This window comes from Bacteroides sp. FSHCM14E1 (assembly GCF_019633785.1).
GTDB classification, from domain to species: domain Bacteria; phylum Bacteroidota; class Bacteroidia; order Bacteroidales; family Bacteroidaceae; genus Bacteroides; species Bacteroides hominis.
Genome location: NZ_JADKYL010000009.1, coordinates 56787 through 114457, shown reverse-complemented (window position 1 = coordinate 114457; position 57671 = coordinate 56787). Strand labels below are relative to the sequence as shown.

Sequence of the window (57671 nt, the reverse complement as noted above, 5' to 3'; positions counted from 1 at the left end):
TACTTATATCGATGGAATCTTGACTTCTGCTTATCCGGCAGAAGGTGAAATTGTTTCTGTCTCTGATGGTAAAATGACAGTTCGGATTAATGCTTATCGTACGGTGTCGTACGCAAAAAAAGTAACGGCTTCTGTTGAACGGAACGGGAAAATCATGTCGTCTGTCACATTGTTACCCGAAACAGACTGGGAATGGAGCGGAGCAGTCCGTGTGTCCGATGGCAAGCAGCGCTTGTTGGTGACTGCCGAGTTTGAGGATGGAACCCGTTTGACGAAAAGGGTGGATTACGTCGTAACCGGGCAGCCGGCTGCTTCGGCTGTGACATCCGCCATTTGGGCGGGACTTCGTGGAAATGCTGCCCACAATCAACTGGTGAATGACACAGTGTCTTTGCCCCTGCAAACCAACTGGGTCCGAAATGCAGGCAGCAATATTTATATGTGTTCGCCCATAGTGGCACAGAATAAAGTGTTTATAGGAACCATTGACGATGATAGGGCAGAGAAATGCTTTATAAAAGCCTATGATGCTGCAACAGGAGGTCTTTGCTGGACTTTCAGTGCTTCTAATTCGATAAAGAATACCATTGCTTATGAAGACGGGCGCGTGTTTGCTTCGGATGCTTCGGGGATGCTTTACGCCATAGATGCAGAAAAAGGAACGGCTTGTTGGCAAACACAGTTGCCGGTTTCTCTATTGCCACTTCTTGATGAAGGCTTGGCGGTTGTCGATGGTGTGGTGTATGCCGGACATGCAAAAGGAACTTGTGCCGTACGGACTGCCGATGGAAGGATCCTGTGGCAGAACAAAGCCTGGGATGGAGGTGAGGGAACCACTTCTACTTTGACTGTAGGTGCAGGAGTATTAGTGGCGTCTGCACATTGGAACGGACTCTTCGGACATGACATCAATGACGGTACTTTATTGTGGAAGAAGCGTGACAGTAAAATTCGTTTCCGTGACGGATCGGCAACTTTTTACGATGGTAATTTCTATCTGGCCTCATGTGAGAATTTATATGTGATCAACCCACGTTCCGGAGATATTCTGAAAATGGCGGAAACTTCTTATGAGTTTAATTCGGCCTGCGCTCCGCTTGTGACGGATAAATATCTGGTTGTTTCCACTTCCAATAAGGGAGTGGTTGCATTTGACCGTCTTACTTTTAAAGAGGTCTGGAACTATCGTACCGGAACAAGCCTTTTCTATACTGTCCCTTATTCTCATAGCCATGAATGCACAGTCGAAGTTTCGCCTGTACTTGTGGGAGCAACCGTTTTCTTTGGGGCCAGTGACGGGTATTTGCATGCCGTTGACTTGGACACAGGCGCCTATCGTGGGAAACGTGCTTTGGGAGCTCCGGTATTCTCGAGTGTGGCAGTAAGCGGTAACTGTCTGTTCGTTACCGATTTTGGAGGTAATATTTATAATTTTAGGTTACACGATTAATTGTATATACAAAATGAAAAAGATTTCGATATTATTCATATTTTCTGTGATTCTTAGTTTATTTGCCGGTGAAGTAAATGCAGCCGGTCCCCGTTTGAAGAAACATCCGAAGCATGTAGTATTAATTGCTTTTGACGGTTTAAGTGCCGTTGCTATCCGCAATCATCCCATGCCCAATTTCAACCGGTTGATGGAAGAAGGGGCTTATACACTGAACAACCGTTCGATTCTGCCATCATCGAGTGCTCCAAACTGGGCCTCTATGTTTTCCGGAGCCGGACCGGAACTTCATGGATATACGACCTGGGGAAGCAAGACACCCGAGATTCCTCCTTTTATAACCAATCAATACGGTCGTTTTCCGGGACTTTACGGATTGATACGCGATACATATCCTAAAGCAGAAGTAGGCTATATTTATGAATGGGATGGAATGAGATATCTGGTTGATTCGCTCGCTATCAACTACTTCGTACATGCTCCGCAAACAAAGGAACATCCTAAGGGAGCGACACAATTCGCCGTGAATTATCTGAAAGAGAAAAAGCCTATGTATTGTGCCGTTATATTTGAATATCCTGATCACACCGGACACAGCTACAAGTGGGAATCCAAAGAGTATTATGAAAAGCTCGATGAATTGGACGGTTATTTAGGTGAAATAGTAGCAGCCATTGAAGAAGCCGGTATGATGGATGATACTGTAATTATACTGACTGCGGATCATGGCGGAATCGGTACTAATCATGGCGGAAAAACTCTCAATGAAATGGAGACCCCGCTTGTATTTTATGGAAAGGGTGTGAAAAAGAACTATAAGATAACTGAGAGTACAATGGTGATTGATGTGGCTGCAACGGAAGCTTGGCTGCTGGGGGTTGAGCCTCACGAAGCCTGGTTGGGCAATCCGGTAACGACAGCATTCTTTACTAAATAATTAAAATGTACTTATCCAATGGGGGAAATAGCCCCCCATTGGATGATACCTGTATAAAAGATTGATATGAAAAGATTTATATATATGCTAATTGCGTCTTTGGCAATTAGCTTTGTCTCTTGCACACCTGTGGAACGTGCTAAGGAGAAGGAATTAAAAGTTTTGTCATGGAATGTATGGCATGCAGGGCATGCTAAAAACTATCCCGAAAAGGGCTGTGAAGGAACTATAGGGATTCTGAAAAAAAGTCAGGCGGATGTTATTTTGATGATTGAGACTTATGGTGCGGCTCCAATGGTGGCAGACTCTTTGGGATATGATTACGTATTGTTATCAGACAATCTGTGTATTTATAGTCGCTATCCGATAAAGAAAACGTATCTTTTTCCTGATTCCATTTCTACATTCAATTTCGGAGGAGTCGAAATAGATATGGATGGTACGCCGGTCCGTTTATTCGATACCTGGCTGCATTATTTACCCGATATGCGATTAGTGCCTACAGAGCAATCAGAAGCCGATATTTTGGCTTGGGACGATGCCGGAACACGAGATGATGAAATACGCCGCATACTTTCTGTTTTGCAACCGATGATTCGTCAGACTGACAGTATTCCCATGATTATGGGGGGAGATTTCAATGTACATTCCCATCTTGACTGGACAGATACCACGAAAGATATGTATAGCCATGGTGGTGCCGTTGTGGAATGGACTGTTTCTAAAGAGATGCAAAACGCAGGTTTCAAGGATAGCTTTCGTGAAATTCATCCCCAACCCGAAAAGAATATAGGAGCTACCTGGATCTACGATAATGAAGATAAGCCTGTCCGGTCCGACCGTATTGATTTTATCTATTATCAAGGTAAGACTATTCGTGCGGTAACGTCTGAATCTTATAACCAGGAGCTGACTAAACCTCTGGAGTTTATGGGAGAAAAATTCTTTTATCCTTCCGATCACGGTTTTGTATTGACTACTTTTAAAGTGTCATCGTTGGAAAAGTAGTGCCGGATTATCATATATTGAATTTTTATGAATATTAGATTTGTATGTTCTGCATTGTTGGTACAAACAGCAGGACTCCAGATGGTGTATGCGGGGGATAAGGTTACCGATTCTGTCCGTCCCAATATTATTTTTGTGCTTGCGGATGATTTGGGTTATGGAGATCTGGGATGTTTCGGACAGAAGCGGATCGAAACTCCCCATATAGACCGTTTGGCTGCCGAAGGAATGGTATTCAGTAATTATTATACCGGATCTCCGGTTTCGGCTGCTGCCCGTTGTGTTCTTTTGACAGGAAAACACAGTGGTCATTGTGGCATCAGGGGGAATGATGAAGCTCCGGAACGTGGTAGAGTATGGGATTTTCTTGCGGCTGAGCGCGATTCAACCTTAGAAGGTCAACGCGGATTGCCATCCGGTACGAAAACATTTGTGTCAATTTTGAAGGAAGGAGGATATCGTACAGGGATAGTAGGAAAGTGGGGATTGGGTGCTCCGGGTACTGAAAGCCTGCCTTTGAATCATGGTTTTGACTTCTTCTATGGTTATAATTGTCAGCGTCAGGCACACACTTACTTTCCATTGCATTTGTATCGGAATGAACAGAGGGAGTATCTGGCAAATGATACGGTGATACCGCATACCAAACTTGACCCCGGAGCCGATCCTTTGAGCCTGAGCAGCTATGATAAGTTAATCTCACATGTTTATTCGCCCGATAAAATTCAGGAAGAAGCATTGCGTTTTATGGAGGAGAACAAAAAACAACCCTTTTTTCTTTACTACGCTACTCCTTTGCCACATGTTCCAATTCAGGCTCCTCAACGTTTGATTGATCATTATGTCAGAAAATTTGGTGACGAGTCCCCTTATTTAGGACAGGCCGATTACTTTCCGGCACGTTATCCACATGCCGGATATGCGGCAATGGTGACTTACATCGATGAGAAGGTAGGTGAGATTATAGATTTTTTAAAGAAGAAGGGATTGTATGAAAATACGGTCATTATCATTTCAAGTGATAATGGCCCGACCTTTAATGGTGGAGTCGATTCGCCTTGGTTCCGGAGTGGAGGTCCTTTCCGTTCGGAATATGGATGGGGAAAGTGCTTTTTGCGTGAAGGAGGAATCCGTGTACCGTTGATTGTAGCATGGAAAGGACATATCCGGGCAGGAGCACACACTACATTACCATGTACATCTTATGATTTTTACTCAACGATATGTGAACTGGCAGGTGTGAATCCGGCCACAGAGACCGATGGAATCAGTTTTTATCCGACTTTAATGGAGAGTGGAGATCAAATGAAGCATTCTTATCTCTATTGGGAGTTTATGGACATAGAAGGACAACAGGCTGTACGTATGGGCAAATGGAAAGGATTGCGTAATGGACTGAAAAGAGGAAATATGAAGATCGAGCTATACGATCTGGAAACAGATTCTTGTGAACAGAGGGATGTTGCCCCTAAGCATCCTGAAATCGTCAAAAAGATTGGTGAGATTATGAAAAAAGAGCATACTGTTCCCGTATATCCTGCATTTCGGGTGAAAGTATTGGACGAGCTATATTGATTCTTAAAAAATAGGATAATCGGTAGTGGCAACTTAGAACGTATATATACGATTATATTATTATGTATAAAGGCTGAAAGGGAGTAAGAGATCTTTTTTGATAGAAAGGGACTCTTACCCCTGTCTTTTTATAACCAGTGTAATATAAGTAATTAGCATAAGAAAACTATTCTGCCATTATATTATTAAAGATGATGATTGAGAGATGTTATATCTGATGGATTAGAATCATAGATTGAATTTTTTATGATACGATTTCGGCCAATAAGCAACTTAATCTTAAATTTAGAACATAAAATACGTAAGATAGACCTTGTTTGGATGGAAATAAAGCAGTTACTTTGCTCCGTTTTAGAATAAAGATTAAAAATTACTAACTAAACGTGATTAATTTATGAAGAAAAATTTATTGTATCTCTTCGCACTGATTTGTTCAGTGAGCTTGTTCACTGCTTGTAGTGACGATGATGATAACAGTTGGCAAGAACTTCCTAAAGGTGAAATTAAGGCAGAAAATGTAGATTTCCAGTTGAATGGAGCAAGTACCACGGGAACTGTAAACTTTGAAGCTACAAGTCTTCAGTCTGCAACAGTAGGTTTTAAAAATGTGATTGATGGTTATAGTGATGTAACTGTTGATGTTGCAATGGAAAAACAAGCTGACGGCTCTTTCAAATTCAATGGAACGAAAGATATTATGACTAAACCTGTAACAAGAGAAACGGCTAAACCGACTCCATTGTTAAAGGTTACAGTTGATGGTACAATTACACCTGAAGGTAAGGTTACCTTGAATGTTAGTGCAACAGGTGCCGGTCTTTATATCGGAACATATAAGGATGAAACTTTAGTGCTTTCTTATGGAGAAACTTTATTAACAGGTAAAGAGGTTGTGTTTGATGCGACTGATGGTGATAATGTTACCATTCTTTTGAAGAGTGTAATTCCTGGAGAGGAAGAAACTAATTTGACTGGTGTGAAAGTAAATGGTGATGGCTTTAGTGGAACTGCTAAAACAAGTAATGCTTCAGTTGAATATACAGGCTCTCGCAAAGATAAGGTGCTGACTTTAGCTTTGAAGGTTACGATGAATGATCCAAAAGGTTGGGCTAAAACTTATGGATTAGCTGAGTATACAACAGGAGAGTTGACTTATAATGATTATACTAATCCGAATGCTGTAATAGCAGGTGCTGGTTATGTAAATTATGTATGTGTAACTGAAAGTTCTGATTATGGAACTTCTTATGGTGCGATGTTTAGAGGAATTTTCGGTGTATTATTGCCTCAGGTGTTACAATCAGTAACTCTTGGTGCTGACGGAAATGTAACAGCTTCTTATAATTCGGGAGCTATTCAATTCCAGCCAATGTGGGCTTTAATGCCTCCAACTGCTGATGTTGCAAAAAAACTGATTCCAACAGAGGGATGGTTGCAATCTCCTAAAAACTTGGCATACTGGTTTGAAAAAGATGGTAAGTTATATGTAAAACTTAATATTCCTGTAATTGTGGCTCAGGCTATGGGAAGTGGAGCTGCTGGACTTGATGGAATTATTGATCAAATATTGAAAGGTGACCCCGCTACAATTAAAACATTGTTAGCAAAACTTTTAAAAGTTGAATCTATTGCTATTAGTGATGAATCAATTGCGATGTTATTGGACTGGGTTAACAATGGATTCCCTTTAAATGTGAAAGTAGCTAATGGGCATAGCTATATCTATTTAGATAAGGCTTCTTTTGACCCATTAATGGCTGTACATGAAACTGGGGAAGTTGATAGTTGGGGAGATCCTGTGAAAACATCTGATATTTTAATTTTATGGGAATTGTTGAGTAATAGTGGTATTCTTCCTCCGGAAGCAGGAATGGCGTCTATGTTAATTGGAGCTATAAGTGGTAATTGGGCATCAACAGATGCCTTTGAATTGGGACTGGATTTGCAGGAAACTAAATAATAAGGTAATATAAATAATAGAAAAAAATGAGACGAATATTCACAATATTAATGTTGCTATGTACAATTAGTGTTTTTGCGGCGAGTGTGACGAATACATATAGCGGAAAATTAACTGTATCGGTTGATGGAGCTACTCCTACAATTGTAGATCCTCAAAGTGTGAAGGTTATAGAAAATGGAACGGTTGTTAAAATGACTATTGCTAATTTTAGTTATGCAGGTTTGACAGCTGATGTTAATATAACGGCATCTAAAGACTTGAATACAGGTGAACTAACTTTAAATACAATTTCTTATGCGGGATTACCACTTAGTGGTAAGTTTAATTCGGGTTCGAAACTTATAAATAATGATTGTAAGATTGTATTGTCTATTTCAGCGGTATTTCAGAAGATAGAGGTTACTTTTGTTGGAACTAAATAAAAGAATCTAATTTTCCTCTTATAATAAATGAGGTTGTGTCAAAACGTTGGCACAACCTTTTTTATAGTTTACAGTTCTGCTATATTTTCTTTTGCCTATACTGCTTTTTCTCATCCATTTGGCCACAAGTTTGTATATTCCAATTATACCGGGTTATAAATAGTCCCATAAACATATATTTGACAACTGTAATGAGCCCTTTCCCTGCTTTTAGCAGTTTAGCACACATTTTTTTGATATTAAAGGCTATAGCAAAGAAAGCAAAGTCCATTGTAACCTTGTTTTCTCCAACATGCCGGAAGCGTCGGTATGCCATGTTGTATTTCATTTGTCCAAATACAGCCTCCGGTTCTATACACCTCCTGCCTCTATGCTTGATACCTTCTTCTGAGAGCAACCTTTCCCGTGCCTGCCGTTTGTATTGATTTAACCGGTGGTTGACTTCTATAATACGGTTCCCCCGGGCTTTAAAACAACTGCCACGCAAAGGGCAACCTTGGCATCTTTTGGCTTTATACCGGGCACTTTCGGTGATGTATCCGCCCGCTGTTTTATCACATTTGGTTCCTATACGGTTCATGTGCTGTCCCATAGGGCAAATGTAATAATCCTCTTCCGCATTGTAATGGAGACTTTCCGCCTGGAATGGATTGGGAGTATAATGGGGACGCTGTTCTTTATGAAAGTAGTTGTACTTGAGAAAGACTTCTATCCCATTCTCCTGCATGAACCAGTAATTTTCTTCCGAGCCCGTAACCGGAGTCTGCCACACCGATACTGGGTAAGCGGTTATAGCGGTGCCGGAAGGAGTGGAAAAAAGGTATGAGGGTCAGTGTATCGGTAGGGTTGGGAAACAGCCGGAAGTCTATGATGAATTGGTTCTGGGTACCTGTTTGCAGATTATATCCGGGCTTGGTCTGCCCGTTCCTCATGGCGTCTTCTTTCATGCGCATGAATGTGGCATCAGGATCGGTTTTAGAATAGGAATTACGTTCCCCGAGGGTATCAAGGTGATTATCGTATTCTATCAGCTTATCACGGTACCCCTCGAGTTCCCTGATCTGTTTCTTCTTTTCGCGCAGGGCTTTCTTTTGTTCCTTATCCTTTGTTATCGGGTGGTGTTCCAGGGCTTCTTTAAGTTCATCCACTATGTCTGAGAGCATGGAGGGAGTGAATTGAACGGGCGTGTCTTTTACGGAGTTCTCCTATGCAATGGCCTCATCCACCTGCTCCAGAAGGATGCGAATCTTATCCATCAGCTTTGAACGGTTCCTTTTGACAGTCTTGCGCCAGACAAAAGTATATTTGTTGGCTTTGGACTCAATCTTGGTGCCATCAATATACTCCACGTCAAGACTGATGAAACCTTTATCGGCAAGGACAAGAACCAACTGAGTGAATACGGTATTTATCTCCTCTTTTACACGATTACGGAAACGGTTGATGGTAATAAAATCCGGATGCTCGTTGCCGGAAAGCCAGATATAATGAATGTCACGCAAAAGAAGATTCTCTATTTTACGGCACGAATAGATATTGTTCATATAGGCGTAGATAATCACTTTAAGCATCATTTTAGGATGATAAGGACAACGACCGGTTGCCTTATAAAGCTTCTTGAAATTATCAAGATTGAGATTATCTACAACAGCATTGACAATGCGCACCGGGGCGTTCGCAGCTATGTTTTGATCGATTCTTTGTGGAGAAAGAACGGTTTGGTTGGGAATGTAAGGACGAAAATGTAACTTTGCCATAACGAAAACTTTATGCCTAAAGTTACAAAAACTTTTTATTATGTAGTATTAATGCTTAGGATTTTTTTGTTAATTGTTTGGGTTGTTGGAATTCAGTGGAATCTATTGTTATGCTTCTTTTTTAAAGTGATATTATCTGTATGTTGTTAGTTTGTCTTCAAAGAAGTGTATTAGAATATTATTGTATAAAAAACTCGTATAAAGTCCAAGGTATTAGGATTTATACGAGCTTACTAAAATGAAATATGTCTTTTTTAATTAAAATGCATATCCAAATCCTACATTTAGATATATGGGATACATATTGAATGTAATTGTTTTAAAGTCTTTTTTAAAGATATCATTTAATCCCCAGACTAAATCTGCATATACATTTAGATGTTTGAATGCTTTCCATTCGGCACCAGCTTGAAATCCCCATTGAAAATTGCTTAGGTCCTTAGAGAAGTCATAAGGAGCTATTTTATCTCCTTCGAATTCTGCTTTTTCTCCAGTGGGGGTGTCTTTGCGTAGATATCCATCATGCACATGTCCATTGAAGTCACCACTGGTCATAAATGAAACATAAGGACCGGCATTAATTCTAACACGTTGGCTAAGTTTATAAGCGGCTGTTACTGGAATTGAGAAATAAGAACCTCTATATTTAGTTTTTACTTTTCCTGTCCAGTAGCCTGCTAAAAGTTCGCCGCCATCCCCTATAATTTCCATACTGTAATTCTTTACACGTGCTTTGGCTTCCATACCTTTAGTTTCAAGACGTAACCCTAAAGTCATTCCCCATTTAGAGTCTTTACCAAACCATTTGGTTGTATTGCCTTCTATAGCTAAGCATATAGTAGGGCTATACCCTGTGAGTGCACGTATTTCTGCAGGTAATGGGAGTGGTGAAGCACCTCCAACGTTGAAACCTGCTTTTATTTCATATTCAAGCCCATGTAGTGCAGACCAAATAATACCATGATTCCGTTCTTCTTGGGCTTTTAAAGTGTTGATTGTGCCGATAAAAGCGAGCAGGCCTATAAGTATATACTTTTTCATTTTTTCATTTTTACTTGTTAGTGAAATTTAATAGAACCTCATCAATGTAAAGTGTACTTCCTGGAGCACCTTCGAAATGATCTCCGCGTATACTTGAAGAAAATACGATAGCTAAATTATATTTTCCAGCTTTGAGTTTCTCCATATCTACTGATTTACCAGTACGATATTCAAATGGTAAGTCAAACTTAATCCATTCATCAGTTTCTTTTGCATCTTTAATCCGAGCTACTGATACGATATAAGTATTATCTTCTGCCAATACGTTAGTTCCGTCAAGTGTAGACAATTTTTCATCTGTTTCATAAAATACGGCATAAATATCACAGATATCTTTTTTGTTATCTACAGGTTTACCATCTATTTGGAATGACTTTCCTGCCTTATATTTATAATATCCGGTAATTGAAGTTGGAATATTTGAAAAAGGAGTTCCGAATTTGGTTGAACGGAGAATATCGGTAGGCTTTACTTCAAAACTACCTAAGAATAGATTACCCGCTGCAATTGGCATTCCAAGCAACGAGCCCCAATAACCTGTTTCGCAAGTTGTTAGTTTTAAGCATTTCCCTTCGACGCCATTGTTTGCTTGACTTGTTGGATATTCTTCTGCTTTTGCTTTTACACCGGTAAAAGCAAAGCCGGCATTGCCACTTGCCCAAGTCATGGTTTCTTTCCCTTGTGCATCTGTTTCGTAGAAAATATGGTATTTTCCCTCTGAGTCGAACTTAATATTCTCAAAGTGATACATTGTGTTAGTAATACCTGAGAAAGTTACTCCTACTTCATATTTTTTCTTCCATTTTCCATCTTCAGAAGTTACTTCATAATATTGAGGTGTGGTAAAATCAAGTATAGTTCCACTATTAGGGACAATAGAAGCTCCCGGAGTCAAAGTAAACTTAGGTGCTAATGCGGTTATATCTGTTCCTGTTTTTACAATTAATGTAACTTTCTTGTTTTCGATGATGGGATCACGATTGAGAACATCACCCGGTACAGTGCATGCAATGATGTCTGCTTCTGCATTAGGTGCTTCGTCTTGTATGCAAGAAACCATTATAAAGCCCAGAAAGAAACAGGCTATCAGATTCTTTAATTTCATTCGATTCTGTTTTTGATTAATAATCCTTTTAGTTTAGTTGATTTTTTGTAAACTTGGCTGCAAAGTTAAGTTTCTTTTTTGAAAAGATACATTTGAACCCCTACAATACAACATTTTATAACGGTCATAATGTTCAGAATGGTGCGTTTTTAGTCTAAAGTCCATGAATCTTTCCATTTGATAACAGGTTTTTCGCCTTCAAAATAAATTGGAAGCCAAATATAACGTCCGTCTATTGCATTTTGGGGTGTCCAACGGTCGCCCATGTATATAAATTGGTCTTTCTTACCCCGCACCGGAAGAATATAAGTACTTTGCGAATGGAAAGTCAGGTCCGCATCCTGACCTACGCAGGGATTCCCTAATTCTTTCCATTCTCCCCAAATGGAGGAAGCTATTGCAGACCGTGCTGCATTAGGACTCCACCCGGTGCATCCGGACATGATAAGGTAATAGTTACCATCCTTCTTAAACATGGCGGGAGCCTCCATAAATCGGTTGATAAAAATTCGGGTGTACTTTCCTGTATAGCCGGTATAAGATGAATCAAGTTCGGCAATATGTAAGGTGCTGTTTTCTTCGGAAGAATAGATGTGATAGGCTTTGCCGTCATCATCGACAAACAGATTCATATCACGTGCCATCTGTTCCCGTTCCATATCGCGTCCCAATATATTGAGGCTGTCGGGATGTGCAGGAAGACTACCACCTGTGCATTGACGTTCTTCTTCGATAGAAGGTCTGCGGGCGGTTTTATGGACCGGCAGTACGTTGACAGGCCATGAACCTGCATTGGGGCGGACGGCTTTTAAGAAGGTGTAAGGACCTGTCACCCGGTCACTTACGGCGATTCCGCTTAAAGCTCCCGAATATCCGGCTCCTTTGGGCTCGAGATGGAACCACATGACATATTTTTTAGTGTGAGGGTTGTATATGACTTTGGGACGCTCAAGGATACATCCTTTAGAAATGATATGTTCGGGGTTATTTTCGATCACTGACAGTGCTATTCCACAATCATTCCAATGATATAGGTTATCGGAAGAGTAGCAATGCACTCCTACATTGGCAACGTTGCCGGTGTCACCTTCTGTTTTGTGTTCGCCAAACCAATAGTAGGTTCCGTTGTCGTACAAAATACCTCCACCATGTGCGTTGATATGGACCTGATGATTGTCCGGCCATATTTTTCCGGGAGTGAAGGATTGCCCTTTGGCTGTTTGCGAGAAAAGAAAACATAACAGAAAGAGGGCTTTTAGTGTAAATCCTTTATTCATTGCTCTTTTTTATTAAGTATTTGTAATTGAGAGACAAAGATACATGATAATTCTTAAATAACCAGTAAACCGATTGTAAAACTCTTAACTTGTCCGGGTGGGATATTCTTTAGTTAAATGAATGGTTTATAAGAGGATATTTCCTACTTTTGTGCAAAATATAAACCTTGAATAGATGACTGAGTCAGAAAGAAAACAGATAATTGCTTTAGTGCAGCGGGAAGTGATTCCGGCTATCGGATGTACAGAGCCGATTGCAGTTGCGCTGTGTGTAGCAAAGGCTACAGAAACCTTAGGAGCTAAACCGGAAAAAATAAAAGTATTATTGAGTGCTAACATCCTGAAGAATGCGATGGGAGTGGGAATTCCCGGTACGGGGATGATTGGGTTGCCTATTGCAGTGGCTCTGGGAGCGTTGATCGGAAAGTCGGATTATCAACTTGAAGTGTTGAAAGACAGCTCTCCGGAAGCTGTGGAAGAAGGGAAGAAGTTGATTGATGAAAAGCGTATCTGTATTTCGCTGAAGGAAAACATTACGGAGAAACTTTACATAGAGGTGATGTGTGAAGCCGGTGGAGAGCAGGCAACAGCTATTATTTCCGGGGGACATACTACATTTGTTTATGTAGCCAAAGGAGATGAAATACTATTAAATAAACAGCAGGTTTCCGGTGAAGAAGAGGAAGAAGAGGAACTGGAACTCACTCTGCGGAAAGTGTATGACTTTGCACTGACTGCTCCGCTGGATGAAATCCGTTTTATTCTTGAAACGGCAAGGCTTAACAAGAAAGCTGCCGAACAGTCTTTTCAGGGAGATTATGGTCACGCATTGGGCAAGATGCTTCGCGGAACCTATGAACATAAGATTATGGGCGACAGTGTGTTTTCACATATTCTTTCGTATACATCGGCTGCTTGTGATGCACGCATGGCAGGAGCGATGATTCCTGTTATGAGTAACTCGGGTAGTGGTAATCAAGGTATTTCTGCTACATTGCCTGTAGTGGTTTATGCCGAAGAAAACGGAAAACCGGAAGAGGAACTGATCCGTGCTTTGATGATGAGTCATTTGACTGTGATTTATATTAAGCAAAGTCTGGGACGTCTTTCTGCACTTTGCGGTTGTGTGGTAGCTGCTACCGGTTCCAGTTGTGGAATCACCTGGTTGATGGGAGGCAGTTATGAGCAAGTGGCTTTTGCTGTTCAAAACATGATAGCCAACCTGACCGGAATGATATGTGACGGTGCGAAACCGAGCTGTGCCTTGAAGGTGACGACAGGAGTGTCAACAGCTGTGTTGTCCGCTGTAATGGCTATGGAGAATCGCTGCGTAACTTCGGTAGAAGGAATTATTGATGAAGATGTTGATCAAAGTATCCGCAATTTGACGCGGATTGGATCTCAGGGGATGAATGAAACAGATAAGGTGGTGCTTGATATTATGACCCATAAAGGGTGCTAATGTTAAACAATGTGTTAAAAACCAGAAGATAAGCAGTAAAAGGCTAATTCTTTCATTTTCTTGATATAAAGAACTTTGACGGAATGACGAACTATTAATGCTGAATATATGAAAAATTACTTTGTATGGTTGCTTCTATTGCTTCCGCTTCTGGCAACCGGTTGTTATGGAGAAGAAGAGAAAGAGGACGGCCCGGGGGATTATATCTGGGATTTCATAAACTATAATATTTATTTTTCGGTGAAGGATGCTGCCGGGGCTAACCTGTTGGACCCGCAGGTTTCATCAAATTTATTGGCTAATGAAATTACGGTGGAATACGAAGGTAAGACCTTTCCGCTGGAAAACTCTGTGGATACGCGGTTTAATATGCCCCGCTCTTTAGGATTAAGAAAAGAGCTACTGGGTAAAGAGAAAAAGCGTGTTCTTTCTTTTGGTGAGTTTTCTCCGGAACATCAATATAAGGGAGAGACTTTTACGATCCATTGGGGAGACGGGACAAAAGACGTGGTGAAATTTGACTTATACATCACCTGGAAGAAACAGGATCCTACGATACATAAGAAACTTTATTTGAATGGTAAGGAATACAGTGAGGACTCTTTTTTGATAGAGATCGTGAAATAGGTGTGCTATACACATTTTGATATAATAAAACGGTGAACATACCATGCATGTGCAGTATGTTCACCGTTTTTTATTTTATAGATAATCGCTCAATTAATGGCAATGCCCGCAACCGCAGCTGTCTCCACAGCTATCTCCGCAGTCGTCACCGCAACCGTCACCACAACTTCCGCAGCTGCAACCACCTTCACCGGTCATCATTTTAACCATTTCCTGGATTTCTTCGTTTGTAGCCGGACGGCTTTCAACAACTTCACCCGCGAAAGTCAAATCTTCACCTGCCAACGGATGGTTCATATCCATTACCACAGTGTCGGCTTTTACCTCAACTACGCTACCGTTCAGGCGCTGGCCTTCTGAATTCATCAGAGGGATGATATTTCCCGGATAGATATGTTCGTTATCGAATTTTCCGTCAATCTCAAAGATGTTTTTCGGAAGATCAATCACATGTTCTTCATCATATTCACCGTAAGCTTCGGCAAAAGGAATGGTAAATTCAAACTTATCTCCTTTATTGAGGTTTGCTATCTGTGATTCAAAAGCTTCAAGCGTAGTACCCAAACCGGAAATGAACTGAAAGGGATGTTCGGCTGTTGCTTCTTCTACTAAATCTTTTTTGCCATCTTCTGTTGTATACAGTTTGTAAGCTACAGTGATGTACTTGTTTTCTGCTGTTTCCATCTGTTCTTTATAATGTTATTAATAAAATTCGGATTTTCCGTGGGGACAAAGATACGAATTAATCATCAGAGATTTGTGGACTGGTATGGAGTTTATTCTTTCGTAGTAGAAATTAATACCTGTTGGCTGATAGGCGGTGATTTTATGAAAATAAGGAATGCCATGTCTCAATTTTACTTAAATGAAAAAAAGTATTTTATTTCGTTATTATATATAACAAAATAAATAAAATGTATAAACGGATTGAGTTGTCAAAGGGTTTTCTTTGTATTATTTATTAATAAGATGTTAGTGTGTCTTTTGTTTTTTTTACAACATACATAAACCTATGAAAACCTTACTGGACAATTTATCTTCTGATTTACTGCAAAATCAGGTCTTTCAAACAGGATTTAGATTTTTAACCATTGTGCAAGGAAGCCATTTGCCGAAAATGGATAGCAATGTTTTAATTTTTATCATGAGTGGCACTATGAAAGTTTTTTCTGGTGAGAAAGAATTAGCTATTATTGACGAGCGGCATATCTTCTTTTGGGATAAAGAAAATGATCATGTTTGTGAGATGCTTTCAGATACACAAGTCATTCTGTTTGCATTCGGCGATTTAATTGTACATGATTTGCTGACATTTAGGCCTTATGCTTCCTTTCAGGACAAGTCTGCTCTGAAAGGTACAGGACTCAGATTCGCGGAGCCATTGAACTCTTTTCTACAGCTTCTGGTGCTGTATCTGGAGATGAAATTAGATGATGTCTCCTTGTATATAACGAAACGGCAGGAACTGTTTTATATTCTGAATTCTGTTTATAATGAGCAGGAACTTGCAATTTTATTCAGCTCTTTGACGGAACAGTCATCCAAATTCAAAGAACAGATACTGGAAAACTATCTCAGTGCAAAAAATGTAGGCGAGTTGGCCAGTCTGTTAGGATACGGGGTCACCAATTTCCGGGTTAAATTTAAAGAGCAATTCGGAGTATCGGTTTATCGTTGGCTCCTCAATCGGAAATCACAACGAATTATTTATCGCATTACCGTATATGGTGATGAGTTTAGCCAGATTATCGATGACTTTGGGTTTTCGTCTCCTTCACACTTTAATAAATTTTGTAGGTCACAATATGGACTTACACCTTGCGAACTTCGCAAGAAACTGAAAACAAACAATAATTCTTAAATTGGAGCTTATGTTAAAAATTCGTTGTTGTATGGAAACAGAATGTAAAAGAGTCATTCTTTTCCTTTTCTTGTCTCTGCTGTTTTGTAACGGCTTTGCCCAGACAAAAACATCGGTTGGGGCCGATGAACCTCTCAAATCGTATTCCCATTGGTACTTCGGGGCAGAGTATGCTACTCCCTTTTTATTCGGTGATTTTACTTCATTTTCGGCAGATAAAACTTATGTCGGGTCTCAGTTTGGGGGATTTGCAGGCTATCAGATCAATTCGTGGATAGGTATAGAGGCATCCGCACGGACCGGATATACCAGAATGGGCGCAAAATCTTATGCGTCCGATTACCTCCTGAGTGCTGACGGAATGACTTATTATACCAAGCAGGACTTTACTACCTGGAAGTATAAGGATGTGTTTTCGAAAGTACACTTCACCAATCTTGGCTTACAGATGAATCTGAATGTAAATAACTTCTTTGGACCCAACCGGGGCAACCGGCGTTGGACGGTATTGCTGAGTCCTGCTGTTTATGCACAACGTTTCTCTACGGAGTTAGTAAATAAGGCGGATAAGAGCCCGTTGTCAGGCAAAAAGACTGATGACTGGAACTTTGGAGTAGGGGGAGATCTCTCTTTGCGTTACAAGATTTCACGCGCTTTTGACGTACAGTTGCGTACGGGAATTATATGGGTCAATAATAATAAGATGGATGGTGTGTCGACCCTTATCAAGTCAAAAGACCATTTTATGACGAGTGCCGGGCTTTCCTTGATATGGAAAGTGGGTAAGAAGAAACAAGATAATGCCCTTTATGCCTCAAAGCATGTGACAGATATTGCGGTAAGATATATAGAGGAGCGCGCGGTGAACTTACCCACACCTGTTTGCTGTAGGGAGGATTCGATAGAGAAGAACCGGATGAAACAGGAAATAGCTTCCTTAAATATGCAGTTGCAGCAAGCGCAAACGGATGCGAAAGAGAGAGTGGAATCCAATCCGGTGCTGGGATTCAATGAGTTGCCTCCTGTCTACTTTAAGAGGGGATCGGCTTATCTGAATGTAGCTTTATACAAAAATGAATTATCCCGCATTGTGGAAACCCTAAAAAAGTATCCTGATCTGAAAGTCATTCTTTTGGGTTATGCCGATCATACGGGTAATCCGGATATTAATCAAAAAATCTCTTTACAGCGTGCGGAGGTGTTGGCAGCTTACCTTGAAAAGAAGGGAATTGACAGCAAACGTATCAACGTGAAAGGAGAGTGTATAGATACGCTTACTTCCGATCCTAACAGCTACAGTGTACTTGCCAGGCGAGTTATTGTTGAAATTCAAAAATGAAAACTATGATTAGAAAGAGAATATATCTGTTGTTGTTATTGATTCCGTTGCTGCATGGCTGTAAGGAATCCGATTTCAACGATTTACTTGACAGACAAGGCGATCAGAAGAAAGAACTGCAGGAGCTGACAGAGTTATGCAGAAAATTGAATGAAGATATTTATAATCTTCAGGTGATTGTCAATATTGACAAGATAGGAGACAACATCACTCACATTGAGGAGTTGGCGGATGGTACGGGATATACCATCTCCTTTTCCAGAAGTGCCCCGATCACTATTCGTAACGGAAAGAAGGGAAATACGGGTCCCGATGGAGATGCCGGCAAAGACGGTATTGACGGTACGGACGGCAAGGATGGTGTAGATGGTGCGGACGGCAAAGATGGCGTAGACGGTGCCGATGGTACGGATGGTAAAGATGGAGAGAACGGCACCGATGGTAAAGATGGTGTGGATGGAACGAATGGCTCCGATGGCAAGGATGGCGTGGATGGAACAGACGGTAAAGATGGAGCTAATGGTACGGACGGAAGCAAAGGAGAACAAGGTGATCCCGGACAGAATCCGGTGGTCGGCATTATGCAGGACCCCACTGACTCGGAATATTACTGGACTGTAAAAGTCGGTTCCGGTGAACCATATTATCTGGCGGACAATGACGGAAACCGGATAAAGGCAGTCTCTGCGGTCCATGATGGACGGACTCCTCAGTTAGGAGTGAAACAGTGGACGGTGGCTGATGGCGGTGACGATAATTATTACTGGACACAGAAGATAGGGTCCTCCGATCCTGAAACATGGATTGAGGCGGGTGGAAAGAAAATAATTGCCAACGCAAAAGATGCCGTGTCTGTGTTTGAGAAGGTGGAATATAATGATCCGGATTATATAGAGTTTACTTTAAGTGGGGGAGCAACCCAATTTAAAATACCGGTGGGAAAACCTTCTATTGAGGTGCCGGAGGGACGCAAACTGCTCTTCTTCAGTCGTGGCGAGTCCCGGGTGATTGCTTTCAGTTGTAAGGGTATCTCTAAGGAACGGCTATCGGTAGATGTTCCGGAGGGATGGAAGGCAACGGTTGATTTTGATGCAGGTACACTGGCCCTTGAAGCTCCTTTGGCAGGAGCAGCGGGCGTAGCATTATCCGGAGATGTAGTACTGAGGAGTACGAATACCACAGAAGAAGCAGCACGGAGCTCTTTCGCCGTGAGTATGCTTTATAGGATAATGCTTCCGGATTTCAAAGGCTCTTATGTCTACAACATCCGTCTTTGGGGTAAAAAGGTGGGAGAGCTTTGCCGGGAATATCAGCGGGAGTTAAAGCAGTCTGCAACGATTGTCTATCCTTATCTGACAGGAGGAATTTATGGGGCGGGGCTTATCACGAATACAGGAGGCACGGTGCAGCACGACGGTACGGGCTATCATGCTCCTGCTGCCGACCGGCCGGCAGTCATGTATATCTATACTGAAGACGGGGCGGAATTCTATACCGACAGTTCGTTGAAAGGACGGGAACCGGATTTCGGAGATGGCCTGCAAGCGGAAAAACTGACTGATGTGGATGGTAACACCTATCGCATCGTGAAAATAGGTAAACAGTATTGGACCATGGAAAATTTACGGACGCTTAGTTATCCTGATGGAAGTCCTGTCGAAACTAACTTATCGGGGCATGCTTGGAAAGAAAGTGGATTTGAAGATACAGGTTCAGGTGCTTGTGCCGTGTATGATTATCAGGATGCCTCCGCTACGGGAGCTTTTGCCAATAAAATATCTTATGGCGTTTTGTACAATTGGGTGGCAGCAAAGAAAGTAGTACCCGACGGATGGAAACTTCCTACGGAATCTGATATCGTATCTATATTGAGGGCTTTTCTGGGCACCAATGCCGGTACGTTATTGAAGGAAGCCGGGACAGAACATTGGAATGTTGCCGGCGGAACTGATCTCACTGGTTTTGGCGGTTTCGGAGGGGGATATAGGGCTGCTGACGGTCTTTCGTTTAACGATCTTCAGCAAGCCGGTATTTGGTGGAGTAGCGCCAGCCTGGAGAGTGTCGGTGCTGTATTCAGGTTATCTGCAACTTCTTCCGAGCTTGGGTTTAATAGTGGAGATAACAATTCGGTGGGGTATAGCGTACGGATTTTGAGAGAAGACTAATCTTTAAAACAGGAAATCATGAAGAGATATAAAAAATATATATTTATCATTTTGTCGGTTTTGTTGGCAGGAGGATGTGTTCAGGAGGACATTAACGAAGCCTTGCGCCGGGAAGCTGAATTGAATGTCCGGATGGGAAAGCTCCGGGAATGGATATCCGATACCAATAATGAAGTACGGCTGCTTGCCACGATAGTGAATACGATACCGACTCATGATTACATTGAAAGTGTGACCGAGTTGCCCGATGGGAGCGGTACACTGATCGTTTTTCATAAAGGGGGAGACATGCTTGTAAAGAATGGCCTGGTAGGGAATAAAGGAGAAAACGGTAATGACGGAACCGATGGCAGTAATGGCAATGATGGTCAGAACGGCACAGATGGTACAGATGGCAAGGATGGTGTTGACGGTGAAGATGGGGCAGATGGCCAGAATGGCTCGAACGGAACTGACGGAACCGACGGTAGTAATGGCAATGATGGTCAGGACGGCGCAGATGGTACGGATGGCAAAGACGGAGTTGACGGTACTGACGGTAAAGATGGTGTGAAAGGTCCGGCCGGAGATACTCCGTTGATGGGTGCTAAACAGGATACGGATGGTAATTATTACTGGACTGTACAGATAGGTGCCGGAGTGGTAGAGTGGCTGACGGACGGAGAGGGTAATAAAGTGATTATGACTCCGGTAAATGGTATTACTCCATCTGTCGGTATAGCTAAAGATACGGACGGAGAATATTACTGGCAGGTTACTGTCGGAACTGTTACGAAGTGGATGACAGGAGCAAGCGGAGAGAAAATTGTAGCCACCGTGACAGATGGCAGCCAGTCCATCTTTACGTCTGTGAATCCGGGAGATCCGGAGTATGTCATTTTTACAATGACTGACGGAAGTGTCTATAAGGTGGCTAAATTCGCAGATAATAAACTGATATTCAATGAAACGGGACCTCTTTTCTTTCGTCGTGGAGTAGCACTGGACATTCCGTTTGATTGTAGTAGTTTCCGGCAGATAGTAAAGGTGGCAGGAACATGGGATGCTACGATTAATTATCAGCCGAAAGCTTTGCAAGGGGTGCTGACTGTGAAAGCGCCTGCTGCCGGTTCGGCTCTGCCGGCTTCGGAAAGAATAACGATAGAAGGCACAGATGCCTTGGGAAATACTGTCCGGGCAGACATCTTGGTAACGTTGTATTATCGTATTGAGCTTCCGAAGTTCAATAGTTCCCTGGTTTATGATATTTTGATGGAGGGGTTTAAAGTAGGAGAAATATGCCGGGAATATGTGCCGGCTTATTCCACGACGGACCGGGCTACTGTAGTCTATTCTTATAATGCTGCTTCGCGTGTTTTTGGTCCGGGGATTATTCTGGAGAACGGAGCGTCGATACAGCATGACGGAACAGGGTATACTCCGGTTACGGGTAATCCGTCATCTACTGCCATACTGACGGAAAACGGCGGTCAGTATGTAATGCCGGCAGATGGAACAGACGGGCTGGTGAACGGGACTGTTTGCGGGCTGAAAGCTTCCTTGGCTGTCGATGTGCAGGGATATGCTTACCGGGTTGTGAAAATAGGCAGTCTCTACTGGATGGGAGAAAATCTGAAGACAACCCAATTTAATGATGGTACTCCTATTCCTACCGGTTTTGCCACGTCTCTGGATTGGATGGTTCAATGTGGAAAAAGTCTTCCTGCATGTCAGGTCGACCGGGCGGCTAATGCCGATGCTCCGGGTGCTATGCAATATCGCAACCTGTACGGTGTGCTTTACAATCAGTTTGCGATGAAAGGAAATATAGCTCCCCAAGGATGGCATGTTCCTTCTAAAGCAGAACTGCAAGAATTGGTAGACTTTGTGGGGGCAGATGCACGTAAACTGAAATCGACAGCTATTGGGAAAGGGCTCGGAAGCTGGATGGAGAGTGCCGGAATAGAGGGAGACAATCTGACCGGTTTTACTGCTTTACCTGCTAATGCGGTCGAGGGTAGTAATGGCAGTACCGGAGCTTCGGAAACAACAGGGCAATGGTGGTCGACGGAAACGGATTACCGCATCCGGATGAGTTATAATTCCAATTCTGTAGAGCAACTGACTTCCGGTGCTGTCGGGTTGGGCGAAGGTAACAGTATCCGTTGTGTCCGGGATGCAAATTATTAATTTAACTCTAATAAATATGAATCATATAATCAAACTATTGTTTCTCTGTTTGTTCCTCGTTGCTTCCTGTAGCCAGGAAGAGATAAACGAAGTGCTGAAGAATCACGCGGAAATGGAGGAACAGGCAAACTCTATCGAAGAGTTATGTAAAAATATGAATAGGGATATTGTTGCCTTAAAGCTGATCATAGACTCGTCTGAATCCGGTGATTATATTACCGGATTCAACGAACTTGCGGATGGAAGCGGCTATACGATCAGTTTCTTTAAGAGTGGCACCATTGTCATCAAGAATGGCGAGAAAGGAGATGACGGCAAGAAAGGGGAAGACGGTAAAGATGGTCAGAATGGTCAGGACGGCACCGATGGCAAAGATGGTCAGGATGGTACCGATGGCAAAGACGGAGTTGATGGTACCGACGGCAAGGATGGTCAGGATGGTACCGATGGTAAAGACGGAGTTGACGGTACCGACGGCAAAGACGGTCAGGATGGTACCGATGGTAAAGACGGAGTTGACGGTACGGATGGTAAAGACGGTGCGGAAGGAGATAAGGGAAAAAATGGTATAGCTCCCGTCATCACCATGAAAATGGATACGGACGGGCATCTGTATTGGGCTAACAAGGCTCCGGATGGAACTTCTTCTTTTCTTTTGGATAACAACGGGCAAAAGGTCAGAGCTTCGGGAACCGATGGCATTGTTCCGGTCATTGGGGTCAATGCGGCAGGATACTGGACGCTTGACTATGGGAGTGGTCCTGTTGAATTGGAAGATGCTGCGGGTAATCCGATGAAAGCGAAAGGTGCATCCGGCGATCCTATGTTCCGGAAGGTGGTCAGTGAAGACGGTTATATTGTATTTTATCTGAGTGATGGAAAAACTCTTAAAGTGCCGGAATGGCAAGGATCACAGGTCGGACTGGAGACTTCGGAAGTGGCATATCTCCATCGGAGCGAATCCCGGACCTTTGCATTTACTTGCAGTGGCGTGAATAAAGATATTGCTCCGGTATGTACGGCTCCGCGCGGTTGGACAGTTACGGCAAGGTATACATCGGCCACCGATGGCGAAGTAACAGTGATTGCCCCTGATAAAGGTTCGGCTGATGGAGCATTGTCCGGTACTGCTGTCCTCGAACTGACTGCTAAGGATGGTAAGAAATTGCCGGCAACGCTTGAAACTACCTTATTACTTGAATTTAAAGTGCCCGATTCTTCCCGTTCGTTTGTTTATGAACTTTATGTTGAGGGAGTGAAAGTAGGAGAACTATGTCATGAGTTTATTCCCGATTATTCATTTGGATCGGGTAAAAGTGCCTCGGTCTTTTATCCTTATAATGTTTATAACAAGGCGTTTGGTGAAGGAGTGGTTCTGGACAACGGAGGAAAGGTGGATTATCTGACTACCGTTTATACGCCGGGTACTAATACGGAGCCATTCACCTCTTTGTTTACCGAAGACGGAGTGAATTTTATTACCGGTGATTATATCGGTTACTCGGGCAATCAGGCAAGCGGACTCCGTCCTTATCAGGCTACCGACAATGAAGGTAACTCGTATCGGGTGATGAAAATCGGTACACAGTATTGGATGGCGGATAATTTGCGGACGATAACAAACAGTGCAGGAGTCATTTCCTCAGAATGGAGAAAGGATGGTATCCCGCGATATGCTGTATATGGTTTCCCCGCTGGCATTACGGAAGATAGCCGGACCATTCGCAATCAATATGGACTGTTGTACAATGCAGGTGTGTTTTCCAGTGGCACGTCCTTGGTCCCTAAAGGCTGGAAAATACCGAATCATTTGAGAGACTGGGATACATTGCGGGATTTCTTAGGTGGGGATCCTAAAGTAGCCGAGGCATTGAAGATTGCCGGATTTGTCGGGAAACCCGGTGGACGGCGCAATGCTGATGAGCCTTTTGCTTTTCAGGAAAAAGATGAAGTTGGGTATTGGTGGTTTGACAGTGTTGATGGGAATGATTGCTGGGCGCTTTCCATCAATCCTTCGAATGTAGCCGTACCACAATGTACGAATACATATAGTCGTGGCTTCGGATTTAGTATACGTTTTATTCGTCAGTAATATGCCATTGTTTACTTTGAAACTTTAAACTCTTGTTGCGAAAACATCCGGGTGTTGTTGTGCGAAACATCCGGATGTTTTGTGCTATAACATGGGGGTGTTTTACGATACAACATCCCCATGTTTTATTGGTTTGACTTTAATCTAATCTTTCCGCTCTTTTCTTTTTCCTTGATTTCTATTGATGTTTCTTTGTTTTCTTCCTTGAAGAGTTGTCGCATAATTGGTATGTTTGTGCTGTTTATATTCAATTTGTATATATTCTGAAAGCGGATTTTTATAAGGAATAGTTCGGAATATAGTATTCTGAATGATAAATGCGTATTTAATGATGGGCTTTGCTTACAATTATTTTGTTTTGAGTGATTTTTTTCTTCAATTTGTTTGGAGTTTATAAAAAAGCACTTACCTTTGCAGCACATAAAGAAAGAAAAACAGAAGTTATGAATAATCATACATCAATTAACCTGGCAGTCCTGCATATTATTCGCGTCGTGGTGATTCCATCAAGAGCGTGAGAAAGGTTATGTATGTATTCGTACAGATAGAAGATATGATTTAGAGCCTTTCTCACTACGGTGGGAAAGGCTCTTTACTTAAAAGGAATATTGAAATGAAAAAGCAGTTACGCAGTTCGTTCAGCACACAAGGCCGTCGCATGGCGGGTGCCCGGGCACTTTGGGCAGCCAACGGTATGAAAAAAGAGCAATTAGGCAAACCTATCATTGCCATCGTCAATTCGTTCACTCAGTTTGTTCCGGGACATGTACATCTACATGAAATAGGCCAGCTGGTGAAAAAAGAAATTGAGAAGCTGGGATGCTTTGCTGCAGAGTTCAATACGATTGCCATTGATGATGGCATTGCTATGGGGCACGACGGAATGCTCTATTCCCTTCCCTCCCGGGATATCATTGCCGATAGTGTAGAATATATGGTGAATGCCCATAAAGCGGATGCCATGGTGTGTATCAGCAATTGTGACAAAATCACTCCGGGAATGTTGATGGCGGCTATGAGGCTGAATATTCCTACTGTATTTGTATCCGGAGGCCCGATGGAAGCCGGTGAATTGGACGGGCAGCATTTGGACCTGATTGACGCGATGATTAAGTCGGCCGACGAAAGTGTGAGCGATGAAGAAGTTTCCAAAATTGAGAATCGGGCCTGTCCCACTTGCGGGTGCTGTTCAGGGATGTTTACTGCCAACTCGATGAACTGCCTCAACGAAGCGATCGGTCTGGCACTCCCCGGAAACGGAACGATTGTGGCGACTCATGCCAACCGTACCCAATTGTTCAAAGATGCTGCGAAACTGATTGTGGAAAATACCTATAAATATTATCGGGACGGTGATGAAAGCGTACTTCCCCGGAGCATTGCCACCCGTGAGGCATTCCTGAATGCCATGACGCTGGACATCGCGATGGGAGGATCTACCAATACGGTACTCCATCTGCTGGCGGTAGCTCATGAAGCAGGAGCGGACTTTAAAATGGATGATATCGATATGCTTTCGCGCAAAAGCCCGTGCCTGTGCAAGATAGCGCCGAACACTCAGAAGTATCACATTCAGGATGTGAATCGTGCCGGGGGTATTATGGGGATTATGGGACAACTTGCCAAAGCAGGATTGATAGATACATCTGTGGCCCGTATCGATGGGATGACATTGGGTGAAGCAATTGATAAATATGATATAACAAGCCCGAACGTGTGTGAAGAGGCTATTAAGAAGTATAAGAGTGCGGCTGCCGGGAAGTTCAATTTGGTGCTCGGCTCTCAGGACGTCTATTACAAAGAACTGGATACGGATCGTGCCGAAGGGTGCATTCGCGATATGGAACATGCATATAGCAAAGACGGAGGACTGGCCGTACTGAAAGGAAATATAGCTCAGGATGGTTGTGTGGTGAAAACAGCCGGTGTGGACGAAAGTATCTGGAAGTTTACCGGTCCGGCAAAGGTATTCGATTCACAGGAAGCCGCCTGCAATGGGATACTCGGAGGAAAAGTTGTCAGCGGAGATGTAGTCGTCATCACGCACGAGGGTCCGAAAGGAGGTCCCGGTATGCAGGAGATGCTTTATCCCACCTCTTATATTAAATCGCGCCATTTGGGCAAGGAGTGTGCGCTGATTACCGACGGCCGTTTCAGTGGCGGTACATCGGGACTCAGCATCGGTCATATCTCTCCCGAAGCGGCTGCCGGAGGTAATATCGGGAAGATCAAGGATGGTGATATCATCGAAATCAATATCCCCGAACGGACTATCAACGTGCGACTGACCGATGAAGAACTGGCTGCACGTCCGATGACTCCGGTCACTCGTGAACGCTATGTGCCTAAGAGCCTTAAAGCGTATGCCAGCATGGTAAGCTCTGCCGATAAAGGGGCGGTGAGACTGATTGATTAACTATGGGGTTGTTTCAATCGAAATCATAAATCGTTAAATTGTAAATTTTAGTACATGAGTAAAGATATAATTTCAGGCGGTGAAGCATTAATGCGTTCTTTGGAATATCATGGTGTAAAGACGATCTTTGGTTATCCCGGAGGTTCCATCATGCCGGTATTCGATGCCTTATATGACCATAGGGAGACTTTGAATCACATTCTGGTTCGCCATGAACAGGGAGCGGCACATGCTGCTCAGGGGTTTGCCCGTGCTTCGGGTGAAGTAGGGGTTTGTCTGGTGACAAGTGGCCCCGGGGCTACTAATACCATTACCGGTATTGCGGATGCGATGATTGACAGTACACCGATTGTGGTGATTGCCGGACAGGTGGGAACGGCTTTTCTCGGTACGGATGCTTTTCAGGAAGTCGACCTGGTAGGTATTACACAACCGATCACGAAGTGGAGTTATCAGATTCGCCGTGCCGAAGATGTTCCGTGGGCAGTGGCCCGTGCTTTTTATATTGCCAAAAGCGGACGCCCGGGACCGGTAGTGCTTGACTTCGCGAAAAATGCTCAGGTGGAGAAGGCGGAATATTCTCCTACAAAGCTTGATTTTATACGCAGCTATGTGCCTGTACCCGAGACCGATCCGGAGGCTGTGAAAGTAGCTGCCGAATTAATTAACGGTGCGGAACGGCCCTTGGTATTGGTAGGTCAGGGTGTGGAGTTGGGCAATGCCCAGCAGGAACTGCGTGCTTTTATCGAAAAAGCAGGCATGCCCGCCGGATGTACGCTGCTGGGACTGTCGGCCTTACCGACTGAACACCCTCTGAATAAAGGTATGTTGGGAATGCATGGTAATCTCGGACCGAACATGAACACCAATAAATGTGATGTCTTGATCGCTGTCGGTATGCGTTTTGACGACCGTGTGACCGGCAATCTGGCCACCTATGCCAAACAGGCTAAAGTGATTCATTTTGATATTGATCCGGCTGAGGTGAATAAGAATGTACATGCGGATGTAGCAGTATTGGGTGACTGTAAAGAAACACTTGCCGCGGTAACGGCATTGCTTCAACCCAATGAGCATAAAGAGTGGCTGGATAGTTTCCTGCCTTATGAACAGGTGGAAGAAGAAAAGGTGATCCGTCCGGAATTGCACCCGATGGGCGATACGCTTTCAATGGGAGAAGTGGTGCGTGCAGTAAGCGATGCAACGAATCATGAAGCAGTATTGGTAACTGATGTAGGGCAGAACCAGATGATGTCTGCCCGATACTTTAAATACTCAAAGGATCGTAGCATTATTACCTCCGGAGGGCTCGGCACTATGGGATTCGGACTTCCTGCCGCTATCGGTGCTACTTTTGGCCGACCGGACCGTACGGTTTGTGTATTTATGGGTGACGGTGGTTTGCAAATGAACATTCAGGAGCTGGGAACCATTATGGAACAGAAGGCACCGGTTAAAATCATCGTATTGAATAATAATTTTCTGGGAAATGTACGCCAATGGCAGGCAATGTTTTTTAACCGTAAATATTCGTTTACACCCATGTTGAATCCTGATTATATCAAGATTGCTTCTGCTTACGATATACCGGCCAAAAGGGTTTTCACCCGTGAAGAACTGGCTGATGCGATAGAGGAAATGATTGCGACAGAGGGTCCGTTCCTGTTGGAAGCCTGTGTGATTGAAGAGGGGAATGTATTGCCGATGACTCCTCCGGGAGGTTCGGTTAATCAGATGTTGTTGGAATGCTAATAATTTAGAGGTTATGGATAAAACATTATATACGTTAATTGTTCATTCAGAGAACTTTGCCGGATTGTTGAATCAGGTTACGGCGGTATTTACCCGTCGGCAGATTAATATAGAAAGTCTGAATGTTTCGGCTTCTTCCATCAAGGGGGTACATAAGTACACCATTACAGCCTGGACTGACAAGGATACGATTGAGAAGGTTGTCAAGCAGATTGAGAAGAAAATAGACGTGCTTCAGGCGCATTATTTCACTGAAGATGAAATTTATTTCCATGAAATAGCACTTTACAAAGTGTCTATGCCGGAATTTCAGTCACAACCGGAGGCGTCGAAAGTGATCCGTCGTTATAACGCACGGATTGTAGAAGTTAATCCGGTATTTGCCATTGTCGAGAAAAATGGAATCAGTGAGGAAATTACTTCCCTCTACGAAGAATTGAGCGCATTGAACTGTGTGTTGCAGTTTGTACGTTCGGGGCGGGTGGCCATCACTACCAGTTGTTTTGAACGCGTGAACGAATTTCTGGCAGATCGTGAAACCAAATATAACTTAAGCAAAGGAGAGGAAAAATAGATGAGTGATGCGAATAAGATAGGAAGTTATAAGTTTATTGCGGAACCTTTTCATGTCGACTTCAAGGGGCGTTTGACAATGGGGGTGCTCGGTAATCATCTGTTAAATTGTGCCGGTTTTCATGCCAGTGAACGTGGGTTCGGGATTGCTACATTGAATGAAGACAATTATACCTGGGTACTGTCCCGTCTGGCCATCGATTTGGAAGAGATGCCTTATCAATATGAAGAGTTTACCGTACAGACGTGGGTGGAGAATGTATACCGTCTTTTTACAGACCGTAATTTTGCTATCCTGAACAAAGATGGCAAGAAGATCGGGTATGCCCGTTCGGTATGGGCTATGATTAATTTGAATACCCGTAAACCTGCCGATTTGCTGACATTGCATGGCGGCAGTATCGTGGATTATGTATGTGACGAACCTTGCCCTATTGAGAAACCTTCGCGCATCAAAGTGACAACAGATAAGCCTTCTGCTAAGTTGACCGCTAAGTATAGTGATATTGATATCAATGGCCATGTGAACAGTATTCGTTATATAGAGCATATCTTGGATTTATTCCCCATTCAATTATATATGAGGAAACAAATTCAGAGGTTTGAAATGGCCTATGTGGCAGAGAGTTATTACGGTGACGAACTTTCTTTCTTTGAAGAAGAGGTGAACGAAGATGAGTATCACGTAGAGATAAAGAAAAACGATTGTGAAGTGGTTTGCCGCGCAAAAGTGAAGTTTGTATAGTTTAAAATATAATAGGATGAAAAAAATAGTTTTTCTTTTACTGCTTTTTGTTTCTTGCCGGGTGGGTGCCCAGCAGTTTCATTTGATTCCTAAAGTTGGTTTGAACTTGGCCAACACTACCGGAGAAGTGGATTCTAAAGTACGTCCCGGACTTAATGTGGGATTGGGTGGCGATGTGATGCTGACTGAACGGTTCGGAATAGAAGCAGGAGTGTACTACTCAATGCAGGGAAGTAAATATAACGGTAATGGGGTTTCTTATACAGACAAGTTGGATTATATAAACATCCCGGTATATGCGAAAGAATTCATATATAAAGGATTGTATCTATTCGGAGGTCCGCAGTTTAGTTTTAATGTGAACTCAGAGAATAAAGCATCTTCCGATCATGCGACCACAGTCATAGGTATGAACGTGATTCGTACGTTTGATTGTGGTGTGGGACTTGGCGCCGGATATCAGTTTGAGCGTGGCTTGCTGGTTTCTCTTAACTATAATATCGGATTGATTAATGTGAATAAATCGTGGGCAAGTAATTCTAATCCGAAAGCAAACAATAGTGTGGTGCAGCTTAATGTAGGCTGGCGGTTTGCACTATAATAAATAAAGAATATAAGTTTAATTATTAATAATCGGTTTTGCTTCCTAAATAAGATGGAACAGGACTTTTAAAACAAAAAAGAAAAATGGCACAATTGAATTTTGGCGGTGTTACGGAGAATGTAGTAACCCGTGAAGAATTTCCTTTGGAAAAAGCTCGTGAAGTATTGAAAAATGAAACAATCGCTGTTATCGGTTACGGTGTGCAGGGACCGGGTCAGTCACTGAATTTGCGTGATAACGGTTTCAATGTGATCGTTGGTCAGCGTCCGGGAAAAACATATGAAAAAGCAGTGGCAGACGGCTGGGTTCCGGGTGAAACACTGTTCGGCATCGAAGAGGCTTGCGAGAAAGGTACTATTGTGATGTGTCTGTTGTCAGATGCTGCCGTAATGTCTGTATGGCCTACTATCAAACCTTACCTGACTGCCGGAAAAGCGCTCTACTTCTCTCATGGTTTTGCAATCACCTGGAGTGACCGTACCGGTGTCGTTCCACCGAAAGATATCGATGTGATCATGGTTGCTCCCAAGGGATCGGGCACTTCACTTCGTACGATGTTCCTTGAAGGCCGTGGACTGAACTCTTCATACGCTATCTATCAGGATGCTACCGGAAGAGCTATGGAGAGAACCATTGCATTAGGTATTGGAGTTGGTTCAGGATATTTGTTTGAGACTACTTTCGTTCGTGAAGCTACTTCTGACCTTACAGGCGAACGCGGTTCACTGATGGGAGCTATACAAGGACTGCTGCTGGCTCAGTATGAGGTTTTGCGTGAAAACGGTCATACTCCATCTGAAGCATTTAATGAAACAGTAGAAGAGCTGACTCAGTCATTGATGCCTTTGTTTGCTAAGAATGGTATGGATTGGATGTATGCCAACTGTTCTACGACAGCTCAGCGTGGTGCTCTTGATTGGATGGGCCCGTTCCACGACGCAATCAAGCCCGTTGTTCAGAAATTATATAATAGTGTCAAGACAGGTAATGAAGCACAAATTTCTATTGATTCCAATTCAAAACCGGATTATCGCGAGAAACTGGAAGCAGAACTGAAGGCATTGCGTGAAAGCGAAATGTGGCAGACAGCCGTAACAGTTCGTAAACTTCGTCCGGAAAATAATTAATCAGAATATACAAGTTTTGATAAGAGGGAGAATGATTGTTCTTCCTCTTTTTATTTTATTGGTATTTAGTGTTTTATTGGTTTTGTGTGAAGTGTATATGTTGTATAATATAAAAAATAAGTCTGTTTATTGGATAAATGTATCAAGTTTTATATATATCTTTGTAGTCTAATTCACAAACAAACTATTTGTCAATATGAAAAATCGTGTTTATGCAACGAAAAAGATGCTGAGAGTATTATTAAGTACTCTTTTATTGGGATGCGTGGTTGTAGGATGTATTGATGAGAAAGATCATTATAAACCAGATGAAAAACCGTCCGGGGTAGCTAATTCCTTTGATTTTGCAACTACACAAGATGTTCAATTGGATCTGAAGTATGATATTCCTGCAGAGAATTATCAGGTATTATTTGAACTGTATTTTGAGAATCCGTTGACAACTGATGCTGACGGACAGGTTGTGAAACGCACTGATATCGACCCCAAGGTAGTGAGAATGACTGATGGAACCGGAGTATATCGTGCTAAAGAAACAATCCCGGCTTATGGCGAGGAAGTATATATTTATACCTCTTATATCGGAGTACCAATGTTGTATAAAACTAAAATAGAAGGGAATACAATAACGGCTGATATAAACTGGGATACGGCTGCCGAAGCATCTGTGCAGACGCGTGTAGGTGGTGAGTATCAAACGGTGCCTGAAGGATTTTATACTTTGGGCAGTTGGGATATAAAAGGACGGCCTAACTATTTGGATAATGAAGGTGTTATTGAATTGACGCCCGCATTTTACAGAACAATTAATAAAACTATACCGGAGGATGGAAACTGCCCTCAGAAATATCGCCAGTCGGTTGATTTTATGATTAATGACGAACATGGTGCCGAAGTGAAGGTGCGTTTTATCGGAGGGACAAGTGCGGCATATAGTGCGTTTGGCTATTATTGCTATTCGGAAGGGGCAAATGTCGCTCAGATTCGGAAAGCTAAAAAGTACGTTGTATTCCCCAATACTAAAACGGGAGTCGGTATTAAAGGCGGGGAGTGTGTAAAACTACATTATATTGATGCTGACGGAGAAGATAAGGGAACTGTATTCCCAAAAGGGACTAAAATAGGCTGGTTTATTAGTAATGATGCTTTTACGAGAAAAGGGACGACTACTAATGGTAATGTAGGTAAAGGACGGGGAATGTTCTATTCAACTACTGCATTAAATAACGATCAACGTAAGCATACAGCTGCATTTAAAATAAATGAATTTATTGTATTATCGTTTGAAGATTGGGCAAGTCAGGATTATAATGATGTTATGTTTAATGTCTGGTCAAATCCGATAGAGGCTATTATCCCTCCCGATATGCCCTCGGTTGATCCGGAAGATCCGGACGATCAGTCAATAGCCTATAAAATGACGTATAAAGGAATTTTGGCTTTTGAAGATAATTGGCCTTCTAAAGGTGATTATGACCTGAATGATGTGATTGTGAAATATAATTCGGTTTTGAGTTTTAACACCAAAAATCAAGTACTTTCTACTGAGGATACTTTTACTGCTATGTGGTCAGGAGCGTTATTTAAGAATGGCTTTGCTTACCAAATGAATACAGAAAGGGCAAATGTAGAAGAGTGTGACTTCACCGAGGGGAAATCGGCTTGGGGAAGTCAGGGGTTGGATAATGAATTAGGCCAGGCTACTGTTGCTGTATTTGCCAATGCTATTGAAGAGACCGGTAGCAATACAAAGACCTCTGCATTTAAGATACGGAATAAATTTAAGCAACCTGTAGATCATGAAACTTTTGGAGTGGCTCCCTACAATTCATTCATCTTCTTGCACCAGAATACAGGAAAGGATCGTACGGAAGTACATTTGGTAAACCATAAACCAACTGATAAGGTAAATACGGCTCTCTTTGGAAGCCAGCAGGATTTATCGGATACAGATAAAGGGATCTATTACGTGTCAGACCAGAATTATCCGTTTGCTATTCATTTGGCAGATGTTGAAACATTCAATACGGAAGAGAAGGAATCTATTGATCAATCATATCCGCGTTTTGCTTCATGGGCAAAATCAGGTGGAAAGACAGATAAGGATTGGTATTTGAAGAAATAAGCAGACTGCTCTTTATTGTAAACGAGGTTGTCAAAACTCATCACAGAGAACACAGAGTAGCACAGGGGTAGTTTAAGTTGCTGATTATTAGTAAAAAGACTCTGAGATACTCTGTGTTATTCCGTGGTGAGTTTTGACATAACTTCGTTTTTTGTTATCGGTATTCTTATGAATTTTGCCTGAGTCCATTGATATACTCAATTAACTTTCTGTAGAAAGCGTGTTTGCTCATGGTTGTGGCATCACCCAATATTACCAGTTTCATTCTGGCACGGGTGATGGCTACGTTCATTCGCCTTAAGTCATTGAGAAATCCGATCTGTCCGTTTTCATTGGCTCGTACCAAACTGATAAAGATAACATCACGTTCTTGTCCCTGAAAACCATCTACTGTGTTGACAGTGATTCGGTTACGGTAGGGGCGAAAGAATGGATTTCCTTTTATTTTATTCCGTAAATATTGTACCTGGGCTTTATAAGGTGAAATAAGTCCAAAGTCTATACACTCTTCTGCCACTCGGTTTTCTCCGATTTTGCGGATATAATTTTCCAGTTCTTGCAACAGCAGATTGGCTTCCGGTTTATTGATACGTCCGAAACTTTCTCCAACGAACTCTTCATGAAAGTCCATTTCCGAAGTATCGATCCAATTTATGGGAGTGTCCAGCTCGAGTATTCCCCGGTGAGAAATTTCCGGTGCGGCTTCCAGCTCACCTTGATAGAACCAGGCGGAAGGAAACTGCATGATGGAGCGATGCATGCGATATTGTATTTTCAGCAGAGAAACGGCTTCTTGCTTGTTCATTACGACTTTTTCCATTAATGTGCGGTCTAAACCGCTTCGCGCGGCCTCCATACATTTAATGGTCGGAGGGAGTTGGCAATGATCTCCTGCGAGGATTACACGGTCTGCTTTTCGGATAGCTATCCAGCAGGCAGCTTCCAGGGCTTGTGCGGCTTCGTCGATAAAGAGGGTGCTGAAATGCCGTCCGGTGAGAATCCGGTGATTACTGCTGACCAGTGTAGATGCAATGACACGGGCACTGGAAAAGAGGTCTTCGTTGATTAGTATTTCAAGTTCAGTGGCACGTTCTTTCAGGCGGAGTATTCGGTTACGTGTGGATTCGCGTTCAGAATATCCTCCTTTACGCATATGATTCCCCATGTCACGAATGGATTTACGAATACCCCATAACTCGGTATATGCCGGATGACTTTCGAAACGGCGTTCGTAGGTAAACGAAAGCATTTTGTCGTTTACCCGGCTGGGATTGCCGATGCGTAGTACAGGCACTCCGCGGTCTACCAACTTTTCCGCAATCCAGTCGACGGCCGTATTACTTTGCGCACATACCAGCACTTGGTTTTCACGATGCAATGTTTCGTAGACAGCTTCTACGAGGGTAGTGGTTTTACCTGTTCCCGGAGGTCCGTGTACGATAGCCACGTCTTTGGCACGTAGCACTTTGTTAACGGCTTCCTCTTGTGTGGTGTTCAGCCAGGGGAAGCGTACCGGATATATCTCTCTCCATTGCGAGGGTTGTTTACTAAGTAAAATATCACGTAGTTGGGCGAGGCGATTACCTTTTGCACGAATCACGTCTTCCAAGGCTTCGAACATACTGCGGTAGGAAGTTTCATCGAAATACAACTGTACACCCAGTCTGTCTGCTCCTTGTATTTCAAGAAGTGCACCTGCTCCGGGTACCACGACTACCATACGCTCTTCATCTGCATAGCTTACGGTATAGATGGAATTGAAATAATGTATGCTGCCATCATAGCCCTGTTCGAAAAAGCAGACAGGACGTCCGAATTCAAATGCATGTTCTATCTCTTTATCTTCTTGACGTTCTATTTCTATCACAAGTTGGTTCAGCGAATTATAAAAACTTCTGCCTGTACTGACGGGATACCAGCAAAGCCCTCGCTTCACTTTCCTCGCAATGCCCATCGTTTCTGTCTGCTTGCGAAATTCTTCTTTTTCATATTCATATTCCATACGTAGCAAAAGCTGTTGGCGCTGAAGATCGCTAAGCGGGGAAGAAGAGTTTGTATTATAATCGTTCATGCTAATGGGGTGCGGGTTAAATTTCCGGCAAAGATAACAAATCTGTTTCCGGATTGGAATAAACATTTCAATTTGTTAAACCTTTCTTTCGTATAATTGGTTATAATAAATAGAAGAACAGATAAAACCAGAATTGTTATGGTATATGATTTGAATATGTTAAAGAGCTTCTATACATCCTATAAAGGGAAAATGGAGCATGTTCGTGCAGCACTGAAGCGTCCTTTGACGTTGGCTGAAAAGATTTTGTATGCACATTTGTATAATGTGGCGGATTTAAAGAATTATGAACGGGGAGAGGACTATGTCAATTTTCGTCCGGACCGTGTTGCAATGCAGGATGCAACGGCTCAAATGGCCTTGTTGCAATTTATGAATGCCGGGAAAGATACAGTGGCAGTACCTTCCACGGTACACTGCGATCATTTGATACAAGCTTACCGGGGTGCTGAACGTGACATTGAAACAGCTACACAAACCAACCGGGAGGTGTATGATTTCTTGCGTGATGTTTCCTCTCGTTATGGCATTGGTTTCTGGAAGCCGGGAGCGGGCATCATTCATCAGGTGGTGCTTGAGAATTATGCTTTTCCGGGTGGGATGATGGTCGGTACCGACTCGCATACCCCGAATGCCGGAGGGCTTGGAATGGTGGCGATCGGTGTAGGTGGTGCCGATGCTGTGGACGTGATGACAGGTATGGAGTGGGAACTTAAGATGCCGAAATTGATCGGGGTACGTCTGACAGGAGAGTTGAATGGATGGACAGCTCCCAAAGATGTCATACTGAAATTGGCCGGTATCCTGACCGTGAAAGGAGGGACAAACGCTATTATCGAATATTTTGGATCGGGTACGGCTTCGTTATCGGCCACGGGAAAGGCTACAATCTGTAATATGGGTGCTGAAGTAGGAGCTACTACCTCTCTTTTTCCTTATGATGAACGTATGGCTGTTTATCTGAAAGCAACCGGACGCGAGGAAGTGGCTGTGATGGCCGACAGTGTAGCTGCCGATTTGCGTGCAGACGACGAAGTAATGGCACGTCCGGAAGATTTTTATGACCGGGTTATCGAAATAAATCTTTCAGAGTTGGAACCTTATATTAATGGTCCGTTTACTCCGGATGCCGCCACTCCTATTTCAGAATTTGCTGAAAAGGTAGTAATGAATGGTTATCCCCGGAAAATGGAAGTAGGTTTGATAGGTTCCTGTACCAACTCTTCTTATCAGGACATCAGCCGTGCGGCTTCCGTAGCCCGGCAGGTGAATGAGAAGAACTTGGGAGTGGCATCACCACTGATTGTAAATCCGGGTTCCGAACAGATCCGTGCGACAGCCGAGCGTGACGGTATGATGGATGTATTTGAAAAGATGGGTGCTACTATCATGGCTAATGCCTGCGGTCCTTGTATCGGCCAGTGGAAACGCCATACAGACGATCCGACCCGTAAAAACTCTATTGTGACTTCATTTAACCGCAATTTTGCCAAACGTGCTGACGGTAACCCGAATACTTTTGCTTTTGTGGCTTCACCCGAGATTGTTCTGGCACTGACTATTGCCGGCGATCTTTGTTTCAACCCGTTGAAAGACCGTTTGGTTAACCATGACGGTGAAAAGGTGAAACTTAGTGAACCTACGGGGGATGAACTGCCATCTGCCGGATTTGTTGCCGGCAATCAGGGATATCAGGCTCCTACGGGTGAGAAAGCTGAGATTAAGGTTGCTCCGGATTCTCAGCGTTTACAGTTACTGACTCCTTTCCCTGCATGGGACGGCAATGATTTTCTCAATATGCCGCTGCTTATCAAAGCACAGGGAAAATGCACCACAGATCATATCTCGATGGCAGGTCCCTGGCTTCGGTTTCGTGGCCATTTGGAAAACATTTCCGATAATATGTTGATGGGAGCGGTGAATGCATTCAATGGCGAAACGAATAAGGTCTGGAACCGTTTGACCAATACATATGAAACAGTTTCGAGTACCGCAAAACAGTATAAAGCGGATGATATCTCTTCCATTGTAGTAGCCGAAGAAAATTATGGAGAGGGGTCAAGTCGTGAGCATGCTGCCATGGAACCGCGTTTTCTGAATGTGAAGGTGATTCTGGCCAAAAGCTTTGCCCGCATTCATGAAACCAATCTGAAAAAACAGGGTATGTTGGCCGTTACTTTTGTAGATAAAGCCGATTATAACCGGATTCGTGAGCAAGATTTAATCTCGGTAGTTGGATTAAAAGAGTTTTCGCCCGGACATAACCTGGAGGTGATTTTGCATCACGAAGATGGCACTGAAGAACGGTTTGCGGTACAGCATACTTACAATGAACAGCAGATTGACTGGTTCCGAGCTGGATCGGCTTTGAACGCCAAATAGCTTGTAGATAGCTTTCCGGGACTTGTTTTAGGTTTTAAATCAATAAATCTTTGGTTTTAAACCAATGGAACCTGACTTTGGAACACGATTGGAGGAGTATATAAAAAAATAAATCAATGAGTAAAATTACCAAACAGAAAGATGGGGGATTGTTGGTGCCGGATGTACCGACAATACCTTTTATAACAGGTGATGGAGTAGGGGCGGAAATCACTCCTGCCATGCAGGCAATAGTAAATGCGGCGGTAGATGTATCGTATGGTGGCAGCCGTCATATCGAATGGAAAGAAGTATTGGCCGGTGAACGTGCTTTTCGGGCAACGGGTTCATGGTTACCTGATGAAACGATGGAGGCTTTTAAGGAATATCTGATCGGCATCAAAGGACCGTTGACAACTCCGGTCGGCGGGGGAATCCGTTCGTTGAATGTGGCTCTCCGCCAGACGCTCGACTTATACGTTTGCTTGCGTCCGGTGCGCTGGTTTCGTGGAGTGGTGTCTCCCGTCAAAGAGCCTGAGAAGGTGAATATGCACATCTTTCGTGAAAACACGGAAGATATCTATGCCGGGATCGAGTGGGAAGCAGGTACTCCGGAGGCAAGAAAATTCTATAAGTTTTTGCACGATGAGATGGGAGTCAGTAAAGTACGTTTTCCCGAAACCTCTTCTTTCGGGGTGAAGCCGGTTTCGCGTGAAGGTACAGAGCGTCTGGTACGTGCCGCGTGCCGCTATGCATTGCAGCATGAACTGCCTTCGGTCACTTTGGTGCACAAAGGCAATATCATGAAATACACCGAAGGAGGTTTTAAAAAATGGGGATACGAGTTGGCTGAACGTGAGTTTGCCGATGCGATTGCTTCAGGCAAACTGGTGATTAAAGATTGTATCGCTGATGCCTTTTTGCAGAACACTCTCTTGATTCCTGAAGACTATTCGGTTATCGCCACTTTGAATCTGAACGGAGATTATATTTCCGATCAGTTGGCAGCCATGGTAGGAGGTATCGGTATCGCGCCGGGAGCCAATATCAACTATGACTCCGGACATGCCATTTTTGAGGCTACCCATGGGACGGCTCCCAACATTGCCGGAAAGGGAGTAGTCAATCCTTGTTCATTGATACTTTCAGCCGTCATGATGCTTGAATATCTGGGCTGGCAGGAGCCTGCCGACCTGATTGTAGAGGCGCTTGAAGCCAGTTTTGCCGAAGGGAAAGCCACCAATGACCTGGCGCGCTTCATGCACAAAGGGCAGCCACTTTCTACCTCCGAATTTACAGAAGAAATCATTAACCGAATTAAAAATTAATACCTTCAGGACATGAAAAAAGAATATTTGATTTATAAACTTTCCGAGGCAATGAAAGATTGTACCCGGATTGACACCGATTTATTTCCGAAGTTTGACGTAAAACGGGGGCTTCGTAACGAAGACGGTACAGGTGTGTTAGTCGGACTGACTAAGATTGGTAATGTCGTAGGTTATGAGCGAATTCCCGGAGGGGGATTGAAGCCTATTCCCGGAAAGCTGTTCTATCGGGGATATGATCTGGAAGACTTGGCACATGCCATTCTGAAAGAAAAACGTTTTGGATTTGAAGAAGTTGCTTATTTATTGTTATCCGGCAGTTTGCCCGATAAAGAAGAACTGGCTTCGTTTAGGGAACTAATCAATGATAATATGCCTTTGGAACAAAAAACCAAGATGAATATCATTGAACTTGAGGGGAACAATATTATGAACATTTTGGCTCGCAGTGTACTTGAAATGTATCGTTTTGATTCCAATCCGGATGACACTTCACGTGATAACCTGATGCGTCAGAGCATTGATCTGATCTCAAAGTTCCCCACAATCATCGCTTATGCCTTCAATATGTTGCGTCATGCCACTTTCGGCCGTTCGTTACACATCCGTCATCCGCAGGAGAATTTGTCGATTGCCGAGAATTTCCTTTATATGCTGAAACGGGATTATACCGAACTGGACGCGCGTACACTTGACCTTTTGCTGGTGCTCCAGGCGGAACACGGAGGAGGTAACAACTCTACTTTTACGGTTCGTGTAACTTCATCTACCGGTACAGATACATATTCGGCTATTGCCGCAGGTATCGGTTCGTTGAAAGGTCCGCTCCATGGAGGTGCCAATATTCAGGTGGCCGACATGTTCCATCATTTGCAGGAAAATATTCAGGACTGGACCAATGTGGATGAGATTGACACTTACTTTACCCGTATGCTGAACAAAGAGGTTTATAATAAGACCGGATTGATCTATGGTATCGGGCATGCCGTGTATACCATTTCCGATCCTCGTGCCGTATTGCTGAAGGAACTTGCACGTGACCTGGCACATGAGAAAGGGCGTGAACGCGAATTTGCTTTCCTTGAACTTCTGGAAGAGCGTGCCATTGCCACATTCGGTAAGATTAAGAATAATGGAAAAACGGTGTCCAGCAACGTCGATTTTTATTCCGGTTTTGTATACGAAATGATTGGCTTGCCACAAGAAATCTACACTCCTTTGTTTGCTATGGCACGTATTGTCGGTTGGTGTGCCCATCGTAATGAAGAATTGAATTTTGAAGGCAAACGTATCATTCGTCCGGCTTACAAGAATGTGTTGGAAGAAGAAAAATATGTGCCGTTGAAAAAAAGATAAAAGAAAAGTCTGAGGGTGTGGCAGATCACTTTGCAGCACCCTTACTTTATTTCCGTAAACTATTTGTCTCTTTAAAGTTTTTCTTTTAACTTTGTCCATTGTATAAAATCTTGGATATGAGTATAGAAGGCTTTAATCTGCTTCTTTTGATAATGAGTCTGGTGGCTCTGGTCGTTTTCATAGCCCTTTATTTTATCAGGGCGGGATACGGTATGTTCCGCAGCCGTTCCTGGGGTATCTCGGTAAACAATAAGTTGGCCTGGATACTTATGGAGGCCCCTGTCTTTTTGGTCATGAGTTGGTTGTGGTGGCATTCCGACCGTCGTTTCTTTCCTGTAGAACTTACTTTCTTTCTCTTCTTTCAGTTGCATTACTTCCAGCGGGCCTTTGTTTTTCCCTTCTTGATGAAAGGAAAAAGTAAGATGCCGATACTCATTCTTTTGATGGGAGTCCTCTTTAATATCCTCAACGGACTGATGCAGGGTGAATGGATATTTTATCTTGCGCCTTCAGGATACTACACAGCTGACTGGTTGCTGTCACCTTATTTTTGGATAGGAACACTTTTATTCTTCAGCGGGATGCTAATCAACTGGCATTCCGACTCAGTTATCCGGAATCTGCGTACTCCCGGAGATACCCGCCATTATCTTCCTCAAAGGGGAATGTATCGTTACGTAACTTCTGCCAACTATTTGGGTGAGATTGTTGAATGGATTGGTTGGGCTGTCTTGACCTGGTCTCTGCCGGGATGTGTCTTTGCTTGGTGGACTATTGCCAACCTTGTTCCACGGGCAGATGCTATTTGGCATCGTTATAAGGAAGAGTTCGGGTCGCAGGTCGAGTATAAGAAACGAATTTTTCCCTTCTTATATTAAAAAATAAAATACTTATGAATACACACCTTGCTTCTAAGCTTTTCACACCGATTACCATCGGACCGCTTACATTGCGCAACCGTACTATTCGTTCGGCAGCTTTTGAAGGTATGTGTCCGGGAAACGCCCCTTCTCCGATGTTGCTTGATTATCATCGTTCCGTTGCTGCCGGAGGTGTAGGGATGACTACGGTTGCCTATGCTTCGGTGACCCGTAGCGGATTATCATTTCCAAGGCAATTGTGGCTTCGTCCCGAGATCATTCCCGGCTTACGTGAGCTAACCGATGCCATTCATGCGGAGGGTGCCGCTGCCAGTATACAGATAGGGCATTGTGGCAACATGTCTCATAAAAGTATTTGTGGAGTTACGCCTATTTCTGCTTCATCAGGCTTCAATATTTATTCGCCTACATGGGTACGGGGGATGAGGCGGGAGGAATTGCCGGAAATGGCAAAAGCCTACGGACGTGCAGTCTGTCTTGCTCGTGAAGCCGGCTTTGATGCTGTTGAAGTTCACGCAGGACATGGGTATCTGATCAGCCAGTTTCTTTCACCTTACACCAACCGCCGGAAAGATGAATATGGAGGATCATTGGAGAACCGGATGCGGTTTATGACGATAGTAATGGAAGAGGTGATGAAGGCGGCCGGCAGTGATATAGCCGTGTTCGTGAAGATGAATATGCGTGACGGCTTTCGTGGTGGTATGGAAATAGAGGAGACCCTTGAAGTGGCCAGACGGCTTGAGTCATTGGGAGTGCATGCATTGGTTCTGAGTGGAGGTTTTGTCAGTAAAGCTCCTATGTATGTTATGCGTGGGGCGATGCCTATCAGGACGTTGACGCACTATATGGATTGCTGGTGGTTGAAGTATGGTGTCAAGTTGGCGGGGCGGGTGATGATACCGACTGTTCCTTTTAAAGAAGCCTATTTCTTGGAAGATGCTTTAAAGTTCCGCTCTGAGATTAAAATTCCTTTAATTTATGTTGGCGGGCTGGTGTCCCGTGAGAAAATAGATGAAGTGCTGAATGAAGGGTTCGAGGCTGTACAGATGGCACGTGCTTTGCTTAATGAACCCGGGTTTGTCAACCGGATGCGGCGTGAAGAAAAGGCCCGCTGTAATTGTGGGCACAGTAATTATTGCATAGGAAGAATGTATACCATTGAGATGGCTTGTCATCATCATTTGGCAGAAGAACTTCCTCTTTGTTTGCAAAAAGAGATCGAACACTTGGAAAATAAATGATGGAACGTAAGCTTGCTATTATTACCGGCGCCGATGGTGGGATGGGGATGGAGATCACCCGTGCCGTGGCTCGTGAAGGTTATGCAGTAATCATGGCCTGTTGTTCGCTGTCGAAGGCGGAACCCAAATGCAGGGAGTTGGCGAAGGAAACAGGAAATAAGAATATGGAAGTGTGGGAGATAGATCTTGCATCACTGGCTTCAGTGAAAACTTTTGCAAACCGGGTATTACAGCGGAACACTTCCATAGCTTTGCTGATGAATAATGCCGGGACGATGGAAACCGGATTGCATATTACAGAAGATGGGCTGGAGCGTACGGTCAGTGTAAACTATGTAGGTCCCTGTCTGTTGACGCGGCTTTTGCTTCCGTTGATGGGACAGGGAACACGTATTGTCAATATGGTGTCTTGTACCTATGCAATTGGTAAGCTGGATTTTCCCGATTTTTTTCTTCGTGGTAAAAGGGGAAATTTCTGGCGAATCCCTGTTTATAGTAATACAAAACTCGCTTTGTTGCTTTTTACTTTTGAACTGGCAGAGCGTCTTCGGGTACGTGGAATAACGGTCAATGCTGCTGATCCAGGAATTGTGTCTACCGATATCATCCGGATGCATCAATGGTTCGATCCATTGACCGACATTTTCTTCCGCCCTTTTATACGGACACCTCTTCAGGGAGCCTCTACTGCAATCGGACTATTACTTGATGTGGAAGCAGGGAAACAGACTGCGACATTTAATTTGAATAATCATTTGCATCCTCTTTCCGAAAAATATACTCACCATGTTCAAAGGGTGCAATTATGGGAGGAAACAGAAAGAATCTTGTCAGAGAAGGGGTTTACCGTAAATGATAAACAGTGAACCATAAACATTTTGTATGTTTACCGTCCACCGTCTGTCTTTTTCTGTTGTATACTGTTATCAAATAGACAGTTCTCTCAACACATTGACGAGATCTCTTTTGACAGGTTTATCGTTTTTGATGGCTTTGCTGAACGGAACATAAACAATTTCGTCGTGCTCTATGCCGATCATGACATTACGTTGGTCTTCCATGATAGCATCGATAGCTGCCGCACCCAGACGACTGGCCAAAATACGGTCATGTGCCGTCGGGCTGCCACCACGTTGCAAGTGCCCCAGAATGGTGACGCGAACATCATATTGTGGATATTCGTTTTTCACACGTTCGGCATAATGCATGGCACCTCCGGTAAGTTCACTTTCGGCTACCAGTACGATACTGCTGTTTTTTGATTTGCGGAAACCGCTCTTTATAAATTCCTCCAGTTGGTCGACTTCCGTACTGAATTCCGGAATGATGGCGGCTTCTGCTCCCGAGGCAATCGCACCGTTCAATGCCAGAAAACCGGCGTCGCGTCCCATTACTTCTACAAAGAACAAACGCTCGTGCGAAGTAGCTGTGTCACGGATCTTGTCGACTGCATCCAGAATGGTATTCAGCGCCGTGTCATATCCGATAGTGGTATCTGTGCCAAAAAGGTCATTGTCAATAGTACCCGGAAGTCCGATACAGGGAACGTCATATTCTTGTGCAAAGATGCGTGCTCCGGTCAGCGAACCGTCACCACCAATTACAACAAGGGCGTCAATTCCTTCTTTTACCATGTTATCGTATGCCATTTTACGTCCTTCGGGAGTTGTAAACTCTTTGCAACGTGCTGTTTTCAGGATCGTTCCTCCCAGTTGAATGATGTTACTTACATTCTGGCTTTTAAATTCTTTGATCTCCCCTGTTACCAAGCCTCTGTATCCTCTATATATACCTTTTACTTGCAGTCCGTTATAGATTGCTGCACGTGTCACTGCACGAATAGCAGCGTTCATTCCCGGTGCATCACCACCGGAAGTTAAAATACCAACACACTTAACTGTTCCCATAACAATCTTGTTTTTTAATTGACGTTGCAAAGATAACAAAAAGGAGTGCCCTGTATGATTAAATAACGTTAATTCATTGTCTTTTAATCTGTGCCTTTATGGCTTCGGAGATTTCTTCCATCAGCCATTTGGGAGTGGATGTAGCCCCGCATACGCCGATAGAATTGACTCCGGGGAGCAAAGAATCATCGATTTCCTCAGCACTGTCTATCAAATGTGAGTTTGGGTTGACTTTTTTGCATTCTTCGAATAACATTTTGCCATTTGAACTTTTTTTACCACTGACAAAAAAGATCAGATCGTGTGAAGCGGCAAATTTTCGCAGGTTGGGCATGCGGTTGGCTACCTGGCGGCAAATGGTATCATAATATTCAAAAGTCGCGTCAGGCGAAATGTGTTCTTTGATGTATTCCACAATTTCCCAAAACTCATCGAGTGATTTGGTAGTCTGTGAGTATAAGCGTATGCTTTTGCTGAAGTCCAGTTGACGGGCTTCATCGAGTTTTTCTATCACAATCGCCTTGCCGGTTGTTTGTCCGACCAATCCCAGGACCTCTGCGTGTCCGTTCTTACCGTAGATCACGATTTGTTTCTCATCAGAGTCCTCCTGCATGTATTCTTGTTTGATCCGTTTTTGCAAACGGAGCACTACCGGACAAGTGGCATCAATGATCTCGATGTTATTCTCTTTGGCGATGATATAGGTCTCAGGCGGTTCGCCATGGGCGCGTAAAAGTACTTTGGCGTTATGAAGTTGCTTGAATTCCTCATGGTTGATGGTAATCAGTCCCATTTCCTTCAGACGCTCCACTTCGCGGCTGTTGTGTACAATATCTCCCAGGCAATAGAGCGTCACCCCTTTTGTGAGTTCCTCCTCGGCTTTGTGGATGGCTGTGACCACTCCGAAACAAAAACCGGAACCTTCATCTATTTCTACTTTTACCATATAATTACAAAATCTGTGATTAAAAAAGGGTGTAGCCATACTGACCGGATGGCTACACCCTTTCCTCAGGATGGCTACACCCTATGGGGCGTATGGCTACACCCTTCCGTTTTTACTCTTTTATCGCTTTTTGATATTCGGCTGTCAGCCACTCCTTTTGCTCGGCAATGGTGAGATGACTGTTGTCTAATAGTAAAGCATCGTCGGCTTTCTTTAGCGGGCTCACTTCACGCGTCTGGTCTATATGGTCACGTTGTTTCACGTTCTCCAATATTTCTTCGAAACTGGCCTCCTGTCCTTTGGCTTTCAGTTCGTCATAACGGCGCTGGGCGCGAATCTCCGGTGAGGCGGTTACGAATATCTTTAATTCTGCATCCGGAAATACAGTTGTACCGATATCACGGCCATCCATAACAATGCCCTTGGCTTTGCCCATTTCTTGTTGCTGGGCCACCATGGCTTCGCGGACAAAACCGAGCGCACTGATCGGACTTACTTTAGAAGAAACTTCCATGGTGCGGATTTTGTTCTCTACGTTCACTCCATTTAAGTAAGTATTCGGGCGACCGGTTTCCGGATCAATCCGGAAAGAGATGTGGATATCGTCGATACGCTGTTTCAGTTTTTCAGTATCAATCGTATCTCCGTTGAAGATGCCGTTCTCTATACTGTATAGTGTAACGGCACGATACATAGCTCCACTGTCGATATAAATGTATCCGATTTCTTTAGCCAAATCTTTAGCCATGGTACTTTTCCCGCAAGAAGAAAAGCCATCAATTGCAATTGTTATCTTTTTCATGATGTTATGCAGCAGGTTTATTCCCTTTTTTAACGTCTTATCTAAATTTTTTCGCCAAATATACTGCATTTTTAAAATATCTGCGTTATATTTGTGGCACAAAAGCAATAACAGCTTAAAAACCAGAAGAACACCAATTTTTATATAATAATTTTATGGAAGTAAAAAAATCGCCCAAAGCAGACCTCGAAGGTAAGAAGACCCAGTGGCTGCTGATCGGTTACGTTGTGGTGCTCGCCTTTATATTCGTTGCGTTCGAATGGACGGAACGTGATATAAAGATCGATACAAGCCAGGCGGTAGCCCAAATTGAGTTTGAAGAGGAAATGATTCCTATTACACAACAGGAAGAAAAACCGGCCCCACCTCCCGTTGAGGTTCCGAAACAGGCTGAAATCCTGAAGATTGTTGATGACCAGGCTGATGTGGAAGAAACAGCTATTGCTTCAACAGAGGATACCGGACAGAAAGTGGAAGTAAAATACGTGCCGGTTGAGGTGAAAGAGGAAGAACCGTCGGAACAGGAAATTTTTGAAGTAGTAGAAGAAGCTGCTGAGTTTCCGGGTGGTATGCCTGCTTGTTTGCAGTTCCTGTATAAGAATATCAACTATCCGACCATTGCTCAGGAAAACGGAACCCAGGGACAGGTTGTTCTTCAGTTCGTTGTTGAACGTGATGGTAGTATTACTGACATTAAGGTTGTAAAGAGCGTTGACCCATATCTTGATAAAGAAGCTCTTCGTGTGGTTAAAACCATGCCTAAATGGAAGCCGGGTAAGCAGAGAGGTAAACCTGTTCGTTGTAGATTTACATTACCTGTACGATTCAGACTGCAATAATCATTGTATAGTATAAGAAGAGAGGCTGCCGTCCAAGCAGCCTCTTTTCATTCAATCCTCTTTTTTTATAACTTATTACTATGTATACAGCATTTCAGCTTCTTGATAAAATAAATTCTCACATTTCAGATATCCAGTTTACACGCACACCGGTTGGTTTGTATGACCCTGTTAAATACGTACTTTCCATGGGGGGGAAACGCATTCGCCCTGTTCTAATGTTAATGGCATACAATCTCTATAAGGAGGATGTTACTTCTGTTTATGATCCTGCTACGGCAATTGAAGTTTATCATAATTATACTCTTTTGCATGACGACTTGATGGATCGGGCCGATATGCGCCGTGGAAAAACAACGGTTCATAAAGTCTGGAATGACAATACTGCAATTTTGTCGGGAGATGCCATGATGGTGCTGGCTTATCAGTATATGGCAAGCTGTTCTTCAGAGTATCTGAAAGAGGTAATGGACTTGTTTAGCTTGACAGCACTTGAGATTTGCGAAGGTCAGCAGATGGATATGGGGTTTGAGTCCCGCGATGATGTGAAAGAAGAGGAATATCTGGAAATGATCCGTTTGAAAACTGCCGTTCTATTGGCGGCCAGTTTGAAAATCGGAGCTATTTTGGGAGGAGCTTCCCGTGAAGATGCTGAAAATCTATATGATTTCGGCATGCAGATTGGGGTTGCTTTCCAATTGCAGGATGATTTGCTGGATGTATATGGCGATTCAGCCGTGTTTGGTAAAAATATCGGTGGTGATATTTTATGCAATAAGAAAACATATATGTTGATTAAAGCATTGGAACGGGCCGACCGGAATCAGTTGGATGAACTGAACCGTTGGCTGAATGCGACTTCATTCTGTGCCGAAGAAAAAATCAGTGCTGTAACCGAGTTGTACAATCAGATAGGTATCAAAGCTGTCTGTGAAAACAAGATGCGTGAGTACTATACTCGTGCGATGACCAGTCTGGGGGCCGTATCTGTCATAGAAGATAGGAAAAGTGAGCTGAAAAAGCTGATGAAGCATTTAATGTACCGCGAGATGTAATATAACGATGCCTTATAGACGTTTGCCAAATACTGATCAAGCCAGGATACGGGCGCTGAAAGCAGCGGTCGTAAAGGGGGACGTATGTAATGTCTATGATTTGGCCGTTTCGTTAAAGACATTGGGGGAAGCACGTATGTTTCTGACTAAATTTGAGGCTGCGCATTCTTATTATGTACACTGTTATGGCGAACAGAGCAGAAACAGTAAGAAGCATCAGGCCAATGTAAAAGCGGCCCGTCTTTATATTTCTCACTTTATACAAGTTTTGAACCTGGCAGTGATTCGAGCCGAAATAAAGGAATCCCATAAAGATATGTACAGCTTGCCTATGGATAATTTCGGTGTGCCCGACTTGAACAGTGAGGCTTCTATAGCCGAGTGGGGACAGAAAATCATAGAAGGAGAACGGCAACGTACTTCCCGGGGAGGCATACCTATCTATAACCCGACGATTGCCAAAGTGAAAGTACATTATGATATATTCATGGAAGGTTATGAAAAGCAGAAAAACCTTCAACTCCTCACAAATCGTAGCTTAGAACAACTTTCGTCTATGCGTGCGCAGGCTGACCGGTTGATTCTCGATATCTGGAATCAGGTGGAGGCCAAGTACCAGGAGGTACTGCCTAATGAAAAACGGTTGGAGAAATGTCGTGATTACGGTCTGATTTATTATTACCGGACCGGTGAAAAAACAAATAAAGAGATTCTTTAAAATATGCTTGTCGATTCACATTCCCATCTTTTTCTGGAAGAATTTGCCGAAGATTTGCCTTTGGTAATGGAGCGTGCCCGTGCTGCCGGTGTTACGCATATTTTTATGCCCAATATAGACAGTACGACAATCGAACCCATGTTGTCGGTTTGTGATACCTATCGTGACTTTTGTTTTCCGATGATCGGGTTGCATCCTACTTCCGTGAACGATTCGTATGAAAAAGAACTTGAAATAGTGGCTAATCACCTGGCAACTTCGGAACGATTTGTGGCCGTAGGAGAGATCGGGATCGATCTTTACTGGGACAAAACCTGGTTGAAAGAACAGTTGATTGTTTTTGAGAAACAGGTTCAGTGGGCTCTTCAGTACCAGTTGCCGATTGTCATTCATTGCCGTGAAGCTTTTGATTATATATATAAGGTATTGCAGCCTTATAAAAGCAGTGGCTTGACCGGCATTTTTCATAGTTTCACCGGGACGTCCGAAGAAGCCGCCCGGATGATGGAGTTCTCCGGGTTTAAGATTGGCATAAATGGTGTGGTCACTTTCAAAAAGTCAACTCTGCCGGAAGCGCTTAAACATATTCCGTTGGAACGCATTGTGCTGGAAACGGATTCTCCTTACCTCACGCCGGTCCCTAACCGTGGGAAGAGGAATGAGAGTGCGAATGTGAAAGATACATTAATAAAAGTTGCCGAAATATACAAGGAAGATCCCGAAAAAGTTGCGGAATTGACTGCTATCAGCGCATTGAAAGTGTTTGGAATACTCAAATAAGCTCTGTTAGATTTTAAATTTTATTAATTTAGTGGATTTATTAAAGATAAAAGAAGGATAATGCTGCAGAAGAAGAAAAAAAAGAATACATTTGTAGCTGAAAACGCTTGTGGTTCGCATTTTTTTTGTAATTTGCACCCGATTTGAGGAAAGCACCAATTGGAGAGATGCTCGAGTGGTTGAAGAGGCACGCCTGGAAAGCGTGTATACGCCAAAAGTGTATCGCGGGTTCGAATCCCGCTCTCTCCGCAGGAAATATTAAACAAAAGACGATAAGTAAATACAATAATAATAATTTAATTAATTAATCTTAAAAATTAGACACACAATGAAAAAGTTATTTGCAATTGTTGCTGTGATGGGAGTCTTAACATTTGGCTCAACTCAACTCGTTCAGGCTCAGGATGCTGCTGCTACCGAACAAGCTGCTCCTGCAGCAGACAAACCGGTTGCTGACGCTGTAGCTGAGGCTGCTGAAGCTTCTGCTCCTCTTGCTGGTGCTGAAGAAGAAGGTGGTATCCACAAAGAAATTAAAGTAAAATTCATCGAAGGTACTGCATCTTTCATGAGTTTGGTTGCTATCGCATTGGTTATTGGTTTGGCTTTCTGTATTGAACGTATCATTTACTTGAGCTTGGCTGAAATCAACACAAAGAAATTTATGTCTTCTATCGAAGCTGCTTTGGAAAAAGGTGATGTTGAAGCTGCTAAAGATATCGCTCGTAACACGAGAGGTCCTGTTGCTTCTATCTATTATCAAGGTTTGATGAGAATCGACCAAGGCATCGACGTGGTTGAGAAATCTGTAGTATCTTATGGTGGCGTTCAGGCTGGTTACCTTGAAAAAGGATGCTCTTGGATCACACTGTTCATCGCGATGGCTCCGTCATTGGGATTCTTGGGTACTGTAGTAGGTATGGTTATGGCATTCGATAAAATCCAACAGCAGGGTGATATCTCTCCGACAGTTGTTGCTGGTGGTATGAAGGTTGCCTTGATTACTACTATCTTCGGTTTGGTTGTAGCTTTGATCCTTCAGGTATTCTATAACTACATCCTTGCTAAAATTGAAGCTCTTACAAGCGAAATGGAAGACTCTTCTATCTCTTTGCTTGACATGGTAATCAAATATAACTTGAAATACAAAAAATAATCTGAGATGAGTAAGTTAACATATAAAGTATCGTATTACGTACTATACGCGATGTTTGCTCTTATCGTGATCGTATTAGGTCTTTTCTATTTTGGTGGACAAATGGAAACTCCGCTTGTATACGACATGGATAATCCTGCAAACACAGATGCCTTGCTGTACCTGATGTACGGTCTGTTTGGCATTGCTGTAGTTGCAACTGTTGTTGCTGCTATCTTCCAGTTCGGTTCTGCTTTGAAAGACAATCCTAAGGGTGCTATCAGATCATTGCTCGGACTTATTCTTCTTGTTCTTGTATTGGTTGTAGCATGGTCTATGGGTAGTGGTGAAACACTGACAATTCAGGGATATGAAGGAACTGACAATGTTCCTTTCTGGTTGAAACTGACTGATATGTTCCTTTACAGTATTTATTTCTTGTTGTTGGTAACAGTTGTTGCTATCATCGGAAGTAGTATTAAAAAGAAATTATCATAACTAATTGGGGAAACTCAATAAAATACAGTAACTACAATGGCAAAAGGAAATAGAAAAGTTCCTGAAATTAATTCAAGTTCAACAGCGGATATTGCATTCTTATTGCTTATCTTCTTCTTGATTACGACATCTATGGATACTGACCGTGGTTTGGCAAGACAATTGCCTCCACCTCCCGATAAGGATCAGGTTGACAATGACATCGTTGTTAAGGATCGTAACGTTCTGCAGATTTTTCTGAACTTTCAGAATCAGTTGATGTGCGGTGGCGAAGTTGTTGATGTGAAGCAATTGAGGGAAAAAGCCAAAGAATTCATTGCCAATCCATATAACGATGAAAAATTACCGGAAAAACATGCGAAAGATGTGCCTTTCTTTGGTAATACCATGGTTACGGAGAATCATGTAATTTCTTTGCAGAGTGACCGCGGATCTTCTTATCAGGCTTATTTTGATGTTCAAAATGAGCTGGTTGCTGCTTACAACGAGTTAAGAGATGAATTGGCTCAGGAAAAGTGGCAGAAGAATTATGCTGAGTTGAATGAAGACCAGCAGAAAGCTATTCGTGAAATTTTTCCTCAGAAGATCTCTGAGGCTGAACCTAAAGGAGTTAAAAAGAATAATTAATGGGAAAATTTAATAAAACAGGTAAGCGCGGGATGCCTACGCTGAATACTTCTTCTCTACCTGACTTGATCTTTACATTGTTGTTCTTCTTTATGATTGTAACAACAATGCGTGAAGTTTCTTTGAAGGTTGAGTTTAAGATTCCGCAAGGTACTGAGTTGGAAAAGCTTGAAAAGAAATCTTTGGTTACGTTTATCTATGTAGGTAAACCGACAGCAGAGTTTCGTAAAAAACTGGGGTCTGAAAGCCGTATCCAGTTGAATGACGCATATGCTGAAGTTGACGAAATTCAGGCTTACGTAACTAACGAGCGCTCAAGTATGAAAGAGGAAGACCAACCCTTTATGACTGTGTCTTTGAAAATTGACCAGGATACAAAAATGGGTATCGTTACCGATATTAAACAGGCTCTTCGTCAAGCTTATGCACTGAAAATTAACTATTCTGCGAGAGCTCGCGAATAAGTTATTCTATACATAGAAAAGGCCGTCTGATTTGTTTCAGACGGCCTTTTTTTATGAGATCCCGGGCTTATCGCTTTCAGCTCTTATAGGACTAATATCCCTCGGGACTTATATGGGTTGCCTGTATGTATTTAGTGGCGATATCGTAACTCCTGTATGGTCGATTACACAGACTCACATGCAGATATAAAGATTGAAATAGTCGATAATCTTGATGAGACCTGTGAAGTCTGTGTAATTCGTACAGTGGTTAATGTATTCCTTTTCGTTGGTTTGAGATGATCTTATTTACCTGTATAGAATTCTATGATTCGTTTGATGGATCTCTGGCAAACCGGACAGAATGTGGGATATTCATTTGTGCGCATGCGGCAATCGAATGCCGGACGATAGATACCTTTAGCTGAGTAACCTCCTCCTTCGTATACACCTGTGGGGTATTTGGCCTTATCTGCTACCGGAGTCGGAACCGGGGTGTCTTTAGTGAGCATATCTTCCCATTTGGAAGCGAAGTTGACACGTGTGGTTATGTTTTGTTCCCATGGTTCGATATTGAGTGGATAGAGGCCGTTCATCACATCTTCGTCATAGAAGTATTCATCGGCCAGACCACCGAAACTATGTCCGAACTCGTGTACCACTACCGGGCGGAAATTGGGGTGGTGTGCGGTGGTTAATGTGAAAGCATTGTAGATGCCGCCTCCGCCATATTGCTCTGTATTGGCGAGGATTATGATATGTTCATAGGGAATGCCTGCCAATGCGTCGTTAATTGCTTTTACACGACTGGTAGTCAGATAGCGGTCAGAGTAGAAAGTATCGAAGTGCGAACCGAAGGCAGTATGTTTCCATGCTCCCTGTTTCGGAGCACTGACTCCGCTGTCTGCGGAAGGACTGGCTACGGCTATGATATTGAAACGGTTCTTCATAGACTGGAACGGTTCGTGCGAAAATAGTGCTTCGCATGCCACGGCTGCATCTTTATAGAAAGTTTCCATTTCGGCTGTGGTATATCCTTCGGCCAGGATTGCCACATCGATACATTGTTCTTCGTTTCCGCTTTTCAGCAAATATTTGTGTGGGGTGATGTGTGTGAGCCCTTTTTTATGTATCAGGATATCATCGGGCTTGACGATATGTTTCAGGCTTGCGCTTACTTCGTGTTTGTTGTTGCGCAGCGTGATTTCTACTTCCGCCGGTTTTACAGGGTAGGGCAGGAGATAAGTATTCTCAAATCCTTTGGTTACTTCTTTAGCTTCGTCTGTCTCCAGCCATTCCTGGAATAGTGAGGAAAACGAAGTGGTATAGATAACTTTTCCGCTTTCCACATCACGCATGACAATTTGCCCGTTTCCTTCCAGTGGTAATTCTGCAAGATGATGCCGTCTGCCTGCCCATGTGGGCAGTTCCGAAAGTTCGTCGAGACAAATTGATTGCTTTTCCGCATTTCCGGTGAAAAGATAATCGACGCGCAGTGTTTTGTTCGTAAAGTAGTCCGAAAAGTTTTGTGCGTATGCACATCCTGTCACGAAAAGACAGGTGAATAAGGTCAATATTAGCTTCATATCGTGTGAATTTATTGTTTTTACAAAGGTACGAACTATTGCCGATTTATTCTATTTTTACAAATAAAAGTAATAAACTATAGTATTTATTGCCGGGGAAATAACTAACTTTGCATTAGTGATTGATATATTAAAACAAATTGATTTAAAATGGGACATCATCAATTAGATACTTTAGACGAGCAGATTCTGAAGTTGATTGCCGACAATGCCCGCATTCCGTTTCTGGAAGTGGCAAGAGCGTGCAACGTTTCGGGTGCGGCTATTCATCAACGCATACAGAAGTTGACTAATCTGGGTATATTGAAAGGTTCGGAGTATGTTATCGACCCGGAGAAGATTGGATATGAGACATGTGCTTATATTGGGATTTATCTGAAAGATCCTGAGTCGTTCGATTCTGTGACCAAAGCTTTGGAAGCGATTCCGGAAGTAGTGGAATGCCATTTCACCACCGGGAAATATGATATGTTTATCAAGATATACGCAAGGAACAACCATCACCTTCTCAGTGTGATCCATGATAAACTTCAACCGTTGGGATTGGCTCGTACGGAGACGCTTATTTCATTCCATGAAGCTATCAAGCGGCAAATGCCGATCATGGTAGAAACGGACGAGGATTAAGTTTATCCCCGAACGTAATCTACGAAAGCATATGAGCAGAGATGTTTCTCATCCGCAGGATGGACTTCTCTGCTTTTTTCGTGCCATATGGCTGTATCTACAGCCGGGAAAAAGGCATCTGCTTCCGGAGCTGTGTCATCAACTTCGGTCAGGCACAGTTCGTCGGCCAAAGGCATGGCTTGGCGGTAGACACTTGCTCCTCCGATGATGTATACTTTCTCTTCTTCCTGACAGCTTTTCAAAGCGGCCTCCAGCGAAGTGAACACCTCTGCTCCGGGACATTCGGTTGCCGGATTGGAAGAGAGTACCACATTCCGTCGATTGGGTAACGCTCCTTTAGGAAGCGATTCGAAAGTTTTTCGTCCCATTATGATTGTGTTTCCTGTGGTCAGCGCCTTGAAACGTTTCAGGTCGTTGGGCAGCCAGAATAAAAGCTTGTTTTGAAATCCTATGGCCATTCGGTGGTCTACAGCGGCAATAATGCTAATTCTACTCATAGTCCGGTGGAGTTATGTTATACCGCAACTTTCCCTGCAATGTGCGGGTGCGGATCGTAGTTTACTAATTCAAAATCCTCAAACCGGAAGTCGAAGATACTTTTCACATCCGGATTTATTTTCATCTGCGGCAGTGTACGGGGCTCCCGGCTAAGTTGCAGTTTCACCTGTTCCAAATGATTCAGGTAGATATGTGCATCACCCAGCGTGTGGATGAACTCTCCCGCTTTCAAACCGGTGACTTGCGCCATCATCTGTAGCAGCAGTGCATAGGAGGCTATGTTGAACGGTACACCCAGGAAGATATCGGCGCTGCGCTGGTAGAGTTGCAGGCTCAATCGTCCGTTCGCTACGTAAAACTGAAAGAACGCGTGGCAGGGAGGGAGGTTCATGTGATCCAGATCACCGACGTTCCAGGCACTGACGATGATGCGGCGTGAATCCGGATTGTGCTTGATGGCATCCACCGCTTCACTGATCTGGTCGATGAATCCGCCGTCATAGTTGGGCCACGAACGCCACTGATAACCATAAATATGTCCCAGGTCGCCCTTCTCGTCCGCCCATTCGTTCCAGATGCGTACACCGTGGTCCTGCAGATATTTCACATTTGTGTCTCCTTTCAGGAACCACAACAGTTCGTAAATGATCGATTTCAGATGAAGTTTCTTGGTAGTGAGGCAAGGGAAGCCTTCGTCCAGATCGAAACGCATCTGGTGTCCGAAGACACTGATGGTTCCCGTTCCGGTGCGATCACCTTTTTCTGTTCCTTCTGCCAACACCCGGTTGAGCAGATCTAAATATTGTTTCATATGGATGGTTATACTTTTTGAGTAACTAAAAATTCCTGCCAAAGTTACAAAAACAGCCCGAATAACTTACAGGAACGGTGTGAATAAGTTCGCAAACCAACATTTAAACTTCTTCCAGGCCGATTTTTGTCTCCACATTTCCGGAGTCAGACGGGTGCAATGCAGGGTGTCGGCTTCAAAAACGTCATTCAACTGCTGAGTGATGTTCTTGTCGAAAATGAAGGCATTCGTTTCATAATCGTATCGCAGGCTCCGGCTGTTCAGGTTAGCTGTACCTACGGTGCAGAACAGATCGTCCACCATCATGATCTTTGAGTGGTGGAATCCACCGTTGTACAGATAGATATTTGCCCCCTTTTTCATCAGTTTCTGCACGGCATAGAGCGAGGCATCCGGTGTGAAAGGGATATCCGATTTGGAAGAAATCATGATCTCTACTTTCGTTCCCCGGTTCAGTGTCCTTTTGAGGGCCTTGCGGATGGATGAAGTCGGAACGAAGTATGGATTCACGATGCGTACATCGTGTTGCGCGGCATAGATAGACATGGCATACGTGTGGCTCAGCATTCGGGAGTTCCGTTTGGGAGTGCGGTCTACGATTGCGATGATTGTGTTGCAACTGTCTGCACGTTCCGGATGATTCGGGAAATATTCTTCGCCCACGATGTTTTGTTTGGTAGTCTTGTTCCAGATGTCGAGGAAGATTTCTTGCAGAATATTCACCGCGTCACCTTCGATCCGGATGTGCATATCGCGCCAGGTACCTATCTTGGGTAGCCCGTTGATGTAGTAATCCGCAATATTCATTCCGCCCGTATATCCTATTTTTCCGTCGATGACCGCAATCTTCCGATGGTCACGATGGGCTGCATGATTGATATACGGGAACTTGAACGGATCGAATTTTACGATTTCGATTCCCTTTTCCCGGATTGCTTTCAGATGCTTCTTCTTGAGCGGCTTGTTGTTCGACCAGTTGCCGAATGCATCGAACAATGCCCGTACCTTGACACCCTCTTTCACTTTTTCGCCGAGCAGGTCGAACAGTGCATTGGCTATGGAGTCGTTACGGAAATTGAAATATTCCAGATGAATGTGATGCTTCGCTCCGCGGATGGCTTCGAACAAGTCTTCAAATTTCTCCCGCCCGCTTTTGATAAGTTTCACCTTATTGTTGTCAGTGATAGGGATGTTAGAGTACTCGAGGAACTGCATGACAAGGGAGTCGCTTCGAATAAATTGTGTAGTGTCCTCCCGCTGCATCAGCAGGCTGTCAATATTCTGTGTTCGGGCAGTGCCTATAGAGAGAATGGTCGCTATTATTAAAACGTATAATTTCAAAACCTCAGTCTTTATTTAGTTTACAAGAAAACAAAGATACAACATCTCTGTTCTTGGCTTCTTTTTGTCAAGAGCAGATTTAGTATATATTAACAGTGGGTCGCTTTTTCGGGGAAGAATAGGAGTAATGCTTGATAACATCAGGAGATAATTGATTTACTCCTGATGTTATCGGGTGGAAGAGCCGGGCTTCGGGGGCGAAAGCTTACTGCTTTTGGCAGGAATACA

At 43.3% G+C, this 57671-nt stretch carries 47 protein-coding genes, 1 tRNA gene and 1 pseudogene (1 of these 49 only partly in view); 36 read left to right on the top strand and 13 right to left on the bottom strand.

The window, feature by feature from the left end; translation table 11 throughout:
• The 6 genes from ISX59_RS14530 to ISX59_RS14505 all read left to right on the top strand — a co-directional run.
• Window positions 1-1450 carry the 3' portion of a PQQ-binding-like beta-propeller repeat protein gene (locus tag ISX59_RS14530; protein ID WP_044302071.1) on the top strand. 1007 nt of this gene lie to the left of the window's left edge, so 1450 of the gene's 2457 nt are visible here — the last part of the coding sequence; the start codon falls outside the window, past its left edge; the stop codon is at window positions 1448-1450.
• A gap of 13 nt (window positions 1451-1463) precedes the next feature.
• Window positions 1464-2387 carry an alkaline phosphatase gene (locus ISX59_RS14525; RefSeq protein WP_032539738.1) on the top strand — a complete coding sequence of 308 codons (924 nt, stop codon included), beginning with the start codon at window positions 1464-1466 and terminating at the stop codon, window positions 2385-2387.
• Window positions 2388-2453: 66 nt separating this feature from the next.
• Window positions 2454-3395, top strand: a complete 942-nt coding sequence (locus tag ISX59_RS14520) for an endonuclease/exonuclease/phosphatase family protein (protein ID WP_005781322.1) — start codon at window positions 2454-2456, stop codon at window positions 3393-3395.
• Window positions 3396-3422: 27 nt separating this feature from the next.
• Window positions 3423-4970, top strand: a complete 1548-nt coding sequence (locus ISX59_RS14515) for an arylsulfatase (protein WP_255580219.1) — start codon at window positions 3423-3425, stop codon at window positions 4968-4970.
• A gap of 394 nt (window positions 4971-5364) precedes the next feature.
• Window positions 5365-6930 (top strand): DUF4925 domain-containing protein, encoded by a 1566-nt coding sequence (locus ISX59_RS14510; RefSeq protein WP_032531983.1) that lies wholly within the window; start codon window positions 5365-5367, stop codon window positions 6928-6930.
• Window positions 6931-6956: 26 nt separating this feature from the next.
• Window positions 6957-7355 (top strand): hypothetical protein, encoded by a 399-nt coding sequence (locus ISX59_RS14505; RefSeq protein WP_005808340.1) that lies wholly within the window; start codon window positions 6957-6959, stop codon window positions 7353-7355.
• Between the two features lie 79 nt (window positions 7356-7434).
• Here the strand turns inward: ISX59_RS14505 and ISX59_RS14500 are convergent.
• From ISX59_RS14500 to ISX59_RS14485, 4 genes and pseudogenes are all read right to left on the bottom strand, one after another.
• Window positions 7435-9112: pseudogene (locus tag ISX59_RS14500) on the bottom strand (IS1182 family transposase).
• Window positions 9113-9370: 258 nt separating this feature from the next.
• Window positions 9371-10153, bottom strand: coding sequence for a porin family protein (locus ISX59_RS14495; RefSeq protein WP_005781314.1), 783 nt, complete (start codon window positions 10151-10153; stop codon window positions 9371-9373).
• A 10-nt stretch (window positions 10154-10163) separates the two neighbouring features.
• On the bottom strand, window positions 10164-11258 hold the full coding sequence (locus tag ISX59_RS14490; RefSeq protein WP_005808332.1) for a PCMD domain-containing protein: 1095 nt from the start codon (window positions 11256-11258) through the stop codon (window positions 10164-10166).
• 149 nt (window positions 11259-11407) lie between these two features.
• Window positions 11408-12535: a glycoside hydrolase family 43 protein gene (locus ISX59_RS14485; protein WP_220576007.1), complete on the bottom strand. Its 1128-nt coding sequence runs from the start codon at window positions 12533-12535 to the stop codon at window positions 11408-11410.
• A gap of 175 nt (window positions 12536-12710) precedes the next feature.
• Here ISX59_RS14485 and ISX59_RS14480 point away from each other — a divergent pair, with 175 nt between their 5' ends.
• Both ISX59_RS14480 and ISX59_RS14475 read left to right on the top strand, forming a co-directional pair.
• Window positions 12711-13997, top strand: coding sequence for a serine dehydratase subunit alpha family protein (locus tag ISX59_RS14480; RefSeq protein ID WP_005808324.1), 1287 nt, complete (start codon window positions 12711-12713; stop codon window positions 13995-13997).
• 108 nt (window positions 13998-14105) lie between these two features.
• Complete coding sequence (locus ISX59_RS14475; protein ID WP_005781307.1) at window positions 14106-14624, top strand: hypothetical protein; 519 nt, start codon at window positions 14106-14108, stop codon at window positions 14622-14624.
• A 93-nt stretch (window positions 14625-14717) separates the two neighbouring features.
• On the opposite strand, the gene ISX59_RS14470 is transcribed toward ISX59_RS14475, so the two are convergent.
• On the bottom strand, window positions 14718-15308 hold the full coding sequence (locus ISX59_RS14470; RefSeq protein ID WP_032539742.1) for a peptidylprolyl isomerase: 591 nt from the start codon (window positions 15306-15308) through the stop codon (window positions 14718-14720).
• A gap of 328 nt (window positions 15309-15636) precedes the next feature.
• On the opposite strand from ISX59_RS14470, the gene ISX59_RS14465 reads away from it, so the two are divergent.
• From ISX59_RS14465 to ISX59_RS14410, 12 genes are all read left to right on the top strand, one after another.
• The gene (locus tag ISX59_RS14465) at window positions 15637-16485 is read left to right on the top strand and encodes an AraC family transcriptional regulator (protein ID WP_032531981.1); all 849 of its coding nucleotides are present in this window, start codon (window positions 15637-15639) and stop codon (window positions 16483-16485) included.
• Between the two features lie 31 nt (window positions 16486-16516).
• Complete coding sequence (locus tag ISX59_RS14460; RefSeq protein ID WP_220576006.1) at window positions 16517-17824, top strand: OmpA family protein; 1308 nt, start codon at window positions 16517-16519, stop codon at window positions 17822-17824.
• A 5-nt stretch (window positions 17825-17829) separates the two neighbouring features.
• Window positions 17830-19989: an FISUMP domain-containing protein gene (locus tag ISX59_RS14455; RefSeq protein WP_032539772.1), complete on the top strand. Its 2160-nt coding sequence runs from the start codon at window positions 17830-17832 to the stop codon at window positions 19987-19989.
• An 18-nt stretch (window positions 19990-20007) separates the two neighbouring features.
• On the top strand, window positions 20008-22158 hold the full coding sequence (locus ISX59_RS14450; RefSeq protein WP_032539743.1) for an FISUMP domain-containing protein: 2151 nt from the start codon (window positions 20008-20010) through the stop codon (window positions 22156-22158).
• Between the two features lie 16 nt (window positions 22159-22174).
• Window positions 22175-24250 (top strand): PL29 family lyase N-terminal domain-containing protein, encoded by a 2076-nt coding sequence (locus ISX59_RS14445; RefSeq protein ID WP_220576005.1) that lies wholly within the window; start codon window positions 22175-22177, stop codon window positions 24248-24250.
• Between the two features lie 613 nt (window positions 24251-24863).
• The gene (gene ilvD, locus ISX59_RS14440; protein WP_044302059.1) at window positions 24864-26666 is read left to right on the top strand and encodes a dihydroxy-acid dehydratase; all 1803 of its coding nucleotides are present in this window, start codon (window positions 24864-24866) and stop codon (window positions 26664-26666) included.
• Between the two features lie 54 nt (window positions 26667-26720).
• On the top strand, window positions 26721-28418 hold the full coding sequence (ilvB, locus tag ISX59_RS14435) for a biosynthetic-type acetolactate synthase large subunit (protein WP_005781289.1): 1698 nt from the start codon (window positions 26721-26723) through the stop codon (window positions 28416-28418).
• A gap of 13 nt (window positions 28419-28431) precedes the next feature.
• The gene (ilvN, locus tag ISX59_RS14430) at window positions 28432-28992 is read left to right on the top strand and encodes an acetolactate synthase small subunit (protein ID WP_005781288.1); all 561 of its coding nucleotides are present in this window, start codon (window positions 28432-28434) and stop codon (window positions 28990-28992) included.
• Window positions 28993-29736 (top strand): acyl-[acyl-carrier-protein] thioesterase, encoded by a 744-nt coding sequence (locus ISX59_RS14425; RefSeq protein ID WP_005781287.1) that lies wholly within the window; start codon window positions 28993-28995, stop codon window positions 29734-29736.
• Between the two features lie 16 nt (window positions 29737-29752).
• The gene (locus ISX59_RS14420) at window positions 29753-30337 is read left to right on the top strand and encodes a porin family protein (protein ID WP_005821653.1); all 585 of its coding nucleotides are present in this window, start codon (window positions 29753-29755) and stop codon (window positions 30335-30337) included.
• Window positions 30338-30423: 86 nt separating this feature from the next.
• Complete coding sequence (gene ilvC, locus ISX59_RS14415) at window positions 30424-31467, top strand: ketol-acid reductoisomerase (protein WP_005808312.1); 1044 nt, start codon at window positions 30424-30426, stop codon at window positions 31465-31467.
• Window positions 31468-31663: 196 nt separating this feature from the next.
• Entirely contained in the window at window positions 31664-33592 is a 1929-nt protein-coding gene (locus ISX59_RS14410; RefSeq protein ID WP_032539747.1) for an LruC domain-containing protein, read from the top strand.
• 166 nt (window positions 33593-33758) lie between these two features.
• Here ISX59_RS14410 and ISX59_RS14405 read toward each other — a convergent pair whose 3' ends face one another.
• Complete coding sequence (locus ISX59_RS14405) at window positions 33759-35663, bottom strand: AAA domain-containing protein (protein ID WP_032542749.1); 1905 nt, start codon at window positions 35661-35663, stop codon at window positions 33759-33761.
• Window positions 35664-35801: 138 nt separating this feature from the next.
• Between ISX59_RS14405 and ISX59_RS14400 the strand changes: the two genes are divergently transcribed.
• From ISX59_RS14400 to ISX59_RS14375, 6 genes are all read left to right on the top strand, one after another.
• Window positions 35802-38045 (top strand): aconitate hydratase, encoded by a 2244-nt coding sequence (locus ISX59_RS14400; RefSeq protein ID WP_032539748.1) that lies wholly within the window; start codon window positions 35802-35804, stop codon window positions 38043-38045.
• A gap of 116 nt (window positions 38046-38161) precedes the next feature.
• The gene (gene icd / locus ISX59_RS14395) at window positions 38162-39352 is read left to right on the top strand and encodes an NADP-dependent isocitrate dehydrogenase (RefSeq protein WP_032539749.1); all 1191 of its coding nucleotides are present in this window, start codon (window positions 38162-38164) and stop codon (window positions 39350-39352) included.
• Between the two features lie 12 nt (window positions 39353-39364).
• Window positions 39365-40708, top strand: coding sequence for a citrate/2-methylcitrate synthase (locus ISX59_RS14390; protein ID WP_005781276.1), 1344 nt, complete (start codon window positions 39365-39367; stop codon window positions 40706-40708).
• Window positions 40709-40824: 116 nt separating this feature from the next.
• A complete protein-coding gene (locus ISX59_RS14385) occupies window positions 40825-41586 on the top strand; it encodes a DUF1295 domain-containing protein (RefSeq protein WP_122142484.1) in 762 nt (253 codons plus the stop codon).
• A gap of 14 nt (window positions 41587-41600) precedes the next feature.
• The gene (locus tag ISX59_RS14380; RefSeq protein WP_122142485.1) at window positions 41601-42833 is read left to right on the top strand and encodes an NADH:flavin oxidoreductase; all 1233 of its coding nucleotides are present in this window, start codon (window positions 41601-41603) and stop codon (window positions 42831-42833) included.
• Complete coding sequence (locus ISX59_RS14375) at window positions 42833-43699, top strand: SDR family NAD(P)-dependent oxidoreductase (RefSeq protein ID WP_032536838.1); 867 nt, start codon at window positions 42833-42835, stop codon at window positions 43697-43699. Before ISX59_RS14380 ends, ISX59_RS14375 begins: the two co-directional genes overlap by 1 nt.
• Before the next feature lie 60 nt (window positions 43700-43759).
• On the opposite strand, the gene pfkA is transcribed toward ISX59_RS14375, so the two are convergent.
• The 3 genes from pfkA to cmk all read right to left on the bottom strand — a co-directional run bounded on the left by pfkA (window position 43760) and on the right by cmk (window position 46488).
• A complete protein-coding gene (gene pfkA, locus ISX59_RS14370) occupies window positions 43760-44740 on the bottom strand; it encodes a 6-phosphofructokinase (protein WP_005781272.1) in 981 nt (326 codons plus the stop codon).
• A gap of 73 nt (window positions 44741-44813) precedes the next feature.
• Complete coding sequence (locus ISX59_RS14365; protein WP_005808303.1) at window positions 44814-45686, bottom strand: 4-hydroxy-3-methylbut-2-enyl diphosphate reductase; 873 nt, start codon at window positions 45684-45686, stop codon at window positions 44814-44816.
• A 112-nt stretch (window positions 45687-45798) separates the two neighbouring features.
• The gene (gene cmk / locus ISX59_RS14360) at window positions 45799-46488 is read right to left on the bottom strand and encodes a (d)CMP kinase (RefSeq protein WP_032541823.1); all 690 of its coding nucleotides are present in this window, start codon (window positions 46486-46488) and stop codon (window positions 45799-45801) included.
• A gap of 155 nt (window positions 46489-46643) precedes the next feature.
• On the opposite strand from cmk, the gene ISX59_RS14355 reads away from it, so the two are divergent.
• From ISX59_RS14355 to ISX59_RS14315, 9 genes are all read left to right on the top strand, one after another.
• Window positions 46644-47327: an energy transducer TonB gene (locus tag ISX59_RS14355; protein WP_005821644.1), complete on the top strand. Its 684-nt coding sequence runs from the start codon at window positions 46644-46646 to the stop codon at window positions 47325-47327.
• Between the two features lie 80 nt (window positions 47328-47407).
• Window positions 47408-48382, top strand: coding sequence for a polyprenyl synthetase family protein (locus ISX59_RS14350; protein WP_101603659.1), 975 nt, complete (start codon window positions 47408-47410; stop codon window positions 48380-48382).
• A 7-nt stretch (window positions 48383-48389) separates the two neighbouring features.
• The gene (locus ISX59_RS14345; protein WP_005781266.1) at window positions 48390-49100 is read left to right on the top strand and encodes a hypothetical protein; all 711 of its coding nucleotides are present in this window, start codon (window positions 48390-48392) and stop codon (window positions 49098-49100) included.
• Between the two features lie 3 nt (window positions 49101-49103).
• Window positions 49104-49880 (top strand): TatD family hydrolase, encoded by a 777-nt coding sequence (locus ISX59_RS14340; protein ID WP_005781265.1) that lies wholly within the window; start codon window positions 49104-49106, stop codon window positions 49878-49880.
• 161 nt (window positions 49881-50041) lie between these two features.
• Window positions 50042-50129, top strand: a tRNA-Ser gene (locus ISX59_RS14335).
• A gap of 79 nt (window positions 50130-50208) precedes the next feature.
• Window positions 50209-51033, top strand: a complete 825-nt coding sequence (locus ISX59_RS14330; protein ID WP_005808294.1) for a MotA/TolQ/ExbB proton channel family protein — start codon at window positions 50209-50211, stop codon at window positions 51031-51033.
• Between the two features lie 6 nt (window positions 51034-51039).
• Window positions 51040-51510: a hypothetical protein gene (locus ISX59_RS14325; RefSeq protein WP_005781263.1), complete on the top strand. Its 471-nt coding sequence runs from the start codon at window positions 51040-51042 to the stop codon at window positions 51508-51510.
• Window positions 51511-51546: 36 nt separating this feature from the next.
• Window positions 51547-52137, top strand: coding sequence for a biopolymer transporter ExbD (locus ISX59_RS14320; RefSeq protein ID WP_005781261.1), 591 nt, complete (start codon window positions 51547-51549; stop codon window positions 52135-52137).
• The gene (locus ISX59_RS14315; RefSeq protein WP_005781259.1) at window positions 52137-52601 is read left to right on the top strand and encodes a biopolymer transporter ExbD; all 465 of its coding nucleotides are present in this window, start codon (window positions 52137-52139) and stop codon (window positions 52599-52601) included. Before ISX59_RS14320 ends, ISX59_RS14315 begins: the two co-directional genes overlap by 1 nt.
• A 284-nt stretch (window positions 52602-52885) precedes the next feature.
• On the opposite strand, the gene ISX59_RS14310 is transcribed toward ISX59_RS14315, so the two are convergent.
• Entirely contained in the window at window positions 52886-54166 is a 1281-nt protein-coding gene (locus ISX59_RS14310) for an IgA Peptidase M64 (protein ID WP_022011683.1), read from the bottom strand.
• A 150-nt stretch (window positions 54167-54316) separates the two neighbouring features.
• Here ISX59_RS14310 and ISX59_RS14305 point away from each other — a divergent pair, with 150 nt between their 5' ends.
• Window positions 54317-54793, top strand: a complete 477-nt coding sequence (locus ISX59_RS14305) for an Lrp/AsnC family transcriptional regulator (protein ID WP_005781250.1) — start codon at window positions 54317-54319, stop codon at window positions 54791-54793.
• 2 nt (window positions 54794-54795) lie between these two features.
• On the opposite strand, the gene ISX59_RS14300 is transcribed toward ISX59_RS14305, so the two are convergent.
• The 3 genes from ISX59_RS14300 to cls all read right to left on the bottom strand — a co-directional run bounded on the left by ISX59_RS14300 (window position 54796) and on the right by cls (window position 57443).
• The gene (locus tag ISX59_RS14300; protein WP_005808285.1) at window positions 54796-55290 is read right to left on the bottom strand and encodes a dihydrofolate reductase; all 495 of its coding nucleotides are present in this window, start codon (window positions 55288-55290) and stop codon (window positions 54796-54798) included.
• Window positions 55291-55307: 17 nt separating this feature from the next.
• Complete coding sequence (locus tag ISX59_RS14295; protein WP_005781248.1) at window positions 55308-56102, bottom strand: thymidylate synthase; 795 nt, start codon at window positions 56100-56102, stop codon at window positions 55308-55310.
• Between the two features lie 66 nt (window positions 56103-56168).
• Window positions 56169-57443 (bottom strand): cardiolipin synthase, encoded by a 1275-nt coding sequence (gene cls, locus ISX59_RS14290; protein WP_195341619.1) that lies wholly within the window; start codon window positions 57441-57443, stop codon window positions 56169-56171.
• Between the last annotated feature and the right edge of the window lie 228 nt (window positions 57444-57671).

Excerpts from the sequence above, each read along its gene's own strand:
- ISX59_RS14525 (WP_032539738.1), top strand. The coding sequence starts at position 1,464 with ATGAAAAAGATTTCGATATTATTCATATTTTCTGTGATTCTTAGTTTA.
- ISX59_RS14520 (WP_005781322.1), top strand. The coding sequence starts at position 2,454 with ATGAAAAGATTTATATATATGCTAATTGCGTCTTTGGCAATTAGCTTT.
- ISX59_RS14515 (WP_255580219.1), top strand. The coding sequence starts at position 3,423 with ATGAATATTAGATTTGTATGTTCTGCATTGTTGGTACAAACAGCAGGA.
- ISX59_RS14510 (WP_032531983.1), top strand. The coding sequence starts at position 5,365 with ATGAAGAAAAATTTATTGTATCTCTTCGCACTGATTTGTTCAGTGAGC.
- ISX59_RS14505 (WP_005808340.1), top strand. The coding sequence starts at position 6,957 with ATGAGACGAATATTCACAATATTAATGTTGCTATGTACAATTAGTGTT.
- ISX59_RS14495 (WP_005781314.1), bottom strand. The coding sequence starts at position 10,153 with ATGAAAAAGTATATACTTATAGGCCTGCTCGCTTTTATCGGCACAATC.
- ISX59_RS14490 (WP_005808332.1), bottom strand. The coding sequence starts at position 11,258 with ATGAAATTAAAGAATCTGATAGCCTGTTTCTTTCTGGGCTTTATAATG.
- ISX59_RS14485 (WP_220576007.1), bottom strand. The coding sequence starts at position 12,535 with ATGAATAAAGGATTTACACTAAAAGCCCTCTTTCTGTTATGTTTTCTT.
- ISX59_RS14480 (WP_005808324.1), top strand. The coding sequence starts at position 12,711 with ATGACTGAGTCAGAAAGAAAACAGATAATTGCTTTAGTGCAGCGGGAA.
- ISX59_RS14475 (WP_005781307.1), top strand. The coding sequence starts at position 14,106 with ATGAAAAATTACTTTGTATGGTTGCTTCTATTGCTTCCGCTTCTGGCA.
- ISX59_RS14470 (WP_032539742.1), bottom strand. The coding sequence starts at position 15,308 with ATGGAAACAGCAGAAAACAAGTACATCACTGTAGCTTACAAACTGTAT.
- ISX59_RS14465 (WP_032531981.1), top strand. The coding sequence starts at position 15,637 with ATGAAAACCTTACTGGACAATTTATCTTCTGATTTACTGCAAAATCAG.
- ISX59_RS14460 (WP_220576006.1), top strand. The coding sequence starts at position 16,517 with ATGGAAACAGAATGTAAAAGAGTCATTCTTTTCCTTTTCTTGTCTCTG.
- ISX59_RS14455 (WP_032539772.1), top strand. The coding sequence starts at position 17,830 with ATGATTAGAAAGAGAATATATCTGTTGTTGTTATTGATTCCGTTGCTG.
- ISX59_RS14450 (WP_032539743.1), top strand. The coding sequence starts at position 20,008 with ATGAAGAGATATAAAAAATATATATTTATCATTTTGTCGGTTTTGTTG.
- ISX59_RS14445 (WP_220576005.1), top strand. The coding sequence starts at position 22,175 with ATGAATCATATAATCAAACTATTGTTTCTCTGTTTGTTCCTCGTTGCT.
- ilvD (WP_044302059.1), top strand. The coding sequence starts at position 24,864 with ATGAAAAAGCAGTTACGCAGTTCGTTCAGCACACAAGGCCGTCGCATG.
- ilvB (WP_005781289.1), top strand. The coding sequence starts at position 26,721 with ATGAGTAAAGATATAATTTCAGGCGGTGAAGCATTAATGCGTTCTTTG.
- ilvN (WP_005781288.1), top strand. The coding sequence starts at position 28,432 with ATGGATAAAACATTATATACGTTAATTGTTCATTCAGAGAACTTTGCC.
- ISX59_RS14425 (WP_005781287.1), top strand. The coding sequence starts at position 28,993 with ATGAGTGATGCGAATAAGATAGGAAGTTATAAGTTTATTGCGGAACCT.
- ISX59_RS14420 (WP_005821653.1), top strand. The coding sequence starts at position 29,753 with ATGAAAAAAATAGTTTTTCTTTTACTGCTTTTTGTTTCTTGCCGGGTG.
- ilvC (WP_005808312.1), top strand. The coding sequence starts at position 30,424 with ATGGCACAATTGAATTTTGGCGGTGTTACGGAGAATGTAGTAACCCGT.
- ISX59_RS14410 (WP_032539747.1), top strand. The coding sequence starts at position 31,664 with ATGAAAAATCGTGTTTATGCAACGAAAAAGATGCTGAGAGTATTATTA.
- ISX59_RS14405 (WP_032542749.1), bottom strand. The coding sequence starts at position 35,663 with ATGAACGATTATAATACAAACTCTTCTTCCCCGCTTAGCGATCTTCAG.
- ISX59_RS14400 (WP_032539748.1), top strand. The coding sequence starts at position 35,802 with ATGGTATATGATTTGAATATGTTAAAGAGCTTCTATACATCCTATAAA.
- icd (WP_032539749.1), top strand. The coding sequence starts at position 38,162 with ATGAGTAAAATTACCAAACAGAAAGATGGGGGATTGTTGGTGCCGGAT.
- ISX59_RS14390 (WP_005781276.1), top strand. The coding sequence starts at position 39,365 with ATGAAAAAAGAATATTTGATTTATAAACTTTCCGAGGCAATGAAAGAT.
- ISX59_RS14385 (WP_122142484.1), top strand. The coding sequence starts at position 40,825 with ATGAGTATAGAAGGCTTTAATCTGCTTCTTTTGATAATGAGTCTGGTG.
- ISX59_RS14380 (WP_122142485.1), top strand. The coding sequence starts at position 41,601 with ATGAATACACACCTTGCTTCTAAGCTTTTCACACCGATTACCATCGGA.
- ISX59_RS14375 (WP_032536838.1), top strand. The coding sequence starts at position 42,833 with ATGGAACGTAAGCTTGCTATTATTACCGGCGCCGATGGTGGGATGGGG.
- pfkA (WP_005781272.1), bottom strand. The coding sequence starts at position 44,740 with ATGGGAACAGTTAAGTGTGTTGGTATTTTAACTTCCGGTGGTGATGCA.
- ISX59_RS14365 (WP_005808303.1), bottom strand. The coding sequence starts at position 45,686 with ATGGTAAAAGTAGAAATAGATGAAGGTTCCGGTTTTTGTTTCGGAGTG.
- cmk (WP_032541823.1), bottom strand. The coding sequence starts at position 46,488 with ATGAAAAAGATAACAATTGCAATTGATGGCTTTTCTTCTTGCGGGAAA.
- ISX59_RS14355 (WP_005821644.1), top strand. The coding sequence starts at position 46,644 with ATGGAAGTAAAAAAATCGCCCAAAGCAGACCTCGAAGGTAAGAAGACC.
- ISX59_RS14350 (WP_101603659.1), top strand. The coding sequence starts at position 47,408 with ATGTATACAGCATTTCAGCTTCTTGATAAAATAAATTCTCACATTTCA.
- ISX59_RS14345 (WP_005781266.1), top strand. The coding sequence starts at position 48,390 with ATGCCTTATAGACGTTTGCCAAATACTGATCAAGCCAGGATACGGGCG.
- ISX59_RS14340 (WP_005781265.1), top strand. The coding sequence starts at position 49,104 with ATGCTTGTCGATTCACATTCCCATCTTTTTCTGGAAGAATTTGCCGAA.
- ISX59_RS14330 (WP_005808294.1), top strand. The coding sequence starts at position 50,209 with ATGAAAAAGTTATTTGCAATTGTTGCTGTGATGGGAGTCTTAACATTT.
- ISX59_RS14325 (WP_005781263.1), top strand. The coding sequence starts at position 51,040 with ATGAGTAAGTTAACATATAAAGTATCGTATTACGTACTATACGCGATG.
- ISX59_RS14320 (WP_005781261.1), top strand. The coding sequence starts at position 51,547 with ATGGCAAAAGGAAATAGAAAAGTTCCTGAAATTAATTCAAGTTCAACA.
- ISX59_RS14315 (WP_005781259.1), top strand. The coding sequence starts at position 52,137 with ATGGGAAAATTTAATAAAACAGGTAAGCGCGGGATGCCTACGCTGAAT.
- ISX59_RS14310 (WP_022011683.1), bottom strand. The coding sequence starts at position 54,166 with ATGAAGCTAATATTGACCTTATTCACCTGTCTTTTCGTGACAGGATGT.
- ISX59_RS14305 (WP_005781250.1), top strand. The coding sequence starts at position 54,317 with ATGGGACATCATCAATTAGATACTTTAGACGAGCAGATTCTGAAGTTG.
- ISX59_RS14300 (WP_005808285.1), bottom strand. The coding sequence starts at position 55,290 with ATGAGTAGAATTAGCATTATTGCCGCTGTAGACCACCGAATGGCCATA.
- ISX59_RS14295 (WP_005781248.1), bottom strand. The coding sequence starts at position 56,102 with ATGAAACAATATTTAGATCTGCTCAACCGGGTGTTGGCAGAAGGAACA.